The following is a 56,861-nucleotide window of genomic DNA, read 5'->3' on the forward strand; positions in this document are numbered from 1 at the left end:
ATGAGCCAGACCCTCTCTTAGATCAGGCCGCTAACTGCCCCAAAAACTCTGACGACGGACAGCAGATGAAATAGAGCGCCTTGGCCGGGCCTATCTGGATTGGGGTAAGCGCATGGCTGACCAGGCTAAGGCCGCCATGCAGAAGATAGCCTCCCAGGATCCTCAGACGCCCATCAGCGCGCAGGACTGGCAAGAGCTGACCCAAGCATTTTGTGAAACTTCCGCTGAGTATTGGGTCAAAAGCAGCGATGTTCTAAGTAAAAGTTCCCGTAGCATTAACATGGGAAAACACGTCGAAATGGCAATCCGCGAAGATCTCCTTGATCTCTATACCCGAGACAATAGAGCCCCAGAAACGCTCCCACGGGATACGCTAAAAACCATAGAAGAGTTTGCAAAATACATCGAGCCGGGCCTACCACATCGAATGGGAGGGCTACCCGACCCCATCCAAAGTGACGCCTGTGATCCAAGCGATCCGCTCCTATTCCAGGTGGCAAGCGATTTGGCGATGGGATGGGTGTGGGGTGATGTCGGAGCTCTCTACGTTACTATCTCTGAGAGCGACTTACGCAAAAGTCGGTTTGAACATGTCGAGGCATGGCTTGAGGGGCACTAACAAATAGAAGCCGTTTCAGCGTAACAGTGTAGTCCCGCAAGCTGACGTTCAGTTATCCGGTTTGAGCGGCGGCTTCGTCCCGCATCCTGTAAACACAATCTCTCGGACCTAATGGCTGCAATGGTGGCGGGACGAATGGCGCCGCCGCATTCGTTGCGTGGGCCAGCGGGATCTGGACGAGCCAAACGCCCTTGGTCGTCAGGGTGAGGGCGCTGCCCTCTCGTGCGTTCGCCACGTCAGGTTGCCACGCCATCCATCCAGTCGATATGCCGTTACCCGCGAGGCGGTTTCTGTGGCCTTCCAGACCAGGGAAGAAGGTGATGTTTATCGCGAAGCCAAGCGCGAGGAATGGGAACGGTTCTGCAAAGTCTCCCACACGTTTGACAGGGCTATACCTTTCACGTGGAAATTTAGCACAGCAGTAATCCATGTGAATGAAGAGAGGCGGCAAGAGGATGAACCGCCTCAGTCGTGCAGCCGCACATTCCCGGGCGACGCCGTTACTGAAGAGGCCGAGAAGCCGCTGTTCACGAGAATCTGGTTCGCGCCAATGGTGATCACAACCAATGCGGCCAGTGCTGCAAGGAATGCTTTCATCCTATGCCTCCTTGCCCTGCTGGATTTCGGCGTTGCGCACCTCGTCCACCCACAGGCTGTGGTGTTCGCGGGCCCATTGCTCCTCGACCTCACCGCTGCCCATGGCATCAAACGCGCCTTCCATCCCGACCGAGCCGATATAGATATGGGCCAGAATAATGGCCAGCAGCACAAAGCTGACGACCGCGTGCCACAGTTGGGCGTATTGCATTTCTTCCTGTGGGGTCAGCGGATAGGGCAAGGCGTCCTGCCCGAACCACCCCGGCACGCCCCAGTCGTTCAACACAGCAAAGGTGGCGCCGAAAATGTTGAATTCGAACGGAAACAGCAGCGACAGGCCAGACAGCGAAATCGATGCGCCCAGAACGATCGTGGACCAGAAAATCAGTTTCTGCCCGGCGTTGAATTTCTTGGCCGGAGGGTGCCCGCCGCCAAACAGCCCGCCCCCTTGCGCCAGCCATCTGAAATCGGTGCGGTCGGGCAGGTTGTGGATGACCCAGGAGACAAAGACGATCCCCAGCGCAAGAATGAACGCCCATGAGATATTGTTGTGCACCCACTTGGTGCCAATTGCGAGGGTCGAGAATGCCTCGTGCCCGAAGGTGGGGATCAGCACCTTGCGACCGAACAGGGAAATCAGACCGGTCACACCGAGGATCAGGAAAGAGCCGGCCAGCAGCCAATGACCAAACCGTTCGAACCCGCTGAACCGCGTGATCGTGCGGCCGGTCTTTTCGCCATCAATGCGAATACGCCCACGGATCAGGTAAAACAGCGCCAGCAAAACCAGCGTGCCGCCCAAAAGCCCCGCGCCATAGGTCAACAGCGGGCCTTCGCGAAACTTCAGCCACCACATGCCACCATCCTGGATCAAGGTCTTGACCGCTGGTCCACGCGATTGAGTCGAAATATCCGCCGAGTCATAGCGCAGCGCGCGCCACAGATCCGGGTCGGACTGCCCCCCGCGTGTGCCAAGCGGCGCAGTCATGGGCGCGGCGGCCTCCGGGTCGCCGGTGGCAGACCTGCGAAATTCATCATCCACCTTTTGCTGGGCCTGACGGCGCAGGATATCGTCCAGCGTTTGCGCCCCACCGGTTTCAGCGCGCGGATTGTCCACAGCCTGTTGCGCCATGGCGGGCACCATCAGACCAAAGATCAGGGCGAAAACGGCAAAAAGGCGAAACATCCGGATGTTCCTTACGTCAGGTCACAAAAGTTGGGCGACCTCATCCCGGGCCGCCCGATTTTCACAGGGGAAACGGGCGGGATCAGCCACCGCTTCCCAGGCGCGGCCCGTCTTGGCCCTTCTTGTCATAGGCTGTGCCCCAGCCCCAGGCCCCGGCGCCGAACCCGCGGGCGACGATCCGTTCGCGATAGATCTCGGACACGGTGTCGCCATCGCCCGCCAGCAGCGCCTTTGTCGAACACATCTCGGCGCAGATGGGCAGCTTGCCCTCGGCAATCCGGTTGCGGCCGTATTTGGCAAACTCGGCGGTCGAATGGTTTTCTTCCGGCCCACCGGCGCAGAAGGTGCATTTGTCCATCTTGCCACGCGACCCGAAATTGCCCGCTTGCGGATATTGCGGCGCCCCGAACGGGCACGCATAGAAGCAATAGCCGCAGCCGATGCACAGGTCTTTCGAGTGCAGCACGATGCCGTCGGCGGTCTGATAGAAGCAATCCACCGGACAGACCGCCATGCAGGGCGCATCCGAACAATGCATGCACGCGACTGAAATCGAACGCTCGCCGGGCAGTCCATCATTGATCGTGACAACACGGCGGCGGTTGATGCCCCAGGGGACCTCGTGTTCGTTTTTGCAGGCGGTCACGCAGGCGTTGCATTCGATGCAGCGTTCAGCGTCGCACAGGAACTTTGCTCTCGCCATGATCGGTCTCCTTCTTATGCGGTCCAGATTTTGCAGAGAGTTGCTTTGGTCTCTTGCATCTGGGTTACGCTGTCATAGCCATAGGTTTGCGCGGTGTTGCTGGATTCCCCCAGAACGTAGGGGTCGGCCCCCTCGGGGTATTTGTCGCGCAAATCCTTGCCTTCGAAATGGCCGCCGAAATGGAACGGCATGAACGCCACCCCCGGACCCACACGTTCCGTCAACATCGCCATCACCTTGACCTTGGCGCCTTCCGGGCCTTCGACCCAGACCTGTGCGCCGTCACGAACGCCAAGGTTGTTGGCATCGCGCGGGTTGATTTCGACGAACATATCCTGCTGCAATTCCGCAAGCCACGGGTTCGACCGGGTTTCTTCGCCCCCGCCTTCGTATTCGACCAGACGGCCCGAGGTCAGGATGATCGGATAATCCTTCGAGAAGTCGTTGGTCTGGATCGAGCTGTACATCGTCGGCACGCGCCAGAACTTCTTGTCCTCATAGGTCGGATAATCGGCCACAAGATCGCGGCGGTTGGAATAAAGCGGCTCGCGGTGCAGCGGCACGGGGTCGGGGAAGGTCCAGACCACGGCGCGGGCCTTGGCGTTGCCGAAGGGCGCGCAGCCATGCTTGATCGCGACGCGCTGGATGCCGCCTGACAGGTCGGTTTTCCAGTTCACCCCGCCCGTCTTGGAATCGTAATCCGATGGGATTTCGCCCTGCTGCGATGTCTCGCCGACCTCTTCGGTGTTGCCGCCATCATCCGCAGGCTCTGCCGCCAGGGGCGCCCCATCGGGGAAGCCCGCAACGCGGTCGATGCTGGCGCGTTCCTCGTCCGTCAGATCGCCGTCCCAGCCCAGATCACGCAGCATCTGCATGGTGAACTCGGGATAGCCATCCTTGATTTCGGACCCTTTGGAATAGACGCCTTCGGCCAGCAGGTTGTCACCGTCACGTTCCACCCCGAAACGGGCGCGGAAGGTCAGACCACCTTCGGCCACCGGGATCGACATATCGTAAAGCAGCGCGGTGCCGGGGTGGTTCATCTCGGCCGTGCCCCAGCAGGGCCAGGGCATACCGTAGAAATCGCCATCTGCCGGGCCACCATTGGCGCGCAGCGTCGTCTTGTCGAACGTGTGCTGGTTGGCCATGTGCATCTTCAGACGCTCGGGGCTTTGACCGGTATAGCCGATGGTCCACATACCGCGGTTGAACTCGCGGGTGATGTCCTCGACATTCGGCTCGCCACCCTCGTCAATTGCAATGTTGCGGAACAGGCGGTCATGGAAGCCGAATTTCTCGGCAAATTTCGCAATGATCGTGTGGTCGGGCAGCGATTCAAACAGGGGTGCCATGATCTGCTCGCGCCACTGCAGCGACCGGTTCGAGGCCGTGGCCGAGCCGCGGGTTTCGAACTGCGTCGCCGCCGGCAGCAGATAGACGCCATCGGTGCGGTCCTGCAGAACTGCCGAAACCGTCGGATAGGGGTCGACCACCACCAGCATGTCCAACCGCTCCATCGCGGTTTTCATTTCCTTCAGCCGGGTTTGCGAGTTCGGCGCGTGGCCCCACAGAACCATCGCGCGGGTGTTGTCGGGCTGGTCCAGATTGGCCTTGTCCTCAAGCACCCCGTCGATCCAGCGGCTGACCGGAATGCCGGTCAGGTTCATCATCTTTGTCTCGCCCACCGTCGCGTCCGAGAACCGGCCTTTCAACCAATCAAGGTCTTCTTCCCAAACGCGCGCCCAATGCGCCCAGGCCCCTTCCGACAGGCCATAATAGCCCGGCAGGGTGTCGGCCAGAACGCCAAGGTCCGTGGCGCCCTGCACGTTGTCGTGGCCCCGGAAAATGTTGGTGCCCCCACCGGCGCGGCCCATGTTGCCAAGCGCCAGTTGCAGGATGCAATAAGCGCGGGTGTTGTTGTTGCCGTTCGTGTGCTGGGTTCCGCCCATGCACCAAATGACGGTGCCGGGGCGGTTGTTGGCCAGCGTGCGGGCGACACGCTCAAGCTGTTCGCCGGGCGTGCCGGTGACGCGCTCGACCTCTTCGGGGGTCCATTTCTTCACCTCGTCGCGAATTTGGTCCATGCCCCAGACGCGGGTGCGGATGAAGTCCTGATCTTCCCACTTGTTCTCAAAGATATGCCACAGGATGCCCCAGACCAGCGCAACGTCCGAACCAGGCCGGAAGCGCACATATTCGTCGGCATGGGCCGCCGTGCGGGTAAAGCGCGGATCGCAGACGATCATCGGCGCGTTGTTTTCTTCCTTGGCTTTCAGCAGGTGCAGAAGCGACACCGGATGCGCCTCGGCCGGATTCGAGCCGATCAGGAAGATCGCTTTCGAGTTGTGGATGTCGTTATAGCTGTTGGTCATGGCGCCGTAGCCCCATGTATTCGCCACACCCGCCACCGTGGTCGAGTGGCAAATCCGCGCCTGGTGATCGACGTTGTTTGTGCCCCAATAGGCGGCGAATTTGCGGAACAGATAGGCTTGTTCGTTGCTGTGCTTGGCCGAACCAAGCCAATAGACGGAATCCGGCCCGCTTTCGTCGCGGATCTTCATCATGCCGTCACCGATCTCGTTGATCGCCTGTTCCCAGCTCAGGCGAACCCATTCGCCGTTTTCTTTCTTCATCGGGTATTTCAGGCGACGCTCGCCATGGGCGTGTTCACGCACCGAGGCACCCTTGGCGCAGTGCGATCCCAGGTTGAACGGGCTGTCAAAACCGGGTTCCTGCCCGGTCCAGACGCCGTTGTCGACCTCGGCAATCACCGTGCAGCCGACCGAACAATGCGTGCAGACGGATTTCTTGATCTCGATCGCCCGCTCTGCGGCTGTTTGCGCGGTGGCTTGCGTGACCGTGCCGCCGGTGGCGGCAACAGCGGCCAGCCCGCCGATGGCAAGCCCCGAACCGCGCAGGAAGCTGCGGCGGTCAACAGTGGTGGCCGAGCGGGCGGCGCTTGGCGTCGCGCTGCGGCGTGCGCTTCCGTTTGTCTTTTTTCTAAGCATCGTCATTCTCCCTGGCCCTGCGCAGCAGGTGGCTTGGTATCAATGTGAATTACCCGTCCAAGCAATGCATGGGCGGTGGCGCGACCCTAAAAGCGGGTGCTTTTCAGATAGGCGCGCGTGTGTTCGGTGTCCTGCATCACTTGCGATGACAGATCGACCTGGGCCGGTTCGGCCTCAGCGGCCGTGCCAGCGGTTGCAGCGGCAACTGCGGCACCCGGCACCGCCGTCCCGGCGATCTTCAGGAAATTGCGGCGGGTCGTGCCCTGTTTCTTGTCCGTCATTCGAATGCCCCCTTCCTGGGTTGCGTGTCACGGCGGCCCCTTGCCGCCCGGTTTACCGGCAGGCCGTCAGCCTGCCATCATGCGGAATGCTTCCTGTTCGATATCCATGAAGGCCGCCCCGACGGCACCGACCGAAGCATACAGAACCGACCCTTTCGCACCTTGCAGATCGGTAAAGAAATGCGGTGCCCAGGGGCCGATATGTTTGTTGTAAAACGCCCGTTGGCGCGGCAGATCAACAGCGTTGCTGAAACGACCGACAATCATTCCGCCCATCATCTCAAGCAGTGATGCGATGTTATCCTCGGGTTCGAACGTATTGGGCGACCGGGTGATGCCAAGCGCCGCCATGTCCGCCCGCAAATTGGCCAGAGGTTTTTCGTTCAGAAACCCGGTCATGTAATAGCTGGCATAGGGCAAAAGCTCGCCCCGTCCCAACCCGATGAACAAGGCATCATATTCACGCTGTGCGGCCTTGGGCTTGGTCACTTTCGCAACCCGCGCCAGCCCCCCGATCGCCTGGCCAAGCGGTGAGTCGTCGCCAGTCAGCCCGGCGGTTTGGGCCAGCAGCATTTCATCCGGCGGCCCCGCCAGCATCAGGCCGAGATAGTTGTAAAGGTCCGCGCGCAGGCGATCCTCTTCGGTGATCTCGGGATTTGTTTGCGTCAGGGTCATGCGGTGTGTCCGTCGAAGTTGAACACCATCCGGCGCGGCTTTGGGTGGTCAGGCTCTGCCCCCCCTTCCGACGCGGTTTCAGGCGTTGTCGTGTCTGACCAATCGACCTGTGCGATCTGGTCACTTGTACGGGCTTGCGCGTCACCCTCATCAAGCGGTGACGGCTGATCTTGCGGCGCGGGCGCATCGGCGATCCGATCTTCGCCCCCCTCCGCGTTCAGCACATGCGCCAGAAGCCCCTTGCCAACCTGATAGCTGGTCGCGATTGCTCTGTTGCCATAGCTTCCCGTAAGGTAATCATCGTCATAATCATTCAGCCCGTCAACACATGCCAGCACCGGATTGCTGCGCCACAGCTTGCGCAGCGCGCGTTTGCGGATGTGTTCGGGCACCGCTTTCGCCATGAAGGCGGCGAAATCATCACCGCTGACCAGCGTATCGGGGTCAGGCAGACCCAGCTCGGCCAGAATCTCATCGTCGGTCTTGTCCGCCAGCGCCTGCTGGTCCTGCAGATCAAGCGCGGCTTGTGCTTCGGCCTCTGCCTCGGCCTGCACGGCGGCGCGGCGGCGGTCCCAGAATGTCGCGGGTTTGCGCATCACGATGCCTCGCGGCGGTGGCGGGGCGCGCGATAGACATCGCTGTCCTGCGCGATGCGCGGATCACCGATGCCATCCTCGGCGCCGTCGACTTTCATATTCTTGCGCTTGCGCTTCACGAATGTCTCTTCAACATGGTGCTTGCCGACGAAATCCGCGATCCACGCGCGCATCCCGTCGGGCATCGGCAGCTTTTCCACCAGGGCTTCGTCCGAATCGCAGTAATCCTGCGCCTCATAGGGTGAAGCGGTGGCCAGCGAAACGGTCCAAGGCGTTTCGGGTCGGGCCGGATCGGGGTTCAGCACGACATAGATTGACGGCGAACGCGCCTGAAGCTCGTGAACATAGGCTTCGGTATCTGATGGATAGAGTTGCAGCGGAACGGTGGCGGCAAGATAGTCCGTCACCTGCCCCTGTTGGCGCAGAACGGTCCAATCGGTCGAACCCGCGCCCGGCACCATATCGACGACGCGCCACGCCCATTTCGCCCACCGGGTCACGCCGGGCGATTTGCGAATCACAACCCCAAGCGGGATGGATTGCGAATTGGGAAACACGAAGGACACGCTGGCACCTGCTGGCTGCAATAATTTATTTCCGTAAATCAGTGTAATGATACACGCAGGAAATGAAAGAGGGAGCAGCCGGTGCAGGTAGAAATTGATCGCCCAATCTTCACGGATCGCCTTTCATCCCGCGCCGTTCCGTCCTACGTAGTCTGGGTGAGGGGTCGAAATGAAGAAAACGCTGCTAATCTGTGATTGTCTGGGAACGCAGGCCATTGACGCCCAGACGCTGGGCGCCGCAACGGGGCGTGTCTGCACGGCTGTGCATACATCGCTGTGCGACGCACAAATCGACCGCGCGGCCAGGGCGATGGCGGATGGCGAGGTGATGATCGCCTGCCAGCAAGAGGCCACGCGCTTCGCCGATCTTGCCGAAGACCTTGGCGTCCCCATGCCCGATTTCGTCGACATCCGCGACCGCGCAGGGTGGACGGCGGACAGGGCAGACACAAAGCCGAAGATGGCTGCGCTGATCGCGGATGCGTCCCGCCCTGCGCCTGCGCCCAAGACGGTCGATGTGACCTCGGACGGTGTGTGCCTGATCATCGGCGCGCCCGGCCCTGCCTTTGACGCCGCCGAGAAGCTGGCCGATATCCTCGCCGTGACGGTGCTTGTGCCTGACGCAAGCGATCTTCCGGTCACGTCGCGGTTCGACATCTGTGTGGGGCGGTTGGGTCATGTATCCGGCACTCTGGGTCAGTTTTCGATCCGCATTGATGCGTTCCAACGCGTCATTCCCGGCGGGCGTGGGGCACCGTCACTGACCGACCCGCGCGATGGGGCGCAATCATCGTGCGACGTGATCCTTGATCTGTCCGGCGATACCCCTCTGTTTCCCGCCCCCGACAAGCGCGACGGCTATCTGCGCGCGGACCCCAACAGCATTCCTGCGGTGGCCGATGCCGTGCTGGCCGCCAGCCAGATGGTCGGCACCTTCGAAAAGCCGCTTCATATCCGATTGCAAGAACCGCTTTGCGCGCATTCGCGGGCGGAGCAGCCTGCATGTTCGAACTGTCTGAATGTCTGCCCCATCGGGGCCATTCTGCCCGCAGGCGATCATGTCCGCATCGACCCCTTGATCTGTGCCGGGTGCGGGGCGTGTTCCGCCGTCTGCCCGTCCGGCGCGATCAGCTATGACGCGCCACCGGTCGATCATGTATTTCACCGCATCGGCACGCTGGCCTCTGCCTATCGCAAGGCCGGAGGAACGGCTGCCGCGCTGCTGGTCCATGACAGCCACGGGGCCGAGATGATCCGCCTTGCCGCCCGTTTCGGCAAAGGCCTGCCCGCCCACGTGATCCCGCTGGAGATCGACGCCCTGGCCATGTTCGGCCATGCCGAGATGCTGGCCGCGCTCGCTGGCGGTTTTGCCGCGGTCGATATCCTGCTGGCCCCGAAAAGCGACCGCGACGTGTTGCAGGCCCAGGCCGATCTGGCCACCGCGATCGGGGCCGAGGGCCGCGTGAGCCTGCTGGACATCGCCGACCCCGACGCGCTGTCGGATCACCTGTATGATCGCGCCGCGCCTGACGATCTGACGACGACCCCGATCCTGCCGCAGGGCTCGCGCCGCCAGATTGCCCGGCTGGCCGCCAAGACCCTGCATCCTGACGCCGAGACAATCCCCCTGCCCGACCACGCGCCCTATGGTGCGGTGATCGTGGACACCGATGCCTGCACGCTGTGTCTGGCTTGCGCCTCGCTGTGCCCGTCCGGGGCGTTGGCCGACAATCCCGACAAGCCGCAACTGCGCTTTCAGGAAGATGCCTGCCTGCAATGCGGATTGTGCGCCCATGTCTGCCCGGAAGACGCGATCACCTTGCAGCCGCAGCTGAACCTGACCGACGCCGCGCTGTCCCAGACCGTTCTGAACGAGGAAGAGCCGTTTGCCTGCGTGGAATGCGGCAGTCTGTTCGGCGTCAAATCCACCATCGAACGCATCACCGAAAAGCTTGCGGGCAACCACGCGATGTTTGCCAATCCCGATGCGCTGCGGATGATCCAGATGTGCGACAATTGCCGTGTGAAAGCGCAGTTTCATGCCCAGGACAACCCGCTCACGCTGGGCGAACGCCCCCGCGTGCGCACCACCGAAGACTATCTGTCTGAACGCAAAGATCACTGATCTCTAGCCAAGGAGAAGAAAGATGAACGACGAATTCAACATGTCCATGCGCAAGTTCCTCAAGCAGGTTGGCGTGACCTCGCAACAAGCCATCGAAGAGGCGTTTCGCAAGACCGATGGCACCGATGGAAAGGAATACGAGGCGCGCGTGGTGCTGACCGTCGATGGTGTTGACCTTGAACACATCGTGACCGGCAAGATCAAAGGCTGAGCCGACATGACAATTGGTCGTGACGACGTTCTGGCCGCGCTGAACACGCTGGCCGATCCGGTCAGTGGTGCGCCATTGGTCGAGGCTGGCGTGATCAAGGCCCTGACGGTCGAGGATGGCATCGTGCGCTTCGTGATCGAGGCCACCGGCAGCCACACCGACGCCTATGCCAGGGTGAAGGACGAGGCCGAGACTAAGATCGGCGCGCTGCCCGGCGTCACATCGCTGTCGGTTGTGATGACGGCACACAGCGCGCCCCCTGCCCCGCCCGATCTGGGTCTTGGGCGGCGCGCGGAACCGGCGGGACCGGAAAAGGTGCCGGGCGTCGACCGGATCATCGCCATTGCCTCGGGCAAGGGTGGCGTGGGGAAATCCACGATTTCGGCCAACCTTGCTTGTGCTTTGGCCGCCGAGGGGCGGCGGGTGGGGCTGCTCGATGCCGATGTCTATGGGCCATCGCAGCCGCGTATGCTGGGGGTGTCGGGGCGTCCGTCCTCGCCCGATGGCAAGACGATCCTGCCGATGCGCAACTATGGCGTCACGATGATGTCCATCGGGCTGATGACAAATGATGATCAGGCCGTGGTCTGGCGCGGGCCGATGTTGATGGGCGCGCTTCAGCAAATGCTGACACAGGTGCAATGGGGCGCTTTGGATGTGCTGATCGTTGATCTGCCGCCCGGCACCGGTGACGTGCAGATGACGCTGGCCCAGAAGGCGCAGCTTGACGGGGCGATCATCGTGTCCACCCCGCAGGATGTGGCGCTTCTGGATGCGCGCAAGGGGGTTGATATGTTCAATCAACTGGGCACCCCTATCATCGGCATGATCGAAAACATGTCGACGCATATCTGTTCGCAATGCGGGCACGAGGAACACACGTTCGGCCATGGTGGCGTTGCGGGCGAAGCCGCGAAGCTGGGCGTGCCGTTGTTGGCGGAAATTCCCCTGCACCTCGACATTCGGACGGCTGCCGATGGCGGCGCGCCGATTGTGGTGTCCAAGCCCGACAGCCCGCAGGCCGCGGCGTTCCGCGAGGTGGCGCAAAAGCTGGTCGCAGCCGGTCACGCATGACGCAGCCGGTCTTTCCCCCCTTGTTCACCGGGCTTGACGCCGATGGCGCGGACCCGTTCGCGCTGGCCTGTGCGCAGGCGAAAGGGGTGTGTGACGCGGGGCTTGTCACCTATGACCTGGCCCATGACCGCCTGCGCGCAGCCATTGTTTTTGCACCCGAGGTGCCGCTGCGCCAGGCCGCCTCTATGTTGCCCCTGTGCGGGGTGGGGTTTCAAAACGCCCTTGGCGCGCTGGCCCCGCCCGAGGTCGCGGTGCATCTGGGCTGGGACGGCGGGATTTACGTGAATGGCGGGCTGTGCGGCGCGCTGAGTATCGCGGCGTCCGGGCGTGACCCAGAGGCTGTGCCAGATTGGTTGGTCGTCGGGCTGTCGCTGAACCTGTGGCCACCTTCGGACGACACCGGGCACACGCCTGACGCAACCGCGCTTTATGCCGAAGGCTGCGGCGATGTGGACGCGCCACGGTTGCTTGAAGCATGGGTGCGCCACACGCTTGTTGCCTTGAACGACTGGGCCGAGGATGGCACCGCCCGCCTGCACGCCAACTGGCTGGGCGTGGCCCACGGGCGCGACACCGAAGTGACAGTCGCAGGACAGCGCGGCACCTTCGTCGGCCTTGACGAAAACCTTGGACTTTTGCTGAAATCCGGCGATCACTCCCATCTGATCCCCCTGACCGCCTTGCTGACGGAGCCCGCATGAAACTTGCCCGCGCGATCCATTTCGACGAAAGCGACACCCGCGTGTTTCACAACCCGGCCCGCACCGGCGAATGGTGCATTTCCGGCGGGTTCGAGTTCTCGAACTGGGGCGAGGCCGATCTGGTCGGCAAGGCACGGCAAGCCTTCGCAAATGGCTGGCTGGGGTGCGAGACCTTCGGCCGTGTTACCTTCGTTGCCGTGACCCAGATCGAACCCGCTGAGCATGACAGGCTGGCCGACCGTCTGGCGCAGCATTTCGTCGACATCTATGGCGCGCCTTCGGTCGAGGTCGCGCGCGCTGTCGCCTTGGAAGAGCTGTCGCAGATGGCCGATCTGTGCGACGAACACCCGGCCAATACGCTGCTGACCGTCGCGCGCGCGTTGACCGAAGTCGGTGTGCGCGAAACCTATCGCGTGATCGAAGCGCAAGACGCAGGGCTTGAGCAATTCGCCATCCACGCCACGCCGGACGATCCGCAGCACTAAGCTGCCTGCCCCTCATTCTCGCCAGATCCTGATCGCCCACGCCGGCCCGCTGTCGTCACTTTCTGCGGGCAGGTTCGGAATAGGGATGGATTCTTGTGTATTCTTGTGCAAAATTTCCCATACGCGGGAGGAAACACACCCATGGAAAGCTTTTCAGCAATCTTGGCCGAGGCGTTGGGCCTGATCCTGTCCTGGGATGCCGACGTGATCGAGATCATCGTGCTGTCCCTGCGCGTGACGCTGTCTGCCGTGGCAGTGGCCTGTATGATCGGTTTTCCGCTGGGCGCCATGGTCGGCGCATTCCGCTTCCCCCTGCGCACGGGCGTGATCGTGGTGATGAACACAATGATGGGCCTGCCGCCGGTTGTCGTCGGTCTGCTGGTGTATCTGATGCTGTCCGCCGCCGGACCCTTGGGGGTTCTGGGGCTTCTGTATTCCCCCACGGCCATGATCATCGCGCAAACCATTCTGGTCACGCCCATCGTGGCAGCCCTGACGCGGCAGGTGATCGAAGACCTTTACAACGAATATTCCGAGCAGTTCACATCGCTTGGCGTCGGCCCGCTTGACCGGGTGCTGGCGCTGCTTTGGGATGCGCGCTACAGCCTGTTGACGGTGGCGCTGGCCGGGTTCGGACGCGCCGTGGCCGAGGTGGGCGCGGTCATCATCGTTGGCGGCAATATCAACCATGTCACGCGGGTGATGACGACAACGATTGCGCTGGAAACGTCGAAGGGCAATCTGCAACTGGCGCTGGCCCTTGGAATGATCCTTCTGACCATCGCGGTGATCGTGAACGGCCTGTTGATGGCCATTCGCGGCACCGCGGCAAGGGCGGCCTATGTCTGAGGTGGTCGTGAACATAAGCGAACGCAAGCGCGCCCCGCTGGCCCGCGCCAGGACCACGTCCACGGCGCCGCTGATGACGGCGCGTGGCCTGTGTTTCGACGCGGGCGGGCAACGCCTGATCGACGGAATTGACCTGGACATCCATCCGGGCCGCTGCACCGTGATCATGGGCGCAAATGGCAGCGGCAAAAGCCTGCTCCTGCGCCTTCTGCACGGGTTGCTGACCCCAACAAAAGGCGAGGTCAACTGGCAGGGGCACCCTCTGGACCCCGCAGCACGTCAGCAACAGGCCATGGTCTTTCAGCGCCCGGTCATGCTGCGCCGATCCGTTGCCGCCAACCTGCGCTTTGCCCTGTCGGTGCGCGGTGTGCGCGGTGCCGAACGCAAAAGGCGCGAGGGCGAAACCACCGCCCTGGCGCGTCTTGACGCGCTGAAGGACAAACCCGCCCGCGTTCTGTCCGGTGGTGAACAACAGCGCCTTGCCATGGCGCGCGCCCTGATCTGTGCACCGCGCATGTTGTTCCTGGACGAACCGACCGCCAGCCTCGACCCGGCCTCGACCCAGGCGATCGAACATATGATCGAGGACGCGCGCGCAAGCGGCACCACGATCCTTGTCGTCACCCATGACGCGGGCCAGGCGCGCAGGTTGGGTGACGATCTGATCTTTCTGCATGACGGACAGGTTGCCGAAACCGGCCCCGCCGCACAGGTGCTGGACAACCCGCAGTCGCAGGCCGCGCAGGCATGGCTCGGAGGCCGCCTGTTTGTTCCCACAACCCCCTGATATCCCCTGATCATGATAGGAGTATGATGATGTTCAGACGCAGTTTTTTTGGCATGGCTTCTGCCGGCCTTCTGGCGCTTGGCCTGACTGGCCCTGCCAACGCACATGATGATCATATCGTGGTGCAATCCACGACCTCGACCCAGAACTCGGGTCTGTTTGACCATATCCTGCCGATCTTCACCGACAAGACCGGGGTGGAAGTGCGCGTGGTGGCCGTGGGCACGGGCCAGGCCATCAAGAACGCGGCAAATGGCGATGGCGACGTGCTGTTCGTCCACGCCAAAGCGGCGGAAGAGGCGTTTGTGGCCGACGGTCACGGCGTTAGCCGCAGCGACGTGATGTATAATGATTTCGTCATCGTTGGCCCACCCGCAGACCCGGCAGACGTCGCCGGCATGTCAGATGCCACGGCCGCCTTGTCCAGGATCGCCGCGGCCGAAGCACCGTTCGCGTCGCGCGGGGATGACAGCGGCACCCACAAGGCCGAGCTGCGCCTGTGGGCTGAAGCGGGCGTCGACGTGGCGGCGGCCTCGGGCGGCTGGTATCGCGAAACCGGGTCCGGCATGGGGGCCACGCTGAACACCGGCACCGGCATGGGTGCCTATATCATGACCGACCGCGCCACGTGGATCAGCTTTGGCAACAAGGGCGATTACCAGATCGCGGTCGAAGGCGATGAAAAGATGTTCAACCAATATGGCATTATTCTGGTGAACCCCGAGACGCACCCCAACGTGAAGGCCGATCTGGGCCAGCAGTTTGTTGACTGGGTGTTGTCGGACGAGGGGCAAGAGGCGATTGCGTCCTACAAGGTGGACGGTCAACAATTGTTCTTCCCGAACGCCAGGTGACCTGAATCCTGCCGTGAAACAGGGCGCGCCGGGTTTCAAGGCGCGGCCAACCCGGTCAGCCGGTCAATGCGGCAGCCAGCGCACCGCGCCCAGATCGCTCAGGTCATAGCCGCCCATCGCCGCCGCCTTGTCGTGACATGCGGGTGTGCGGGCGAATTTCAGAAGTGTCTGCACCGGGGGCGTGAAATAGGTGTGCTGGTCGATCAACAGGTCAAACCGTTCTTCGGCCAGCGGCAGGAAGCCAAGGCTGAATTGGCGGGCCATCGCCTCGATTCCCGTGGCGGCATCTGCCTGCCCGGCGGCAACCAGGCCCGCGGCCTCGTGCTCGGTATGTGCAAGCTCGCTGACCAGATCCAGATCGCCCGGATCAAGGCCGTCTCGCTTCAGCATCGCGTCGAAAAACGTTGCCCCACCTGCGCCGGGCTGACGCTGCACAACCCGCTTGCCTTTCAGATCGGCCATGCCGGTTATCCTGTCAGCCACATCGGGGGACAACACCAGCCCCCGCGCCCGCGCCGCCCACGCGATCAGCACGCAATTGCGCAGACCCTGTGCGGACACGACATCGACATTCCAATCGGTGCCGCCCGGAATGTGAAGACCCGTCAGCGCCGCCTGCCCGTCGCCAAAGCAATCAAGCCCCGCGCGGCTGCCATTGAACAGCGTGGCAAGACCCGACCCGCTTTCGCGCACCGCCCATTCCAGCAAAGGATCATGCGATCCAGTCAGAACCGCCGGTCGCGCGCGTGTCGCGGGGACGCTGTCGCCATTGATCCAGTCCAGTAGCTCGGCACGCGGAAATATCAGCTTTCCTGTAATGCGCCGATGCGGAATTTCGTCTGCGGCGGCAAGGTCATAGACCTTTCGTTCCTTCACCCGCAACAACTCCGCCACCTCTTTGGTGGTCAGAAAACTCGGATCATCAAGTCTGTGGTCTTGAGACATCAACCGGCCCGTCAGCGAAAGCCCGAACATGGGCGATCAAGCCGAATTTCACAAGGCCAAAGGAAAAATTCGTTGGGTTCGTTCGGGCGGCAGCGGCTCAGCCTCCTGCCGATGCCCGGTTGCCGAGTCAAAGAGAGGGGTGTGACCCGATGCAACCGCAACGCGGCCGTCGCTGACACCCGGATTTCGGCCCGCAACAGCGCAATCAGGCGGTTTCGCGCCATAAGGTCGCGGTGCCACGCGGCGGCCTTGAAACCCGTCGATGAAGTGGCCACATCAGAGCCATGTCGATGTTGAGCCGTCATACGAGGGTCCTGCGCTTTGCAGGAAAACTGCTGAACCGCCGGTAGCCCCGGGCGGGCTGGCCGCTGTGCCTGTCCACGCCTCGGGGCATATAACTAACTTCTACAGATCCACCCAAAAGACGAAGGCGTGTGCGCCACCGGTTTGCCAAGTGCCGAAAACCGCGGGCTGACCGGGGCGCACGACCGCGCACGTCATGATCTCAGCACTCTTGAAAAGGAGAATGACATGCATCCTGCTATGTTGCATCGAAAATACCTGTCGCAACGCAAGCTCGGCGACTTGGCGCATCGTGAACGCGCGAAAGCGAGCGGCGGCGTCCTGCGCGGATGGCTGCGGGCCACGATCCGGCAGTGGCAGCGCCGAAAGATGACGGCCAGACTGCAAGCTCTGGATGACAGGCTGCTGGCGGATATCGGCATGCTTCGCACGGATATCCCGCGCGCGGTTGATGGGATCACCGATCGCGAATTGCACGTGGTCCCGTTGACGCCCGCCGTCGCCCCGGCGGTTGACGATGGCGACGGTTACCTGCGCGCCGCGTAACGATTGTACAAGCGCCCTTCGCGCCACCGGCCACGGTGGCGCGAGATCACCCACGCGCGAAGGAAATCCACATCCCGAGAAGGAGCCGGTCCACGAGCTGTCCTTTGGATTGACGGCACGTCCTGTTCAAAGGCTCAGCACCAGCGTGGCAATCGAAAAATAGACCAGAACGCCGACAGCGTCCGAGATCGTCGTGACAAGCGGCCCGCTTGCGGTTGCCGGGTCTAGCCGCAGTCGGCTGAGAAGGAACGGCAGGGACATGCCCACAAGGCTGCCGATGATGACAACGACGAACATCGTTAAACCGACGATCAGTGCGATGTCCACACCGCCCCGCCATGCACCGACCGGAAAGACCACCGCCGCCATCGTCAGCCCAAGCGCCGCTGCAACGACGAGTTCGCGCAGGATCAGGTCGCGCCAGTCCTTCAGCGCCACGTCCCCGGTCGCGAGCGCCCGCACCAGCAGTGTCGCCGATTGCGACCCCGCATTGCCGCTGCTGTCGATCAGAAGCGGCAGGAAGAATACCAGCGAGACATAGGCCAGGATCAATTCGTGCAGCTGCACCGCCCCAATCAGCCGGCGGTCATGCCGGCGTCAAGCGTTGCGAAATCCGAGGTCATCAAGGCACCCGCACAGCCCTCGGCATGTATCGAAAGCCGATGGATGTCGTCGCGATCCTCCGGTGCGAGATCGCGAACCATGCGATGCTGTTCATCAAGCAGAGCTGATTGAACAGGCGAATGGCGTCTTCGCTGCTGTCGGCCTGACTTGTGCAAGAACACCCGTACCGGCCAGGCCCGGCAACGCGTGCATCCTGCGGTCTGCACGAAAGGCTGTGTTTCGCTGGAAAGTCCGGAGATCGGGTAAAGCACCGGTCCCCGCGCGCCTGATGTCTGCGTTCCCACTTGTCCGATCAGGATATGGTTCAGCCGCGCTTCCGGCGTCAATTGACGGCCAAACCCGTCAGGTCGTTGCCCACAGATATAAGAAGCGGCCCCCAAGCAGGTTGAGGGCCGCTTTCAGGTGTCATTCAGGCGTCTGCCGATCAGTGACCCAACGTCGCGGCATCCACCCGACGCGGGTCGGATGCACCGAACAACAAACCGGCTTCCGCGTCGACCATGATTGACTGGGTGGAGCCCATCACCGATTTTTCCACCACGCTGTGGCCGCGTTGTTCCAGAATGCGGATGGTATCCTTGCTGATGCCATCTTCGATCCGGATTTCGTCGGGCAACCATTGGTGGTGGATGCGCGGCGCGACGGACGCCTCGGCGATGTTCATGCCGTGGTCGATGACGTTCATGATGATCTGCAACGTAGTTGTGATGATGCGCGAGCCGCCGGGGCTGCCGGTCACCAGAAACACATCGCCATCTTTCATCACCAAGGTGGGCGACATCGACGACAAGGGGCGCTTGCCCGGTTCCACCGCGTTTGCATCCCCGCCGATCAGGCCATAGGCATTGGCGACACCGGGCTTGGCGGAAAAGTCATCCATCTCGTTGTTCATCAGAACGCCGGTGCCATCCGCGACCATGCCCGACCCGTATGAGAAGTTGATCGTATAGGTGTTGGACACCGCATTGCCCCATTGATCAACGATCGAGAAATGCGTGGTCTCATTGCTTTCATAGGGGGCAAGATCACCGGGTTTGATCGTGTCCGACGGGGTGGCGACATTCAGGCTGATCTGGCTTCTGATGTCGGCGGCATAGTCTTTCGAGGTGATTTCAGCCAGCGGAACATCGACAAAATCGCTGTCCCCCAAATATTCGGACCGGTCGGCATAGGCGCGTTTCATCGCCTCGGACATCAGGTGGATCGTATCGGCCGAGTTGTGACCCAGAAAGCCAATCGGATAGTCTTCAAGGATGTTCAGGATCTGCACGATATGCGCGCCGCCCGAGCTGGGCGGGGGCATCGAAACGATCTCGTACCCGCGATATTCACCGGTTACGGGTTCGCGCAGAACGGGCTTATAGGCCGCCATGTCCTCGACGGTGATCCGCCCACCGGCCGCCTGCACCGATGCGGCAATCTGTTCCGCGACGCTGCCCTTATAGAACCCGTCAACGCCTTCGTCCGCGATCTTTTGCAGCGTGTTGGCCAGATCGGCCTGCACAAGAAGTTCGCCCGGTTCATAGAAACTGCCATCTTCCTTATAGAAGATGGATTGCGAGGACGGCCATTTCTTCAAACGATCTTCCAGACCTTTCAGGCTGTCCGCCAATCCGGGGGTCACCGCGATCCCGTCACGGGCCAGCGCGACGGCGGGTGCTACGACTTGCTCCCAAGACATCGAACCGTACTCATCCAGCGCCATTTTCATCCCGGCAACGGTGCCGGGCACACCCATGGCCAACCCGGTGAAGCGGGACAATTCGCTGTCGGCGTTGCCGTCGGCATCCAGAAACATATCGCGATCCGCGCCTGACGGGGCCATTTCGCGATAGTCAATGGCGCGGGTTTCGTTGGTTTCGGCATCATGCACCAACATGAAACCGCCACCGCCCAGGTTGCCGGCGCGCGGAAGCGTGACCGCCAGCGCAAAGGCCACGGCGATGCCTGCATCAATCGCGTTGCCGCCAGCCTCAAGAATATCCAGGCCGACCTGTGCAGCCACCGCTTCTTGTGCCGCGACCATACCGTTTTCGGCATAGACCGGATGCACCCGATCCTCGCCGGAATAGATGGCGGCTTGTTGGGCATAAGTTGGTTGAACAGTGGCAAGTGATGCGCACAGCGCACCCACATAAAATCGTTTCACGATCGGTCCCCCCCTTGAATATAAAAGAATGCAAGGGAAGCGTCCGGCACGCGCAGCGTCGGGTCAAGCCGGGTGCCACGCACACGCGGAAATCCGCGCAACCCAAAATGGATTGATGACCCGGCGTAATTCTAAAATGTGGGGAGTGCTGGCTATCCTGCCACGGCCTGTTGGCGGCGCAGCGAAATGACGGTCAATCCAAACGCAATCGCACCACACAGCGCGATGGCCGCCACCATTGGCGTTGCCGTTCCGTCAAAGAAGGGCGATGCTGCGACGATCATCACGCCGCCGGTCAGCATTTGCAGCGTGCCACCAAGCGACGAGGCAAGGCCCGCCAGATCTCCGTGGTCTTCAAGAGCCATGACCATCGTGGTCGGGATCACAAGGCCAAGCCCCGCGTTTCCAAGCAGCAGAAAGCCGATCACAATGGGAAGCGTTGCCCCACCCAGAAGCGAGATGACCAGAAGGACCAGCGTAAAGCCTGCAAACACGCCTGTGCCCAACCGGATGGTTTTCGCCAGCCCGATGCGGCCGGCCAGAGGTCCGGCAAATTGCGACGCGGTGAAGAAACCTGCCGCATTCACGGCAAAGGCCAGCGAAAAGCCGGTGGGCGACAGGCCAAACTGGTTCATATAGACGAACGAGGCTGAGGCGAGAAAGACAAAGAAACTGGCCATGCCAAAGGCGCCGATGAAGGTCAGGCTCATGAAGCCGGGGTCGGTCAGAAGCGTGCGCGCGCCTTTCAGCATGCTGCGCAGATTGGCACGGGTGCGCCGATGGGCAGGCAGCGTTTCCGGCAACAGGGTTGCGGTCATCGTCAGGCTGATCAGGGCGGCCGCCGCGATCACACCAAAGATGACACGCCAGCCTGCAAACGCCAGAATCCCGCTTCCGGCCAGCGGCGCAAGCATTGGCGAAACCGAGATCACAAGCATGATCATGGCCATCAGCCGTGTCGCGTCGGCACCCGTGTGCATGTCGCGGATGATGGCGCGGGGCACGACCATCAATACCGCGCCGCCCAGCCCTTGCAGAAACCGCCACGCGGTCAGCTCGGCCACGGATCCAGCCATCGCGGCCCCGATTGACGCGATCAGAAACACACCGACGCCAACGAAAATCGGCAGTTTGCGCCCCGATTGATCCGCCCATGGGCCATAGATCAGCTGCGCAATCCCGAAGGCAATGAAATACGAGGTTATGGTCGCCTGAACGGCCGTTTCCCCGGCACCCAGATCGGTCGCAATGGCAGGCATCGCAGGCAGATACATGTCGATCGCAAATGGGCCGACCATCGACAACGTTCCCAGCACAACGGCCGAGCGCACCAGACTGACTGACATGACTAATCCTTTTCTTGCGTCAAAAAACGCAATACGCCCTTGTGTCGGGATGGGTAACAGAATGCGCAATGAACAAACTGCGCGCCGACACGATCCACCAAGGGGGCGACATTGCCCTGTCGGACTTCAGAAGGCAAGATGTCACCAGCATGGAGACGCAGCGCAACGCCATGTTGGTGTCCTCTCACCCTCGTCCCTTGAATGGGCCAGACCGTTTTCCCGACCTCTCCGCGCTGGCAGGGTGGTTTCAACATGGCGCCAAAGCGCGTCTGTGCCGGCAATCAGCTTTTGTTGCGAAAGATGAATCCGATGAGGTTCAGCAGGATCTGGGCTGCCAGGATCTGCGTGCTTTCTGACGGATCATAGGCCGGGGCCACTTCCACCAGGTCGATCCCCACGACATCGCCGCGTTTGGTCAGACCCTGCAGGATCTCCAGCACCTCGTAATAGAGGAAACCGCCATGGCTGGGTGTGCCGGTGCCCGGCGCGATCGAGGGGCAGAACCCGTCGATGTCGATGGTGACATAGAACCGGGCACCTTCCGGGATCCGGTCCAGAACCCCCTCGGCCCCCAGCGCCCGAACCTGGCGCACGGACAGAATGTCGGTGCCACGCGCACGGGCGTCCTCGTACCCGTCCCGCGTGGTCGACGACACGTTGCGGATGCCCAACTGGGTCATGCCGCTGACATAGCCCTTTTCGATCGCCCGACGCATCGGGTTGCCATGACCTTCGGTCACGCCGTGACGTTCATCCACGAAATCCAGATGCGCGTCGATCTGCACGATATGGATCGGACCGTTTCGGGCACAATCTTCTTCAAACGCGCGCACGCAGGGGATGCTGACCGAATGATCGCCTCCGATGGTGACGGGAATGGCACCCGCATCAAGGATCTTCTTCACGCCATATTCGATATTCGCGTGGCTTTCCGTGGTCTTGGTATGGACGATATCGGCGTCACCGATATCGACGATCCGCACATCTTCGCCCAGATAGGTTGCGTCATCCTCGTGATCATATGCCCCGCCCAGACCGAAGCTGAACAGGGTCGAGGCCTCGCGCACCGCGCGCGGACCGAAGCGCGCGCCCGAGCGGTACTGGCAGCCGCAATCGAAGGGCGCGCCCAGAATCGCGACATCCGCGTCGATGCTGTCCCAGTCGCTGACATAGGGGTTCTTGCCGAATGTGGCGATGCCGACAAAAGGCAGGTTCAGACGGTGGGTATCATTACCGTGGGCTGACATATGTATCTCCGTTGTGTGGGTTGACGATTGGCCGGTTCCGGCAGGAACAGGGTGATCCGGGGGAAGGCGACCAGACGGCCGGTGGTGACGGGCTTACCCCCATGCTCTTGTAGGTTTCCGGCAAGATCGGCAAGACCTGCACCCGCATTTTGAAGGTCTCGAAACCCTCGTTCAGCAGGCCATGGATGGGTTCCGACGGCAACAGAGAGGGCAACGGGAAGACCCGGCTTTAAGGTAACTCCGATGATTTTGGTCGTGGTGCCAGATTCGGGTGACCGACCGGAAACGTGCTCGTGGACAAAATCACGCCATGCTCATCGACAATGATCCGAAAGGCGCGGCCCTGGTGCCGGAAAGTCAGTCGCCAGCGGTTCGCATCCTCACCCTCGCCTGCCTCGCAAAGTGATGCGATTTGTCGGTCCTGCATCCGGATACGAATCTCTTCGACGGACAGGTCAAACGCTTTGGCAAGCATTTGCGCGTCCACGATGAATTGCTCCTCGTTTCTCTCGATCCTGCTCATGTCTTGTCCCGCCCGTATTCATTTGCCGCGGCGACAGTGGCGAAATGCGACGCGACCACCTGTCTGACAGCAATCAGGGCATCAGGATCTTCGGCACATTCCTTGAATTGGGTCGAGCCCATCAGACAGCCGGTGACGGCCCAGGCACAGAACAGGTTGAACCCGATCAATACGACCCATGGGCTGAGGCTGCCCGCCATTGCAAAGCCCATCAAGGCAAGCAGGATCGACAGCGACAGGCCGACATGCCGTTCGGATATGGTCAGCGCGGACGTCATCCTGGTTCGCCTTTCTTCATCACACCGCCACCTGTTGGGGAAGCGAGATATCGGCAAGCGTCGAGTTGTTCAGCTCTTCGATGAACCGGCGTTCCGCCGTCTGAAGCCGGGCCTTCAGCCGACAACAGCCGGCAATTGTGCACGCCCCGCCATCCGGTCGGAAACACTCGACCAGCGATTGCCCCTGTTCCAGAAGCTGGACAACATCCCCAAGCTGGATTTCGGCCGGGCTGCGCCGCAGAAAGGCCCCACCATTCACCCCGCGCCGGGTCTCGACAATACCGCCTTGTGCGAGCCGCTGCATGATCTTGGCCAGATGGTTGCGCGACAGTTGGAACTCTTCAGCCAGATCAGCCGTCGAGAACGCCCGGTCGGGCGCACTGGCCATCCGCATCAACATACGAAGCCCGTAATCGGTGAAGGAGGTGAGGTTCATGCCGCTCCGTCTTTTCTAATCGGTATTTACAATACCTATTTAACAGAGATACAATGAGAATCAAGTTCAAAACCCCGAGGCCCCCATGTCATCTGGTGATCCACGGATCCTATCCGCCCGCCCAATAGCCTTGTCGAGCGGCGTCGTGCCCATGCTCTGAAAGCGGTGGACCTGATGGACGATACAAACAAAAAGGATAGCTGATGCCGCCGGCAAGGCCACCCGTCCCCGACGCCCCCGGCGAGCGTATACGCGTCAAGCGGATCTATCGCGCGGCGCGCGTGTCGGACGGCAAGCGGATACTGGTCGACAGGCTCTGGCCGCGCGGCGTTGCAAAGGATCGCGCCCGCCTGTTTCAATGGTGCAAAGAAGTCGCACCTAGCGATGGCTTGCGGCACTGGTTCCACACTCACCCCGATCAGTGGCAGGCATTCACCACGCGTTATCACGCAGAGCTTGCCGCACATGACGATTTGATCCGCGAACTTGCCGGATATGCGCGCGAGGGCGTTGTCACGCTGCTTTATGCCTCGAAGAACGAGTCGCAAAACAACGCCATCGTGTTGCGCGATTACCTGCGGCAATGGTTGGAAAGAGTGGGGCAGACATGACGGACCGGCGAAAACCCCCGCTGCGCACCCGGCCTTGCGACCTGCTGGGTTGCGAACAGCCCGCCTTCGGGCTTGCCGGGCCTGTCCTGAACTGCACGTCTCAAAACGGTTTCAAGGTGATGACATGAGCGACCAATTCAAAAGCCACCGCTGCCAAACCGGCTTTTCCTCGCCACCCTGCTACGACGCCGAGGGCGCGACAGAGTCGTGCGATACGTTGGGGGTCGTCCCCAAACAGGCACAGGACGTGGCCCGCTGGCGCAAGGCAGAACGCATTCGCCTGCGCGACGCGCGCCAGGCATTGTCGGTTGCTGCGCGCAAGAAGATCGGCGCGGCGCTGGCCGGGCATCTGCAGCAGGTGCTGAAAGACCGTTTTGCCGGGGCGCGGGGCATGGTGTTATCTGCCTACTGGCCGATCAAGGGCGAACCCGACCTGCGTCCGCTGATGGCCACGCTTCACGACGCCGGCGTGACGGTCGCCCTGCCCGTGGTCGAAACCAGGGCCGCCCCGCTCACCTTCCGCCACTGGACACCCGAAACCCGCATGGTGCGCGGCGACTGGAACATTCCCGTTCCGCCGCCCACCGCACCCGTCGTCACACCCGACATCGCGCTTGCCCCCCTTGTCGGCTGGACGGCGGATGGCTATCGCCTCGGCTATGGCGGCGGCTATTTCGACCGGACATTGGCGACGCTGGACCCGAAGCCCTTTGTCATCGGCATCGGGATCAAAGCGGCGCAGCTTGCGACCATATATCCGCAACCCCATGACATCCCGCTCGATCTGATCCTGACCGAGATCGGCTTGCACAGCGGTTGAGGATCAAATAGCTGGATTGATGAGGGTGCGTTTATGTTGCTGACGCACACATCTTCCGCGCCACTTTAACACCCCTCCGCAAAGCGACAAACTACATGAACAATATCGACGAAAAGCTGCAACCGATCCTGTCCGAAGTGATGCGGCGCAATGCCGGCGAGCCGGAATTTCATCAGGCCGTCCATGAGGTGATGGAAAGCCTGGGGCGCGTCGTCGCGAAACACCCTGATTATCTCGAACAAGCACTCATCGAACGGATCTGCGAACCCGAGCGCCAGATTATCTTTCGCATTCCCTGGGTGGACGATCAGGGCAACGTCCAGATCAATCGCGGCTTTCGCGTCCAGTTCAATTCGGCCCTCGGCCCCTACAAGGGCGGGATGCGTTTCCACCCCTCGGTCAACCTGGGGATCATCAAGTTCCTGGGCTTCGAACAGATCTTCAAGAATGCACTGACCGGCCTGCCGATCGGTGGCGGCAAGGGCGGTACGGATTTCGATCCCAAGGGCAAATCCGATGGCGAGATCATGCGTTTCTGCCAATCGCTGATGACCGAACTGCACCGCCATCTGGGCGAGCAGACGGATGTACCAGCTGGCGATATTGGTGTCGGCGGGCGCGAAATCGGATATATGTTCGGGCAGTACAAGCGCCTGACGAACCGCTATGAGTCCGGCGTGTTCACCGGCAAGGCCATTGCCCACGGCGGATCCCGCGCCCGAACCGAGGCAACGGGTTTCGGGAACACCTATTTCACCAAGGCGATGCTTGAAACCCGCCAGACCGATTTCGACGGCAAGCGCGTGGTCGTGTCCGGCGCGGGGAATGTGGCCATCCACACCATCGAGAAAGTGCAGTCCTTTGGCGGCACGGTCATCGCCTGCTCGGATTCCAGCGGTTATGTAGTAGACGACGCCGGGATTGATCTGTCCTTGCTGCAGGAAGTCAAGTCCGTGCGCCGCAAGCGCATCTCGGAATATGCGCGGCTTCGGGGGGATGGCGCGCATTTTGTTTCAACCGACAAGGGATCAATTTGGGATTTGCCCTGTGATGTGGCGATGCCCTCGGCCACCCAGAACGAGCTGACGGGCAAGGACGCGAAGTCACTGGTCAAGAACGGTGTGCTGGCGGTCGGCGAAGGCGCGAACATGCCCTGCACGCCCGAGGCAATCCGGATCCTGCGCGAGGCCGGTATCCTGTTCGGGCCGGGCAAGGCAGCGAATGCAGGGGGCGTTGCGACCTCGGCATTGGAAATGCAACAAAACGCCAGCCGTGACCGCTGGAGTTTTGAACAGACCGAACAACGCTTGGCACAGATCATGCAGAGCATCCATGATCGTTGTGCTGAAACGGCCGATGAGTATGGCGCGCCCGGCGATTATGTCCTGGGCGCCAACATCGCCGGTTTTGTGCGGGTTGCCGAAGCGATGCGTATGCTGGGCGTGATCTGAGCCACGCCATCGCGTCAGCGAAAAACCGGGGCGATCTCGTCTTTGCCTGGCAGCTTTCACTGGGGTCACTGCATAAAAGTGACGTTATTGTCCGGCTCGTGCGAACGAACAGGGAACTCAAGCGGCATCGCGAAGATCATTTTTTCGAAGTGGCCTGAGGCGATCTGGGCTGAGCGGCGGGTTCATGTTCCACAGGTAGTCACCAGTCAATCCGACATGGGCCCAGCCAAGCGGCGCGATGTGTTTGGTGATTTCATCTGGGATGGCCACGCCGCTCTGTCGGAGATCGGTGATGGAGGCTTCCAGATATTTGGTGTTCCACAGGATGATGGCGGCAACCAGGAAGTTGAGGCCTGACGCCTTGTGGATCTGATGTTCGTAGCTGCGATCGCGCATTTCTCCGAGCTGGTTGAAGAAGACCCCGCGAGCAAGAGCGTTTCGGGCTTCGCCTCTGGCCAGGCTTGCGCTGGTTCTTTTTCGCAATTCCAGGCTGCGCATCCATTCCAGAGCAAAGAGGGTTCGCTCCAACCGCCCCAATTCGCGCAAGGCAATTGCGAGTCCGTTTTGCCTGGGATAGGCGGACAAGCTCTTGAGGATCGCCGATGCGGTGGCGGTCCCGGCCTTGACGGAGGTCGCCAACCTGAGGATTTCGGGCCAGTTGTCGACAATGTGACCTGCTTTGATGGTGCCGCCGATGAAGGGCGTCATGATGGCCGGGGGCTTCATTCCAGGCAGAAGATACAATTTGCGATCCTTGAAGTTTCGCAAGCGTGGCGCGAAGCGGAATCCCAAAAGGTAACACAATGCAAAGACGTGATCCGTCGCGCCGCCAGTGTCCACATGATGCTCTTCGATTGTGACACCCGATTGGTGGCGAAGCAGACCATCCAAAACGAAGGGTGCTTCGCTTTCTGTGGCGGTGATGACCGTCGAGTGGAACGGGCTGAACTGATCGGAGATATGGGTGTAGAACTTGAGACCCGGGGTGCGACCGTATTTTGCGTTGATATCTGCAGAGGCTTCACCGCGGCCACCAGCCCGAAAGAACTGCCCATCTGAAGATGATGTCACGCCATCCCCCAGAGTTTGGCCAGCGGGAGCTCGCGTTGCATGTCGATCAAACAGGCCAAGGCGGCTGAATAGGTCTCTTCTCGCAAATGCCAATCATGCGCCCATGCGATTTGCCGGGCAGACAGATTGTGGGTTGCAGCGGCCATACGGGATACGCTCAGATTGACACCGTCCGCCAAGACCGCAGCGAACAGCGCCTTCTGATCTTCCGCCGGTCTACCCGAGCGATAATGGGTGAAGCATTCCGCAAATCCGGTCCAGGCGTTCACCTCCGTCAGCAGGTCGGGGATCTTGATTTGTGGCAATTGCCCATAGACCAGTCGGCTCATGGCCGTGGCGGCGTCGGGTGTTTCGTCTTTGACCGGGGTAATGCTCAGGGTGCCGCCCTGAATGGCGGCATCCGGCAGCGTTCCCGCTTCAGCCCGGGCCGCGACAATGGTTATGGCCTCCTCAATCTGCTGTTGCCGCTCTGCAAGATAGGTTTCTGCATCTGCCGCGGCGGCGATCGGCAATGATCCCTCGGTACGCAATATCTCGAACGTGGCTTTGGGAATGAGCCGATCATCGAAGTTGCGGCGCTGCCGGCTTCCTTCGACCCAGACATCCCCTGCCCGAAGCCGGTCGCGCAATTCGAAATACACGCAGAGCTCGTATGCGCGCCGGTTGACCTCCCCCGGTGCCGGAAAGACAAACGGGCGCCAGGCCTTCCGGATGAACCCGGTCGGCGGGTTGTCGGGCAGGCTGCGCTTGTTCGCCTCATACATGATGCGCAAAAGATCGACCGCGCGCAGAAGACTGGCGGCGCTGGCCGCTCCTTTGAAGGTGAAGCCCCTTAATATCATGGGCGCAAATTGGCGGGCCGTCTGATATTTTCCGATGAGCTCCGAGTATTTGTCGGGCTTTCCGTCTCCCAGGGCGGTCTCAATTGCGGCCGTCGCACTCTCAATCTCATCCCAATTGGCCGTGTCCAGCATCCCGTTGAGATCACCGGTTTGCAGGCGCGCTGTCAGGGCCTCACGGCAGAAGGTTTTGAGAGACTGCAAGGGGCGGATGATGTCCATCAGGAGCTGGGATGCTTTGTCGTAACTTTGCCGTTCCGCCTTTCGAAAGCTCCGACCCAGCAATTTATCGAACATATCCAATGCAAGGTCGGTGAGCTGTTCTTCCAGCCGCAAACAGGCGGCCGACAATACAGCCCATAGCCGGGGCAAGGCCATACGCCGCAGGTTTTGCACCGTGATCCGCAAGCCTTCGCCGGCCAGACTGTCGAGCGCCGATGTCGAGATGTTCTGACGCAAACTGGTGGGCAAGCTGATCTCCCGAACCACTGTCAGGCGATCCAGAACAGCCTTGATGGATTTGGCCGAGGCTGATTTGGGTGCTGCTTTCAGCCAGCTCAGCATCGACACCTCGCCCGATTCAGGTGGCGCAATCAATGCACGCAAGGCGTCGTGGTGATCCGGATGCAGATCTTGGGTCAACGCGGAAATCCTGACATTTTCCGCACGCCGGATCGCATGCCTGACAATCAGTTCAACGGTACGGCGCGCCGGGACCAGGATACGTCGGCGCCTCAGTTCTTCAATCAGCGAGATCGCCAAAGGCTCGGCCTGCGGGTCTTCTCCGGCAGATGGTGTAAGCCAATGAACAAGTTCCCGTACGAGGGATCTTGTGAAGGCCTGATATCCGAACCGGGCAATGATTTGCGCGATATGTTCGCGTCGCGTCTGCGGGCGTTGATCATATGCCAACATATCGGAGGCGCTGGCATCAACCTGATCGGCAAGAAAGGTCAGCACAACGTCATTGGGCTGTTCTCCAACCTCACGAACCCGCCCGGGATGGCGCATGTAAGCCAAAGACACGGCATAGCCCAGACGCGCCGCTGCGGTCCGTTTTCTGGCGACAGCCTCAATCTCATCCGGGGTGAGCGTACAATGCATCGCAACCTCTCGATCGCCCAAAGGCGGTGCCATCAGCCGAGACCAAAAACTTGCCGTCAATATTTGTCGCCGTGCCATGAAATACCCATCTTCCCATCCATGTCCTGAAAACGCTCGTTTGGCGGAACGTCCCGTTCCGTCCGCCAATATGGCTTGACAACGGGAAGTCGGACAAGTTGATTTAAGGACGGGAAAACGGACAAGACTATCTTCATGGATCTGATTGGATATGCGCGGGTCTCAACCACTGACCAAAAACTGGAACCACAGGTGGATGCGCTCAAAGCCGCGGGCTGCGTAACCGTGTTTGAGGACGTCATCTCCGGCGCCAAAGCAGACCGCCCCGGCTTGAATGATGCGCTGGCCTTTCTGCGCAAAGGCGACACACTCGTCGTCTGGAAACTCGACCGCCTGGGCCGATCCATGAAGCACCTGGTGGAAACCGTGACAAATCTCGGAGACCGTGGAGTTGGCTTCAGATCCCTGACCGAAGGCGTGGACACAACCACCTCCGGCGGCACCTTGGTATTCCACCTGTTCGGCGCGTTGGCCCAGCTTGAGCGCGACCTCATTGTCGAGCGCACACAGGCCGGATTGAAGGCTGCCGCAACACGCGGCAGAAAAGGCGGACGCAAGCCTGTCGTGACGCCCAAAAAGCTGGAGCAGGCCAGAGCCCATATTAGCGATGGATTGACCGTCCGAGAGGCCGCAGCGCGCCTCAAAGTAAGCAAAACAAGCCTCTACAATGCCCTCAGAGACCAGAAATCCAACTGAAGCCAGGGATGTTCCCGTAAAGTTCGCGCGAACAGGACGATAATGCCACTTTTATGCAGTAACCTCAATCAGCTCGGCTCCAGCCTGACTGAAATGCTATACATTATGGATGAACCAAGCACTGGACTGCACCCTCGGGATGTGAGCCAGTTAAACGCACGCCTATAGAAGTTGCGCGACCGCGGAAACACTGTGCTTGTCGTGGAACATGATCCCGATGTGATCGAAATCGCAGATCACGTTATCGATGTCGGCCCAAAGGCGGGCAACGGTGGCGGACAGATCATGTTCGAAGGCAGCTACGCCGAGTTGCTTCGATCTGATTGCCTGACGGGTCAGGGCTTAACGGCGAAGCGAAAGATCAAGGATTCCTTCCGAAAGCCTAACGGATATTTCCCGCTCCGCGATGCGCGCTCGCACAATCTGAAAGGCGTCGATGTCGATATTCCTAAAGGAGTATTTGTTTGTGTGACAGGTGTGGCGGGGTCAGGCAAAAGTTCTCTGATCAATACGGAGTTCTTGAAGCATTACCCCGAGGCTGTCGTCGTGGATCAATCGGGCATTGGCAGGTCAAGCCGTTCAAACGCGGTGACGTATACAGGCGCCTTTGATGACATGCGCAAAGTGTTTGCCTCTGAGAACAAGGTGTCTCCCAAACTGTTCAGCTTCAACTCGTCTGGCGCTTGCCCTCGCTGCAAGGGCCTGGGATATACCGAAACTGAAATGGCCTTCCTCGACCCGGTCAAAACGACCTGCGAGGATTGAGGCGGTAAGCGCTACAGCCCGACAACTCTTGGCTACACCTACAAAGGCCGTTGTCTGAGTTTCATCGAGAATGCGATTGCTCCACCGAGGCCGGAACACCCCACCTCGGCCAGGCTGAGCAACATGTTTCGGCGGAGCGCCCACCTAGAACACATGCATCCAGAAGAGCCGTGAACCGATCTGCGTATCGGCTCATACAAGGCCTTGCTCTGGACCTGTCACGGTTTGATGCCGCTCCTTTGATAGCATTTACTGCACCAATGGAGACAGACTATGGGACTGAAACGGACGGACGAATTTCGCCAAGATGCGGTGCGGATCGCACTGACGAGTGGGCTTACGCGTAAGCAGGTGGCTTCGCCCATTTTCAGGAAACCGACGCTGTGCATTACGTTATCTGACTTATGCTACATTCGATTTAGACAGAAGCCACGTTTTCGCTTGGTCCGATAGGTATGGCGATAGCTCATATGCTACCTTTTTGTGATAAGTCTCCAACCAAACTCTTTCCCCTACGGTCAATGCGTCCATAATCAACATGTCGGTTTGGATCGGAGCGAAGGTCATATTTCTGAATGACATAAACCCGTCATCTTCAAGAACGATATCGAACAGGTTTTCGATGCGAATACCGTAATGGTCGGCTTTGTAGTATCCAGGCTCGATCGATAGGACCATTCCGGGCGCTAAATCAACCGGACTGACTGGTTTGCCGATGCGTTGGGGATGTTCGTGAACCGACAGTCGATGGCCAATGCCATGCCCCGTGCCGTGGTCATAATCCAGACCCAGATCCCACAACGGACGGCGACAAATCGCGTCAATATGGTGGCCCTGCGTGCCTTGCGGAAATCGAAGGGTCGCCAGCGCATAGAATGCTTTGAATACGGCGGTATAGGCACGGTCATACCCCTCAGGACGCTGGCCAAACGAGAAACTGCGCGTCGCGTCGGTCGTGCCCGTGTCATATTGCCCGCCACTGTCCAGAAGATATGGATTTTCAGGTAGAATCAGCGCGTAGCGGTCCGGCGTTGCGGCGTAATGGCACATCGCCGCGTTGCCAGCCGCCGCCGAAATCGAATTGAAACTTTCGCTCAGAAAGCCGGGTCGGGCTTTGCGAAACTCGAGGATTTTGTCCTCGGCCTCGCGTTCGGTCAGGGGGTTGCCTGCGGCGGCGCGGTCGGGCACCTCTTGCGCCAACCATGCGCTGAATTCGGTCCACGCGACGCCATCCTGTATGTGGCAGGCGCGCAGCCCTTCGATCTCGGTCGGGTTTTTGTGGGCTTTGGTCAATGTCAGATTGCTACATTCGCTCAGAACGCTTGCCCCAGCGCCTTCAACCACCTGCCGCACAGCAACGGGTGAGAAATCTGGATCAATCAATACCTTATGTCCTGCGGTGATGCGCTTCCCAAGGGTTGGCAACAGTGCCCTTTGCGCCAGTATTTCAACATTTTCGGGCAGGCTGCTGCGATCAAAATCCCGCAGCTTTTCAGCGTTCACAAACCACGTGATATCGCCGTTTTTGCTGACCAGCAGGAACGAATGCGGCATCGGGTTGAAATCCACATCCCCCCCGCGCACGTTCAAAAACCACGCAATGTTGTCGGGCTGAGTGTCGACGATGAAATCCGCCTCGGCCTGTTTTAAGTGGGCGACAAGATCATTGCATTTCTCAGCACAGCTTTTACCCGCGAATTGCAGCGGAAATTCGGTGATCTGCGCAGCCGGTGGCGCGGGTTGATCCGGCCAGACGGCATCCACGGGGTTGTCACTTTGCGCAATCAAAGCAGCCTCAATCGGATCGCACGCAGCCTTAAACCGATCAAACCACGCGGGGGGCACGTGCATTGGATCATATCCAACGCGCCACCCCTGCCCTGCTGTTTTGCCCAACCAATCTTCGGGCGGATCATCGAACAAATGATGATGCGAAAACAGCGGGCCAGAACATTCATTGCCCAGCTGCACGCTGTAACGCCCATCCACAAACACCGCGACGATGTCTTGCGTCACAATCGCCACACCGGCTGATCCGGTGAACCCCGTGACAAAAGCCAGCCGCCGGTCATGCGGAGCAACATATTCACCCTGATGGGCGTCATATCGCGGCAAAATAAACGCATCCAGCCCGCGTTTTGCCATTTCATCACGCAAGGCAGCGATATGTTGCGCGGGGCCGGTGAAAGCGGTGTCAGGCATCTTAGTTAAGCTCTTCAACATGGTGGCAAGCCACCTCGCCCCGGCCATCACGTGGCAAAAGGGCGGGCACCTCGCGTTTGCATAATTCTGTGGCGTGACGACAGCGCACGTGAAACGGGCAACCCGAAGGCACGTTCAACGGCGATGGCAGCTCTCCCTCAAGCCGGATGGCTTTGCCTTTGTCGTCTGGGTCCAATGACGGCGCAGCGCTGAGCAGAGCTTGAGAATACGGATGTGACGGGCGCGAAAAAAGCGTTTCGCTGTCACCGATTTCAACAATCCGCCCCAGATAGATCACAGCGACCCGATTGGACACATGGCGCACCAGACGCAGATCATGGGCGACAAACAGGATGGTCAGGTTCAGACGCTCTTGCAGTTCGAGCAGAAGGTTCACCACCTGCGCCTGCACCGACACATCAAGCGCCGAGACCAACTCGTCGGCGATCAGAACCTCAGGCTCCACCGCCAAGGACCGCGCAATGGCAATACGCTGCCTTTGCCCGCCGGAAAACTCGTGCGGAAGTTTGTCTGCGGCATCTTGCGGAAGCCTGACCAAATCCAGCAACTCGGCCACCCGCGCGGGTATTTCATTGGCGGGGCGCATATCATGCACACGCAACGCTTCGGACAGGATCTGGCCCGTTGTCATGCGCGGGTTCAGCGATGAATACGGGTCTTGAAACATCATCTGAACGCGCCGGTTATAGCTGCGATCCTTCTTGGCCTCGGCTTCGAAAATGTCCTGCCCGTGGTAATGGATTTGCCCGTGTTGTGGTTCGTAAAGGCGCACGATACAGCGCGCGAGCGTGGATTTCCCGCACCCACTTTCCCCAACAACACCAAGGGTTTCGCCCTTGTTCAGCTGAAGGCTGACCCCGTTCAGTGCGTTCACCACACGTCCGGGGCGTCGTTGCACCACGTCATACAAAGTGCGCCCCAGCGGAAATTCCAGCCCAAGGTTTTCGATTGTCATCACCGGCTCGTTCATGCGGCACCTGCCTTTTCAGCGGCAACAGGGTTGAAACACGCCACACGCCGATCATCCGTAATGGCATCAAGAGTTGGACGCGCGGTCAAACAGCGTTCCGTCCGGTTCTGACAACGTGATGCAAAGGCGCAGCCGACTGGCAAAGCCTCAAGACTGGGCGGAGTGCCGGGCACCGAATACAGCTGCGTGCGTGGGGGCACGTTTTGCGGCACCGACCGCATCAATCCGACCGTGTAAGGATGGCGCGGAGCGCCCAAAACCTGACGCACCGCACCTTGTTCTACCACGCGCCCCGCATACATGACGGCGACGTTTTCACAGGTTTGTGCCACCACCCCCAGATCATGCGTGACAAGGATCACGCCCATCTGCATTTCATCGGCCAATGACAGGATCAGATCCAGAATTTGCGCCTGAATGGTAACATCAAGCGCCGTCGTTGGTTCATCCGCCAGCAACAGTTTCGGGCTGGCCGCAAGGGCAATGGCAATCATCACACGCTGGCGCATGCCACCGGAAAACTGATGCGGAAATTCACCCAGCCGCGACGCGGCCGATGGGATACCAACATGATCCAACATCTCGATCGCACGATCGCGACGGGCGGCGCGGTTTAAGTCGGTATGCGCCTTAAGCGTTTCGGTCAGCTGCATCCCCACCGTCAGCAACGGATTAAGCGAGGTCATGGGTTCCTGAAAAATCATCGCGATTTCACGGCCACGGATATGGCGCAGTTTGCGCTCAGGCATTGACGCGATATCTTGCCCCAGCCAGCGAACTTCGCCGGTCACATCGCCGTAACGACGCGACAATCCAAGGATGGACCGCAGAGTCACACTTTTACCCGACCCGCTTTCGCCCACGAGACCAAGCACTTCGCCCTGCCCGACCGAAAAACTGACGTCGCGCACGGCCGGAAGATCGACCCCACCACGACGAAAGGTGGTGCACAGGTTGCTAACCTCAAGAATTGGTTTCTGATCTATCATATCTGCCCCCTCACCCACGCGGCCGCAACAGATCGGCCAAGCCGTCGCCCATCAGCGAAAACCCAAGACCCGTCAGGACAATGGCGACACCTGGCATCAAACTGAGCCACCATGCGGTTGTGATGAAATTCCGCCCCTCGGCAATCAACACACCCCATTCCGCTTGCGGCGGCTGCGCGCCCAGCCCCAGATAGCCAAGCGATGACCCCAAAAGGATCGCCAGTGCCATATCTGTCATCCAGTAAACAATGACCGGCGTGATTGCGTTGGGCAGAAGGTGCCGAAAGATAATGCGACGGTCGGAATATCCCATGACAACACCAGCGGCGGAATAGTCGTTGCCCATCTGGGCAATCACCTCGGCGCGCATCAGTCGGGCATAGTAGACCCAACCAACCATCGTGATCGCGATATACATGTTGATCAGTCCCGGCCCCAGAACAGCGACGACGGCGATGACCAGCACAAGGAATGGAAACGTAATGATCGCGTCGACAAAGCGGCCAAAGATCATGTCAGCCACCCCGCGATAATAGCCGACCAGAGCCCCCACTGTGACACCAATGATCAGCGCAAAGATGGTGGCGAGCAACGCCATTTGCATGTTGACCGTGTAGGCCGAGATCACACGGCTTAGACTGTCACGCCCCAACATGTCGGTGCCAAACGGATGCGCCCAACTGGGCGGCTGGCGCACCGCGTTATAGTCAATGAAGTTCGGGTCATAAGGGGCAAACAGCCCTGGCGCGATGGCCAGCAAACTGGAAAACCCGATAATGGCCACACCGATCAGGAACCCCGGCTTGCGGAGCGCTATCTGTAAACGGGTTTTTTGCGGCTTTGTGGCCTCGGATTCAGACAGGGATATGTCGCTCATGTCAGACGCATCCTAGGATCAAGTGTGCTTTGGAACAGGTCGGTCAGCAAAAAGACCACCGACACCAGCACGGCAAAGGTTAAGGTAAGCCCCTGAATCAGCGGGTAATCTCGGGCAAAAATCGCCTCGAGCATCAGGCGCCCAACACCGGGCACGGCAAACACGGTTTCGGTGACAAGGGTGCCGCTCATCAAATTGCCGATGGACAGGCCCAACAGGGTCACGGTTGAAATCAAGGCGTTGCGCAGCACATGGCGACCAAGGATCAACCGGTTCGGCAGCCCCTTGGCGCGGGCGAACTGGACATATTCGGCATCCAGCACCTCGATAATCGCGGATCTGAGGTTTCGCATGATGATCGCTGACGTATAAAGCGCAACGGCGACCGAAGGTAAGAACAGATGGTAAAGCCGTGCTCCGAACGTGTCGCCGTATCCGCCAACGGGAAACCAACGCAGCTGAGCGGCGAGGAACGTCAACAATATCAATCCGATATAGAATACTGGCATGGAAAGCCCGACCTGAAAGACGGTGCGGATCAATACATCCGGCCAACGCCCCCGGTTCAACGCGGCAACAAAAGCCAACGGCCCTGCAATCAGCAGCGAAAGCCCCACCGCATACAGGGTCAGAAAGGCCGTGGTGGGCAGACGGTTGAAAATCACCTCGGTCACCGGCGCGCGCATCAGGATCGAGCTGCCCAGATCACCTTGGATCGTATTGGTCACAAACAACCAGAACTGCACCAACATCGGTTCGTTCAGGCCAAGCCGTTCGCGGATCGCCTCCAGGTCCGCATCGGATGCTCGATCCCCTGCAATCGCGATGGCCGGATCACCAGGCAGAAACCGCACCAGCACAAAGATGATGATCATCACCAGAAAGAACGTGGGGATCATCAAGAACAGGCGTTTGAGAATGTATTGAAGGGTCGCCAACCGTCCATCCTTTCCAGACAAAGGCGCACCGCCGGATCATTCCGGCGGTGCTGGGTCAGATTTTAACGGCTGACGGTCGCTTCTTCGAAGATGTTGTTACCAAGCGGGGTCTGGACATAGCCATCAACTGACGCTGAAACCGCTACTGCGAAGGGCGTTTCATACATGAACAACAGGGGCGCTGCTTCGGCATAGATCGCCTGCATATCCGCGTATTGCTGTGCACGTTTCTCAGGGTCGATCTCGGTTTGTGAAGCTTCATAAAGAGCGTTGAATTCGGCGTTATCCCAACCCGTGCCAACCGCATTGGCCGTCGGGGTATAGCCCAACCAGCCGACCACCTGACCTGGATCGTTCACATCGTTCACCCAACCATAGGTGTGAATGTCAAATTCACCCGACCGGTTCTTCGCACCACGTGTTGGCCCATCGACCTGTTCGACTACAAGATTGATGCCCAAGGGTGCCCACATTTGTTGAAGCGCTGCGAAGATCGTGCTGTCATCAGCTGAGCCCGCCAACGTGGTGAATGTGATTTCCGTGCCTTGTTCAAGACCGGCTTCTGCAATCAACGCCTGCGCCTTTTCCATATCATAGCCATAAAGCGGGCCTGGATTCGTAGATAGCGGCGTCGCGGCGGCCATCAGGGGCGACGTCATGGGCTTTCCTGCACCCTGAAGCACCAACCCAATCAACGCGTCCTTATTGGTGGCATAGTTGACCGCCTGTCGCACGCGCACATCTGCCAGCGGGTTGGGCGAGCCATCTGCGCGTGTCTCGCGGGTGTTGATCGGCGAATAGATGATCCGCGTTGAGGGGAACAGGTTCATGTTGATTGCCGGATCGGCGTCCAACTCCGGCACGCGCGAGAACGGGATGAATTCAGCCACATCAACTTCGCCAGACTGCAGCTTTAGGATACGTGTTGCGTCATCCGGGATGATCTGGAAGTTTACGCCCTCAAGATAGGGCAAGGGTTTTCCATCCGCCCCGTCACGCCAGTAATTTTCGTTGGCGCAAAACTTCATCGATGTGCCTTGCTCAAAGCCGCACAGATAAAACGGGCCGGAACCAACACCAGGACCACCTGACGCAAATATTGCAGCGGATTTTTCCTGGTCTGTTGCGCCTTCGGCTGCATCAAAAACTGCTTTCGACACAATACCCGTGGTGAACGTGGCCAGCATCGACAGAATGGTAGGATCGGGATTGTTCAAATTGATGGTGATAGCGTTGCCTTCAGCGGAAACACTTTCGATGGACCCCAACAGTCCCGACCAAGGGCTCTGATCAGGTTCACGCGCGCGATCCAGCGAAAAAACAACGTCTTCGCCGGTTAAAGGGGTTCCGTCCGCAAAGGTCACGCCATCGCGCAGGGTCAGTGAAACCGTCTTGCCGTCATCTGATACCGAATGATCTTCGGCCAAACCGGCAACGACCGAGTTTCCGTCAGCGCTGGGGCGTAGCAACGTATCAAACAGGCTGCCGACCATCCAGATGTCGGGGTTGCGGTCGGCATAGATCGGGTCGATTAAGTTCGATCCGTCATATCGCGCAAAGTTCAAAACGCCGCCGCGTTCCTGGGAAAAGGCTGGTGCAGCGATCGCCGTCGAGATGATTGCAGTCGCAAGCAGTAGGTGTCGTTTCATTGATGAGTTCCTCCCTGAACGATTCTTTGGAATCGAACTCATATTAAACGAATTTTTATAATTACTAAAATAAATTATAGTATGGCTGTTCGACCTCCAACATATGGCTATTCAGGGATGCTTCTTATTGGCGTTGAACTGATCCACATCTCGACGGTTTCTGTATCACTGATGACTTTTGAATAGTGGGGTTTGGATGTGTCGTGATGGATGGTATCACCTGCTGACATAACGTGAACCTCATCACCCAGATGATATTCAATCTGACCTTCCATCAAGTAGCAGAACACTTCGCCCACGTGACACATTTTTTCCGAAACATGTCCTGGCGGGCGATGAATTATGGATGGATGGAACAACGCCCCTGCAAACCCCGGGCCCAGTTTCTCATAAAGCCTTCCATTCAGTCCCAGCGAGTAAGTTTGCCTCTTATCCTTTTGAATATGTTCACTATATTCCTCTGGAACACTCAGCAGCTGTTCAATGCTTGTTTGAAGGGACGCAGCAATCGACAGTAACGATGCCAAGGACGGAGAGCTGATACCGCGCTCGACTTGCGAAATGAAACCCGTCGTCAGCTCAGCGTCTTTGGCAACCTCGACCAGTGTTTTACCCATCGCTTTTCGCCGATGTCGGATTGCAGCTCCCAACAGGGCTGGTTGATCCTTTTGCTTCTCGGCAGCTTGGACAGTCGCATTGCTCATTTCGTCCTCATTCTTGCAAAAGCTTATTCGATCCAGTCGTTTTAGTTGACGGAAAAACACTTATGTTTGCAAGGTAACATATACGGCAAGATTTTTATTTACACTAAAATTAATTATAGCCCCTGTACATCAGGATACGTGGGCTGGTTCTGTGCGAAGCCTAAAAGTGAACCTGCGTGTTTCAGTTCAAAAAGAAACGGACACGAATTGCCCGTGCCCGCCCACCTTAAGTCCTTCTCTGTCACACCAGATCATCGGGCAATAGTCCTGCCGGAATGCTTTGATAGCACACCGGGCGCAAGAACCGTCGAATTGACAATGTCCCCACTGAGGTCGCACCAAAGTTGGTCGAGGCAGGATACGGCCCGCCGTGAACCATTGAATCACAGACCTCTACCCCGGTCGGAAAGCCGTTTGCCAACACACGCCCGGCCTTGCGTTCAAGAATAGGGATCAACGACGCAGCGGCGGCGTGATCCTCGTCGTCGACGTGAAGGGTGCAGGTCAACTGCCCTTGAAGGTTTCGTGCAATGCGCTGCATGTCTTCCAACGTGTCGGCCATCACGATCACTCCAAGTGGGCCAAACACCTCTTCCGACAGGCTTTCATTTGCGAGCCAGTTCTTTGCGTCGGTGATGAACAAGTTCGGTGAAGCTGACCGTTGATCGCAGCTTGTTACCAATAGTTTACGCACACCGTCAGTATCCGCGATCCGACGCTGACCCGCCTGATAGGCCGCGGCAATTCCATCGGTCAGCATCGTTTGCTCTCCGACATCTGACAGAGCAGTTTTCGCGCTTTCAGCAAACTGATCCGCCCCAGCACCTGATAGAACGATCGCTATTCCGGGATTGGTGCAGAATTGTCCTGCGCCCATCGTCAAAGACGCAGCCCAGCCCTTTGCTATCTCCTCGGACCGGTTGTCCAAGGCGGCATTCAGAACAAACATCGGATTGACTGAGCCAAGCTCTCCAAAGAACGGAATGGGCTCTGAGCGGGCCGCACAAAGATCAAACAACGCCCGGCCGCCGGCCAAAGACCCGGTGAATCCCACAGCTTTTATCAATGGATGCTGCACCAGCGCAGCCCCAACCTGGCGGTTTCCGCCTTGGATCAAACTGAACACACCGGCATGTAGATCACATTTCTGAATAGCGGCGTGGATCGCTTCGGCGATGATCTCACCTGTGCCGGGATGGGCGCTGTGTCCTTTGACGACAACCGGACACCCTGCGGCCAGGGCTGCGGCGGTGTCACCACCAGCCGTCGAAAAGGCCAGCGGGAAGTTCGAGGCGCCAAACACGGCAACCGGTCCAATGGGGCGTTGAATCATGTGCATCTCGGGCCGCGGCAAGGGTGCACGATCCGGCAAGGCAGCGTCATTGCGCCGGTCCAAATAGTCGCCCTTCAAAATATGGTCAGCAAACAAACGAAGCTGGCCGGTTGTGCGACCACGCTCACCCGCCAGCCGCTCAGCGGGAAGCCCAGTTTCCTGCGTGCCAATTTCCGTGATTTCTGTCGCTCGCGCCTCAATCTCGTCGGCGATGCTGTTCAGAAAGGCCGCGCGGGTTTCGCGACTTGAATACCCATAGCTCCAAAACGCGTCTTCTGCGGCCTGAACAGCGGCATCAACATCGCTCACCCGTCCTATTGCAAAGCTATGTGCTGCGCCGGTAGCGGGGGATGATGAAAAGGTTGCATCGCCGGCAGTCCAAGCGCCAGCAATCAGATGTTTACCATGGGGATTGAAGGTCATCGTATCCTCGATTTCTGGATGGCACGATATGTGCATGTTCAGATTTCGGATAATGTATCCAATATCCCGCAAATCACAACCCCCTACGCGACACCGTCATTCACCTTCCGTTGCGCGCCTTGCTGCAACCATTTCCAACAACTGGGTTTTGGTCCGAAGGATATGTTGGGTCAGCATCTCGCAGGCCACGTCAATTTTACGCTCCTGCGCAAGTTTCAACATATTCCGATGTTCGTCCTTGGCGGGCTCTCGCTGCTCCATAACACTCAGGTTCATGCGAACATATCGATCTGATTGTAGATTAATTCGCTGAAGAAGCTCGTTTGTCAGCCCACGGTTCGCGGCGGCGTAAAGCGCGGAATGGTAATCGTAGTTCAACGCTCCCCATTTGCTGACATCATCGGCGTCATATGATTGTTCCATTCTGTCCAATATATCTTCACAACGCGCGAAATCAGTTGACGTCATTGCAGGGATCGCACGTCGAAACAGGTCAACTTCAATGAGGATTCGCAGGTCAAAAATCTCGCCGATCTCGGCCAGCGAATGTTTCGTGACCGTGGATCCACGGTTCGTGGTCAGGTTGACAAGCCCCTCTGCATCCAGCCGCTTTAGCGCTTCGCGGATTGGCATACGTGAGACTTCATATTCTTCCGCCAAGCTTTCCTGACGAATGGTTTCGCCCTCTGCAAGTTCTCCGCTTAGAATTCGCTCTCGCAAATCGTTGGCGATGACATCTGGAAGACTTTGCCTTGGTATTGCACGCCTGCTTGTCATGATGCCTCCCACTCAACATCTGAATTTTGGATACATTTAGCGATATTGCCTTTCTTTTCAAACAAAATTTGGCTTTGGGTATACTTGTCTCGGGTTGATATCACGGCCGAAAATGTTGTATCCAATATCCAGCTTGAAACATTTGAGGGTGAGATTAGGAATGAACACCGTTGTCCCCTTGGAAATTGAACGCCTATCCAGGCTCAGCACGGATATCTTAACGAAACATGGCTTTAGCGATCAGCACGCGACTGCCATCGCGAAAATCATCACGACGTGTCAGATAGATGACTGCCATTCGCATGGGCTTTTCCGATTGTTGATGTGCTGTGAAACGATGAAGGCGGGAAAGATCGACGGGCAGGCTCTTCCGGTCTTGCACGCGACCGAGGGCGCCGTCACACGGATCGACGCCCGGCAAGGGATGTCACTTCTCGCGTTTGAAGCTGGCTTACCCCGGCTGATCGATAACACCCGCAAACACGGCATTGCGGCGCTGGCAATCAATCGGTGCTTTCATTTCTCTGCCCTTTGGCCTGAGGTCGAGCAGTTGTCATCAATAGGACTGGCGGCAATGGCGATGGTGCCAAGCCATTCGTGGGTGGCACCGGCAGGTGGGAAGCGCGGGACGCTTGGGACGAACCCACTGGCCTTCAGTTGGCCGCGATCGGGCCGGAACCCTTTCACGTTCGACTTCGCCACCAGTGGATTTGCAAGGGGCGAGATTGAGCTTTATCTGCGTGCAGGTAAACCGCTTCCGGAAGGCGTGGCTGTTGACAAAGACGGTTATCCAACAACCGACCCCCAGGCCGCTTTGGATGGTGCGATGCTGACATTTGGCGGATATAAAGGCAGTGCTCTATCCATCATGATCGAGCTTTTGGCCGGTCCGCTTATTGACGATCTAACAAGCATGGAAAGCATGAAATTCGCCGAGGGCATGGGCGGCGCCCCCTATCATGGAGAGTTGATCCTGGCCTTCGACCCCGATCACTTCAGCGGCGGCCAGACGGCCCGGAACGACGCCCGTGCCGAACGGCTGTTTGCAGATATCGTCGATCAGGGAGCGCGCTTACCATCGCAACGCCGTTTTGACGCGCGCGCGCGAAATATCGCCCGAGGATATGTCGAAGTCCCGGCAGCTCTTTTTGAGGATCTCAAGACCCTTCAGAATGGGGGCTAAGCGCCCCATGTATCGCTAAGACGATATCCATCTGGCCACGGGTCATCGGGATCCAGCATGTGCTGATGGATCCCGGTAATCCATGCCCTGCCACTGATTTCGGGAAGGATGGCGCGCCGGCTGCCCACGTCTGACCAGTCGAGTATACGTCCGGTGAATCGTGACCCAATGATCGAAACGGCATCGAAGGTCTGTCCGACCTGCATCTGCCCTTTCGCCGCCATAAGCGCCATGCGTGCAGACACCGCTGTGCCGGTGGGTGAGCGATCCACCTTACCAGGTTGAATGGCCACCGCGGACTTACCGGTTAAACCTGTTTCGGTCTTGCTGAGCGGACCACAGAACGCACAGAACGAGATATGATCCCATTCCGCATTCGTAAGATGCGAAAATCCCAGTTGATCATTTGCCGCATCGGTAATGGCCACGCCAAGGCGCGCGATATCCTTTGCTTCTCCCTCGGCAATTTCAAACCCCAGTTCATTGGCGTCCACGACAACAAAACTGTCGCCGCCATACGCCGTGTCCACCGTGATTGTGCCGAGCCACGGCACCTCAAGCGGCACGCCTAACTTGTCGGCAAAGCTGGCTACGTTTTGCACGAAGATACGCTCGGCCTTGCCGTTGCGACATTCCGCCCGTACGCGCACCAACCCGCCGGGTGCCTCCAGAACCAGATGCGTTTCCGGCTCCTGCATCGGTATGATCCCGCCGTCCAACAGAACGGTCGAGACACAGATCGAATTTGATCCCGACATAGGCGGGGTGTCTTCGGGCTCCATGATGATGAACGCCGCATCCGCTTCGGGGTGCTTAGGTGGCACCAGAAGGTTCACGTGCCGAAAGACGCCGCCGCGTGGTTCGTTCAACACAAAATTCCGCAGAGTTTCATCACGTGCGATGAATGAGCGCTGCTCCCAAAGCGTGTCTCCGGGTGGCGGTTGCACGCCCCCGACGATGACATCCCCGACTTCGCCCTCGGCGTGGGCTGATATGACATGAATAGTTTTGGTGCTGCGCATATCATCGCTTCCTTAGTTCGATTGGGGCAAACAGTCCCAGTAAGGTAACTGCAAATGGGTTGGTCGACACAAGCCGCCATTCGTTGGGGCTTGTGTCGAACGGACAATCAGTGCTCGTTTTGCACACGACCCTTTGGCACGTCACAACCCGACAAGGATCGTCGGCAACCATGTGGCAATGGCCGGGAACAATATGATGACCAGCAAAACAAGCATCTGGGCTGCCACGAAAGGCAAAACGCCGCGATACATTTGCCCATAGGTCATACTGCTTGGGGCAATCGATCGAAGATAGAAGATGGACGGCGCCATGGGAGGGGTCAGATAAGACGTCTGGATCACAACCAACACCATCATCGCAAACCAGATCGGGTCAATCCCTGCGCTTTTCACAATCGGGGCGAAGATCGGGATGAAGATCAAGACAATCGACACCCAGTCAAGGACAAAGCCAGCGAAAAAAACCACCACGAGGAAGAAAGCGATAATCCCCGCATTGCCGTATCCGATCGTGGCGACCGTATCGCGCACCAGATTGCCACCACCGGTAACAGCGAAAATACTGGTGAACATGGTCCCACCCGCAACGATCAGCATGATCATCGACGTGATGCGCAGCGTCACGCCCAGAGCGTCCATCAACATCTTCCAATTCAGTTCGCGGAACATCATGGTCAGCACAAGCGTGCCCGCAGCCCCAACGGCGGCGGCTTCTGTCGCGGACGCAGCCCCGGCCAGAAGCGAGCCCAACACCATCCCGATCAAGGCAAGCGGAGGCAGCAATGCGGTCATGGTGACCCAGAGCTTTTGGGACATCGGGATTTCACGTTCTTCGCGTGGCAATGGAGGCGCATCAGCAGGTTTGCGGATACTGCGTATCAAGACGTATGCGATAAAGAACGTAACCATCAGCAACCCCGGCAGGATGGATGCCGCGAACAGTTGACCAATGGATAGCTGTGCGATGGACGCGTAAACGACGACGATGACAGACGGTGGAATGATGGTGCCCAACGATCCACCCGCGCAGATTGTGCCCGCGATGAGGTCGTTTTTGTAACGGGCCTTCATCATCGCCGGAATGGCCATTAAGCCCACCACGATTTCGACGGCTCCCACGACACCCGAAGCCGCTGCGAAAATCGCGCACATCGCAATCGTAGATAACGCCAGCCCACCGGGAAACCCGCCCAGCCACAGCTGCAATGCATAGAAAAGACGCTTGGCGATGCCAGATCGTTCCAGCACGGCCCCCATGAAAATGAACAGGGGAATGGCGGCCAACACAAAATTCGACGCGGTGTGAAGAAGCGCGCCGTAAAGCTGAAGGAAAATAAGGTCGCCGAACACCGTCAAACCAAACCCAACTGCGACAATCATCAGTGAAAACGCTACGGGAAGGCCCGCAAAAACAAGGATGAAAAGCGCCGCAAACATCAGAAGTGGGGTCATTGGTCAATCTCCAACGCTTGCAGTTCGGCATCGGTTTCACCCGGGCTTTTTTCGCCAAGCAGGAATTTCAGAGCTTCGACGACGAATTGTAGCGCGAACGCAAGAAGACCGACCGCAATGACCAGATAGAAGGGCCAAACAAGCGGCGCCCAAGGGCTGACGCTTTCCACTTCGCCTGTCACAAACGCCTTAAAGGCTTTGGTCCCCGCAACCCAAGCAAACGCAAAGGACACCGGTGCCATGATCAACAGATAAAACGATCCGTTTACAATCTGTTGCACACGCATTGGAAATTTCTGGGACAGGAAGTCGATACGGACATGGGCATCTTCGCGCAAAGAATAGGCGGCCCCCAGAAGAAAGATCGAACCGTTCAACATGTAAGAGATGTCAAACGCCCAAAGTGTCGGCGCCCCAAACACGTAGCGGGCTGTCACTTCGTAAAGCATCGCCCCAATCAGGGTGATGATGGCCAACCGTCCGAGGATGCCCAGAACATCTGAGAACCACTCGACGCTGTTTCGAAATAGCATCATGGAAACCTCCTGAACGAGACGGCCGACCACAGGATCGGCCATCTCTGAGAGTTTGAGTTATTCGGCGGTATCACGAACCAGGTAGCCCGAGTTTTGGGCCCAGCCGGATTGATAAGCCAAATAGCTATCCAAGACGTCCTGCATTCTGGTGTTTCCGCTGTCCGATTGCGCGGCAGCTTGGGCGCGTGCCCAGTTGCGGCCCGCCTCGCGGATCTTTTCGGATTCAGCACGATCCATTTGAATCATTTCGACTTTCGATTTGCGGAATTCGTCCATCGCTTTGATGTCGCTGTCACCGAAACGCGTGTAACTTTCATAAGTGCTCAGCTTCGCCGCAGCGGTGATCAGATTTTGGAGATCCTCTGGCAACGCATCCCAAGTCTCTTGCTTCACGAACACTTCCCACAAGAACGATGGCTGCTGCACGCCTGGCATGATCAAATATGGCGCAACCTCGTGGAAACCTTCGGTGATGTTGGCACCAGGGGTGGACCATTCAATCGCGTCAACGCCTTTTCGCTGCAGCAGCGTATAGATTTCGTTGCCCGGCACCACGGTCGGCACACCCTCAAAACTGTCCTTCAGAACCTCTGCAAACGCTCCGGAGGTCCGGTACTTTACGCCTTTGAGATCAGCGACGGTTTCGATCTTGACGTTTGAATGCGCCATAATCTCTGAGGTGCCAATGCCGACGACCAGGCTGTGCAAGCCCATATCATCGCGCCGGAAGTCTTGCAGCAGCTTCTCTCCACCGCCTTCATACACCCAATGAAGTGTTGCTTCCGCGGACATGCCGCCGGGGAAGCTGGCGAACACGGCGTTGGTTGGATCTTGGTTAACAAGGTATGATGGGGTGGAATGACCCGCTTCAACGATCCCATCCTGCACCGCCTCGTACGCCTTGAATGCGGGTGCCAAAACGCCTGCGCCAAAAGGCTGAATATGCACACGATCCTGTGTGATCATCCCGACATTTTTCACAAAGCGTTCCATGAAGTTCTGGTAAAGAAATGACCCTTCGCCAATGGCAGCCGTCATTTTCCAATTGATCTCGGCCGCGTATGCATGGCCGGTGGATGCAACCGCCAAGGCGCCAGCTGTGAGCATGGATACTAGTTTCATTGTTTTCCTCCGTTAAGTCGTTGAAACACCGACCGTTTCGCTGAACGATTGTCGGCAAAGCTAAGATCGGTTAGGCCGATTTCTTCTGTTGTTGTGGATGTGATCCGACGCGGAGCGGCCCCTGCGTTGCAGACCGCCTCGCGCCGCCCCCGCGGCTATGTGCTACAGGCATTCCGCGATGATCCCGCCCTGCGTGGACCAATCGGCAAACCAGTTACGGAACTGCATGTATTGCTGTTCGCAGTAGTTGCGCTGCGCATCGCTCAGTTCATCTGTCGCGTTGAAATGCAGCCTGTATTCTTCTTCCCCGTTCAGAACGAGGAGGTGTTTGTAGAAGAGCACCAGATCGGTTCCTTCATCAAATGAAGCCAGAACGGTGAATGCTTCTTCCAACTCTCGTGCGCGCAAACGAGCTTCTGCATGACCTTCCGCAGCTTTCTGGGACAGCGCTGCCAACAACAAAGCTTCTTTTGGAAGTGCCGTGCCGATGCCAGTGATCGAACCGGTTGCACCTGCCCGGACGAATCCGTGATAGACCTCGGTGTCAACGCCGACCATCAGCGTGACCCGTTCGTCTTTGCTGGTGATGTGCTCGGCGGCGTAGGTCAGATCATCTTTGCCACCAAACTCTTTGAAACCAATCAGGTTTTCATGTTCCGAGCGCAGCGCGAAGAACAGATCTGCACGCGTCGCAAAGCCGTAGACCGGGCTGTTATAGATAATCGCAGGAATGTCCGGAGCGGCGCTCAGAATAGCTTTGAAGTGGTTTTTCTGGGCCACCAGCGAAGATCCACGAGACAACACACGCGGGATCACCATAAGCCCGACGGCACCAACTTCTTGCGCGTGGGCAGCATGCGCCACTGCGGATTTAGTGTTTACAGCGCCGGTGCCAACAACGACCGGAACACCGGCGGTGACCAGACGCTCGACGCCCTCCATCCGCTCTGCATCCGTCAGAAGCGGCCAATCTCCCATCGAGCCGCAATAGACGACGGCAGACATACCAGCCTCGATCATCTCTTTGCCCTTTCTGACGAGGGCTTCAAAATCTGGGGCTCGGTCCGATGTGCAAGGCGTCATCAATGCCGGCATCGTGCCAGAGAAAACGTTTTCGTTCATGGCCGGTTCCTTTTTCAGTTCGACTGCCCTTCCCCGCACAATGCGCAACGGGTCGGGTAAACAGTCAAAGTGCTTCTCCAAAGTTGATTCTGGATTCTTAATAACGGATATTGGATACATTATCCATACGAGAAATGCAGTTGCCGTGTAGCGAACTAGGCTGCATTTGGTTTCCCCAAAAAATTAAGTCTCAGACATCAGCGTAGAATCCCAATTCAGATTAACATCGGGGCTGACAGCAGCCACCAACCTTGGACAATCTTGGAGAAAGCGAGCAACTGGTCGCTTAGATCTGCGGATGCCTTAATGGCCTCGGCGAACTGCGTCTTGGTGCGGAACTCCATCCGCCGGATACTAGCGTTAGCTCATAAGGCCGCCCCACGAGCTCGGCCTGGATGTCACTGTACCCTAATTAATCAGATTCTGCGGATTCGGCGTACTATTGTCGGGTTTTGTACCCTTAATTCCAATATATCCACAGAGTACACCGCGAGCGATCAGTCGGCGCTCCGCGCTGTGTAGTGGGGTTATGTAAGCTGACATGCAACCGAAGAAGTGGAGGTTGTCCACAGATCCGACAGTCTGGCGATTAAGGGGACAATATTGGAATTAAGGGTACAGTATGAAGAATAAGGGTACAAAGCCCTATTGATATCGTTGGAATATTTCAGGCGAGATTCCGATTAATTAGGGTACAGTCACAGCGGCCTCCGCGCCTTTGGCGCGCAGCTTCGGCGCGACCACTTTGAGTTGCGCTGCACGCCGCGCGAGGTCAGTTGAAAGACGCACGGCATCACCCGACGATGAGACGAACGCACGATGACAAGCCGAGTGTAGGTCTTCGCCTCGCTTGCGCATGTCGGCGCGTTTCAGGCCTGTGGTCAGAAGCTGCACAAGATGATCCCAACCAAGCGCCTGAGCGAGGGTCGCGTCAGCAAGGACGAGTGCGGGTACCTCGGCACGGGGGGCATCGCTTAGTACCGCCTCCAGCACCATTGCCGCGCGACTAACCGGTGCACCCTGCCCGGCATCGAGCCAACTCGTGATCTTGTCACCCTGAAGTGCAGGCAGCGCCCGGACCAGAGCTTTCACGGTCACCGGCCTTTCCGTGGCGCGACGCCACGCCAGACAGGTTTCGCCTGCCGGACCGGGCAGGTCGCCGGGGCGCAGCAGATGAACCACATCGCGAAGCTCCCCTGCCCGCTCTGGACGACCCGAAAACGCGACACAAGCCTCCGTCGCACGCAGCGCAAGCCTCTCCCGCAACAAGGCCTGGGGTACAGGATCGCACCCTAGCACGAGATGTAAGTGGTTGAGTGCCGCACCCTACAAAAACGCCAAATCTCCAAGGGTTTCGGCGCGTGCCAATGTGACCCAGGGCGGCATCTGGGGTAAGCTAAGAGGGTCTCTGTCGAAGGTTGGGCGACCATATATCATGTCACGACACTATCTCGCGCCGGCGCTTTTGACTACCAAATACTGTAAAAACCGCCCCTCTTCGCCGAACAGGGTTATGTCCAATAAGCTTGCCTTATCGGACATAACGTGAAAAAGCTGACTCCCATGAGCAAACCGCCCGAAAACATCCCCGCAGACGCGGACCCGGAATCGCAGTCCGCCCCCCTGCCCCCGCAGGTCGCGCCCTCGGCGGCGCTGGAGCGTCTGGCGGATTCCGCGCGCCGCTATGCGCAGGCGTCCACGTCCGACAACACGCGCAAAGCCTATCGCGCCGACTGGGCGGACTTCACCCGGTGGTGCCGGTTGCGCGGCGCCGATCCCCTGCCCCCCGCGCCGCAGCTTGTGGGGCTGTATCTGACCCATCTGGCGACCGGTGACGACATGGCCCCGGCCCTGTCGCCGGCCACCATCGACCGGCGCCTGTCGGGCCTGTGCTGGATGTATGCGCAGCGCGGGATGACCCTGGACCGCCGCGACCGCCACATTGCCGCGATCCTGTCAGGCATCAAGCGCAAACACGCCCGCCCCCCGGTGCAGAAAGAGGCCATCCTGGCCGACGACATTCTGGCCATGGTTGCCACTCTGGGGTTCGACCTGCGCGGCCTGCGTGACAGATCCATCTTGCTTTTGGGTTACGCAGGCGGACTGCGGCGTTCGGAAATCGTAAGCCTTGATGTCCACAAGGACGACACGCCCGACAGCGGCGGCTGGGTCGAGATCCTCGAAGATGGTGCGCTGCTGACCCTGAACGCTAAGACCGGCTGGCGCGAGGTTGAAGTCGGCCGCGGATCGTCCGACCGGAACTGCCCGGTCCACGCGCTGGAACAGTGGCTGCACTTCGCCAAAATCGACTTCGGCCCCCTGTTCACCCGCACTTCGCGCGACGGCAAACGCGCGCTGGAGGCACGACTGAACGATCGCCACGTGGCCCGGCTGATCAAGCGCACGGTGCTGGCCGCCGGCATTCGGGCGGACCTGCCGGAAAAAGAGCGGCTGGCCCTGTTTTCGGGTCACAGTCTGCGGGCGGGATTGGCCAGCAGCGCCGAGGTGGACGAACGTTTCGTGCAGAAACATCTGGGGCACAGTTCCGCTGAAATGACCCGCCGTTACCAACGCAGGCGTGATCGCTTCCGCGTCAACCTGACCAAGGCGGCGGGGTTGTGACCCCGGCCCGGTTTCGCTGCGAAACCCCTGCCCCCGATGCTAAGGTTTCTCAAGCCAGCGTTCGACCTCGCGAATGATCGCGTCAACCATTTCGGCATCGACCTTGCGGCCTTCGAACCGGATCGAGTAGCCGCGGCTGTCCACCTCGCGGCGCAGGATGAACCCGGTCGAGGTCGCGACCTCAGGGCCACGTTCGCGCCGGGCCGATGGCAGCTTGGGGCGCCCGCCCCGGCTTTTGTCACGCCCGGACCCTTCATGCTGTTCGATGACGCTTTCCAGCACCGCCCATTCGTCCTCGGCATCCGCGATCTGAGCTTCGGCCAGCAGATTGCGGATCTCGGTCTCGGCACCTGCGCGCAAGGCGCTGGCAAGGCGCAGGCCCTGCCGTTCGCTCAGCGACTCGGGAAATGTCAGCATGTCGCCCAGAGCTTCGAACACCAGCGCAAAGGACCGCACCTTGGAGCGCTTGGCCTTGGACGCGGCGGAAAACAACTGGTTCACAGCGTCTTCCAACGTGTCGAAAATGCCGCTTTGGGCTGAAATCGCCGCGATACGCCCGCGCTCAAAATGGCTCAGATCGGCGCGGACCTCGTTTTCCTCGACCATCGCCACGAAAGCGGCAGGCAGCGTGTCAGGCAGCTTGATCAGCGCCTTGATCGAGGCATATTTCTGATCCCCCGTCGCCGCCAGCAGCCCGCGCATCGCCAGGACGCGACGATAGCCCGAGATGATGCCGTATTTGCGCCCTTCATTCGGCTCGATCAGCTCATAGAGCTCGACGGGAAGCCGCAACCCGTTCTGCCGGATCGAGGCGCGCAGCTCGTCCATATCGGCCTCGTCCATGGTGATCCGGTCGCGCACCATGTCGTCGCTGTCGATCTGGTCCAGCGGCACCTCGACCATCACCAGACCCTTGTCATGGGCGGTGCGATGGGCTTCGGCGTCGGCCTTGTCACGGGCGGTCAGACTACGGGTTTCAGCGTCCAGCACCTGGCTTTCGCGGGCGGCCTCGGCGGCAACCTGCGCGATGGGGGCCATCGGGGATCGGCGGGTGGTTTCGCTGCTAAACTCCTCTTCGATGCGGCTCAGGTCTTCGGCGCTGGGGGCTTCCAGTTTGCGTCGTTTTGCCATCACTTATCTCCTGCCTGTGTCATTTGAAGGTCGCGCCACCAGCAGCCCAGCATGATCTCTTTCACCTCGGCCCATGTCCGGTCAAAGGTTTCGCGTCCGCGCACGTACGTGTCACGGTTGAACTCGCGGTAATCGGCCTCATAAATCCCGTTCACCTGCTCGCCGGCCTGCCCGACCATCGCGGTCAGTTCCTGTCGATATGTGGTCATGAAGTCGCCGAAATAGGCCTGGATCACGTTGGCCAGATCCGTCTGCTGACCCGCATCGAACCGAGTGATCAGGGCGCGCACGGCGTCCCATTCAAAGCGGATTTCCGGCAGGCCATGCGCGCGCCGCATCGAGTTTTCGCCATCTTCGATCGACGCGAAGGTGGAATAGAGCATGTCGAAGAACCGGCCTGTCGAATCAAATTCCAGGAACGACGCGCCCAGCGGGATCAGCAGGATGTCAGCCGCCGACAGCGCATTGATGGTCAGATAGCCAAGGGCAGGGGGGGTGTCGAGGATGACGAGGTCGTATTCCTGAAGCAGCCCCTCGCTTTCCAGAAAGCCCGACAGCGCATCCCAGAGCGGCCAGGAGCGCATTTGCATCCGCCAGACCGGCACCTGAAACTCGGCCCAATAGAGGTTTAGTTGCGCGCCGATCAGGTCAATGTTCGGCCAGTGCGTTTTCTGGATCACCTGTTTCGCAGCGAAACCCATCGCTTCAGTCAGGGTTTCATCAAGGGGCAGGGGGTCTTGCCCGGCAGCCGCGCGGACCTTGTTTTCGGCCTCGACATGCTGGGCATAGTGCTTGGCCATCAGGGGGAAGGCGGTCTGCCATTCATCCTCGACCTGCCCGCCCATGATCGAGGTCATGGAGCCCTGGCTGTCCAGATCGACCACCAGCACGCGGTAGCCATCAAGCGCCGCCGACATCGCCACATGCGCGGCGGTCGAGGTCTTGCCAACCCCGCCCTTGAAATTCGCCACCGCGATCACCTTGGCGTCCAGACCTTCGGGGCGCCAGGGCCGGTATTCCCGGGTCGAGACACCTTCGGCGGCGAAGAAATCGCGCAGCTTCAGGACGTCTTCCAGCGTGAACCACTTGGCCCCGCCATCACCTTCGCCCTGGGGCAGGTCGGGGTTTTGCTTCAGCACGCGGCGGAAATGGGCCGGGGCGACGGGGATCAGGTATTTGCAGATCTCCCACGTTGAAAAGCGGCGCAGGCGCTTGCGCCCGTCAGGGGCATAGCCGCGCTTGGCCAGATCATCGCGCCCCTTGGAGGCGAAGGCGGCGGCTTTGGCGAATCGGGCAGTGCTGATAGGGTCGGATAACTTCGCGCTGGCCGCTTCGGGGTCGATGTTGAAATAGGGTGGGGGAGGGGTCTTGGGGTTCTGTGCCATCTGCTCTCTGCTATATACGCGGTTTTTTACGTTGTTGCGGCAAACATCGCACATCACGATCAGGATGGGAACGCCTTACAGGTTTCGCTGCGAAACTTCTTTGAAAAAGGCCCCAACATACTTGTAGATTCTTTTAGGGTTTTAGAATCTTTGGTCCTAATTATTCCTTACTTATCAGAACGCTAAGTTGGTTTGGGGACCAGCCCACAGGGCGAATGGCACCCGCATACGGGATCAGAGGCCCCGATTCGCAGGGGCAGGGACTCCTGTAAACGGGAAGAGCGGTTCCAGGACTCGGTTTTGCGGTTAACCCGGTGTTTTCAGCCCGTTCCGGCACATCACGCGCCTTTCACCATCCCGTAGACAGGTTCCTTTCACCGATAAGGCACCCGGATACGGGACCGGGTGTTTTGGTCAAAGGCACCCATGTTCGGATTGAGCGAAGGTGCCATTTGTGGCATAAGGGGCAAAACCCATAAAGGGACGAGCAGATGGAACAGCAGGACAGAACGCGCCTGACCGGAGCGTTGAAGCGCGAAAGCGTGAAGAAGAACGTCGCAGCCATTCACGTGTCAGGGAAACTGTCTCTGTTACAGCGGAAATTGTCCAATGTTCTGCTTTTGAATGCCTATGACACGCTGACCAGCCAAAGCAGCCACCGGATCGACGCGCAGACCCTGTGCCTGATGATCGGCTATAACTCCAACGATATCGACACGCTGAAAGCGGCGCTGCGGGGGCTGGCGGAAACCGTGGCGGAATGGGACATGCTGGACGAGGCGGGGCGGCAGGAATGGGGCGTTTCGGCGCTTTTGTCCTATGCCAAGTTGAAGGGGGGCGTGTGTGAATATGCTTATTCGCCGGCGCTGGCGGAAAAGCTGCATGATCCGAAAGTGTTTGCCCTTATCAACCTGAACATCCAGCGGCAGTTCACCGGCGGGCATGCGCTGGCGCTGTATGAAAACTGCTTTCGCTTCGTGAAAACCGGGTCGACCGGCTGGTGGTCGCTGGACATCTTCCGCCGCCTGATGGGCGTGGACGGGTCGGAGTATTACCAAAGTTTCAAACATCTGAACGCCAAGGTGATCAAACCGGCGGTGGCCGAGGTGAACAAGGTGTCCGATATCATTGTCACGCCCGAGACCCGCAAGATGGGGCGCGCGGTGTCGGATATACGGTTCCTGATCCGGCGCAACCCGCAGCTTGCCATCCTGAACATCGACGATGGGGAAGGGACGCGCACCAGCCGCACCTATGCGCGGTTGATGGAACTGGGGGTTAGCGACCGGCTGGCGCGACAGTGGATTTCGGAACATGGCGAGGATTACGTGGCGGGGAAGATCGACTATGTCGCGGGCCAGCCCGAGGTGCGCAGCCCGGCGAAATACCTGAGCCGCGCGATCAGCGAAGATTACCTGCCCGCGGACAAATCCGCATCGCAAAGGTCAAACGATCCGGCGATCAAGGATCGTGTGGCGAAGCTGAAACGGGTGCAAAGCCTGGTGCAGTCGCGCAGCCCGACCCAGCGGGACGCGGACAAGCGGCTGTTCATGAGCCAGCTGACCGACCCCGCTCGTCGGTTGGATTTTGAGAAACACGGCTGGATGTCAGCCTTGAATGCTGACGCGATTTTTTCGTTTTGGGCTGAATTGGTGCCTGATGACGAAGCATTGGGGGCCGGGGTTTGAGACCTCGTTCCCCGTAGAATAAGACCCTGATCCGGCCATTAGAGACTAATTCGCGGCCGTATCCTTGCAGTGCCGATCGACCATCCGCTGCACCATCGGGGCGAAATGCCAGAAGTCCGGCGTTTCCATGTCGGCGCGTTTGCCTGCATCATCCAGATATCGCACGGCGATGATCTGTTTCAGGTTGGGGTTCTGCTCGAACGCCGCGACCTCGCCCGCGCTCATCGTGCCGCCTTGCAGCATAAGCGAATGCACGGAGGCCTCGCTGAGCCGTTTGAAATACTCAGGTTTCGTTGCGCACAGATACCGTTTCGCCGCCACGTGAAACCGGACGCAATCGGTGATCACGCTGGGAAAGAAGCGTTCCAGCACCTCGGCGCCTGCGTCTTCGTGATGGCGGTCTTCGGTATCATCCGGGTGATAGGTGCCAAATTCAGAGGTGAAATGGCCAATGTCGTGCAAGAGCGCGCCGACGATGATGTCTTCTGGCTGACCGTTTTGCTGCGCGATGGTGGCGCCTTGCAGCATGTGTTCGGCCATGGTGACGGGTTCGCCCAGATATTCTTCTCCGCCGCGACGATCGAAGATTCCACCGATGAAATCGACGATTGTGTCGGGGGTCAGGGTGTCGATGTCGGGTTTCATTCCGCAGCCTCCTGCGTGCTGGCGCGGCACATCGCGGCATAGGTCGATCGCAACCCGTCCTTGTCGGAATAGCATCCCTGAAGCCAGCGCGTGCCGGTGCCGGAATAGGCCTTGCGGGCGTGCAATACGCGGGTGTTGTCGACCACGAAAGCCTCGCCGGGTTCCAGACGGAAGGTGACTTCCATGGCGGGATCGTCAATGATCTCGCCCAGGCGGCGATAAGCGGCGTACCAGGTTTGCATTTCGTCAAACGGCACGTCGGTCACGGCGGCCAGCGAGCGGTTGTTGAACCGCACCGCGATCAGTTCGCCATCCGGGGCCAGTTCGATCATCGGACGACGGGATCGCAGGCAGACGCCATCTTCGCCCGCATATTCGAAACGGGCGCAGCAGGACGATAATGCGGTGAAATAGTCAGAGTTTTCGTCCCGCAGGCGCAACGCGGCGGCGAACCCGTCAACCACCATGTTTTCACCACCCGCCGCGGAGCTTTCGAGGCAATAGAGCACTTGCACCGAGGGCACCGGGTCACGATAGGGGTTGTCGGTATGGGCTTGCAGACCCATCCCGGTGAAGGCAAGGTTGGTGGGGTTCACCTCGGTCCGGACCTCGAATTTGCGACCGTAGTTGGTTTCGCGCACATAGCCGAACAGATCGACCACCTTGAACAGGGCGCCGTCCTCGACGGGTCCGTTTTCCAGCTTGCCGAAACCGTAGCGGTTGACCAGCGCCAGCCAGTCGCGCAGGGCGCGCTGGTCGCGTGTCATGGCGGCGAAGTCACCGGTGGGGACCGAGCCCATCAGGCGGGCGTCCCAAGGCTCTGTTCCAGCGGAAAGCCAGCCTTTCTGCACCGGGGCGGGGCGGTCATAGGCGTTCTGTGCCAGCCAGTGCGCGTCATAGGTGACGGTTTTGCCTTCGGGT

At 59.2% G+C, this 56,861-nt stretch carries 53 protein-coding genes and 2 pseudogenes (1 of these 55 running past the window's edge); 18 read left to right on the forward strand and 37 right to left on the reverse strand.

Going from position 1 to position 56,861, the window contains the following annotated elements:
* Positions 1–112 precede the first annotated feature (112 nt).
* Positions 113–619 (forward strand): DUF1963 domain-containing protein, encoded by a 507-nt coding sequence (locus IE188_RS14470; protein WP_191287235.1) that lies wholly within the window; start codon positions 113–115, stop codon positions 617–619.
* A gap of 465 nt (positions 620–1,084) precedes the next feature.
* On the opposite strand, the gene IE188_RS16840 is transcribed toward IE188_RS14470, so the two are convergent.
* From IE188_RS16840 to IE188_RS14505, 8 genes are all read right to left on the reverse strand, one after another.
* Complete coding sequence (locus IE188_RS16840) at positions 1,085–1,216, reverse strand: hypothetical protein (protein ID WP_268246026.1); 132 nt, start codon at positions 1,214–1,216, stop codon at positions 1,085–1,087.
* Position 1,217: 1 nt separating this feature from the next.
* Positions 1,218–2,402, reverse strand: a complete 1,185-nt coding sequence (locus IE188_RS14475) for a formate dehydrogenase subunit gamma (protein WP_191287236.1) — start codon at positions 2,400–2,402, stop codon at positions 1,218–1,220.
* Between the two features lie 82 nt (positions 2,403–2,484).
* A complete protein-coding gene (fdh3B, locus tag IE188_RS14480; RefSeq protein ID WP_191287237.1) occupies positions 2,485–3,105 on the reverse strand; it encodes a formate dehydrogenase FDH3 subunit beta in 621 nt (206 codons plus the stop codon).
* Between the two features lie 14 nt (positions 3,106–3,119).
* Complete coding sequence (locus IE188_RS14485; protein WP_191287238.1) at positions 3,120–6,113, reverse strand: formate dehydrogenase subunit alpha; 2,994 nt, start codon at positions 6,111–6,113, stop codon at positions 3,120–3,122.
* An 86-nt stretch (positions 6,114–6,199) separates the two neighbouring features.
* Positions 6,200–6,394 (reverse strand): twin-arginine translocation pathway signal protein, encoded by a 195-nt coding sequence (locus IE188_RS14490; protein ID WP_191287239.1) that lies wholly within the window; start codon positions 6,392–6,394, stop codon positions 6,200–6,202.
* A gap of 66 nt (positions 6,395–6,460) precedes the next feature.
* The gene (locus tag IE188_RS14495) at positions 6,461–7,069 is read right to left on the reverse strand and encodes a TorD/DmsD family molecular chaperone (protein WP_191287240.1); all 609 of its coding nucleotides are present in this window, start codon (positions 7,067–7,069) and stop codon (positions 6,461–6,463) included.
* The gene (locus IE188_RS14500; protein ID WP_191287336.1) at positions 7,066–7,665 is read right to left on the reverse strand and encodes a DUF3306 domain-containing protein; all 600 of its coding nucleotides are present in this window, start codon (positions 7,663–7,665) and stop codon (positions 7,066–7,068) included. Before IE188_RS14500 ends, IE188_RS14495 begins: the two co-directional genes overlap by 4 nt.
* Positions 7,665–8,231, reverse strand: coding sequence for a DUF3305 domain-containing protein (locus IE188_RS14505; protein WP_229836871.1), 567 nt, complete (start codon positions 8,229–8,231; stop codon positions 7,665–7,667). The genes IE188_RS14500 and IE188_RS14505 overlap by 1 nt, the downstream gene beginning before the upstream one ends.
* Positions 8,232–8,400: 169 nt before the next feature.
* Here IE188_RS14505 and IE188_RS14510 point away from each other — a divergent pair, with 169 nt between their 5' ends.
* From IE188_RS14510 to IE188_RS14545, 8 genes are all read left to right on the forward strand, one after another.
* The gene (locus IE188_RS14510; protein ID WP_191287241.1) at positions 8,401–10,356 is read left to right on the forward strand and encodes a 4Fe-4S binding protein; all 1,956 of its coding nucleotides are present in this window, start codon (positions 8,401–8,403) and stop codon (positions 10,354–10,356) included.
* Between the two features lie 22 nt (positions 10,357–10,378).
* Positions 10,379–10,567, forward strand: coding sequence for a DUF6494 family protein (locus IE188_RS14515; protein ID WP_191287242.1), 189 nt, complete (start codon positions 10,379–10,381; stop codon positions 10,565–10,567).
* A 6-nt stretch (positions 10,568–10,573) separates the two neighbouring features.
* Complete coding sequence (locus IE188_RS14520; protein ID WP_191287243.1) at positions 10,574–11,641, forward strand: Mrp/NBP35 family ATP-binding protein; 1,068 nt, start codon at positions 10,574–10,576, stop codon at positions 11,639–11,641.
* Positions 11,638–12,342, forward strand: a complete 705-nt coding sequence (locus IE188_RS14525) for a biotin/lipoate--protein ligase family protein (RefSeq protein ID WP_191287244.1) — start codon at positions 11,638–11,640, stop codon at positions 12,340–12,342. Before IE188_RS14520 ends, IE188_RS14525 begins: the two co-directional genes overlap by 4 nt.
* Positions 12,339–12,827 carry a DUF6505 family protein gene (locus tag IE188_RS14530; protein WP_191287245.1) on the forward strand — a complete coding sequence of 163 codons (489 nt, stop codon included), beginning with the start codon at positions 12,339–12,341 and terminating at the stop codon, positions 12,825–12,827. The genes IE188_RS14525 and IE188_RS14530 overlap by 4 nt, the downstream gene beginning before the upstream one ends.
* Positions 12,828–12,968: 141 nt before the next feature.
* The gene (locus IE188_RS14535; RefSeq protein ID WP_191287246.1) at positions 12,969–13,676 is read left to right on the forward strand and encodes an ABC transporter permease; all 708 of its coding nucleotides are present in this window, start codon (positions 12,969–12,971) and stop codon (positions 13,674–13,676) included.
* Positions 13,669–14,463 carry an ABC transporter ATP-binding protein gene (locus tag IE188_RS14540; RefSeq protein WP_191287247.1) on the forward strand — a complete coding sequence of 265 codons (795 nt, stop codon included), beginning with the start codon at positions 13,669–13,671 and terminating at the stop codon, positions 14,461–14,463. Before IE188_RS14535 ends, IE188_RS14540 begins: the two co-directional genes overlap by 8 nt.
* A gap of 29 nt (positions 14,464–14,492) precedes the next feature.
* Entirely contained in the window at positions 14,493–15,317 is an 825-nt protein-coding gene (locus tag IE188_RS14545; protein ID WP_191287248.1) for a substrate-binding domain-containing protein, read from the forward strand.
* 63 nt (positions 15,318–15,380) lie between these two features.
* On the opposite strand, the gene IE188_RS14550 is transcribed toward IE188_RS14545, so the two are convergent.
* Entirely contained in the window at positions 15,381–16,262 is an 882-nt protein-coding gene (locus IE188_RS14550) for a helix-turn-helix transcriptional regulator (RefSeq protein WP_191287249.1), read from the reverse strand.
* A 531-nt stretch (positions 16,263–16,793) separates the two neighbouring features.
* On the opposite strand from IE188_RS14550, the gene IE188_RS14555 reads away from it, so the two are divergent.
* Positions 16,794–17,111 (forward strand): DUF1127 domain-containing protein, encoded by a 318-nt coding sequence (locus tag IE188_RS14555; protein ID WP_229836874.1) that lies wholly within the window; start codon positions 16,794–16,796, stop codon positions 17,109–17,111.
* Positions 17,112–17,237: 126 nt separating this feature from the next.
* Here the strand turns inward: IE188_RS14555 and IE188_RS14560 are convergent, their stop codons facing one another.
* The 8 genes from IE188_RS14560 to IE188_RS14590 all read right to left on the reverse strand — a co-directional run bounded on the left by IE188_RS14560 (position 17,238) and on the right by IE188_RS14590 (position 23,714).
* Complete coding sequence (locus IE188_RS14560) at positions 17,238–17,678, reverse strand: magnesium transporter (RefSeq protein WP_229836877.1); 441 nt, start codon at positions 17,676–17,678, stop codon at positions 17,238–17,240.
* 8 nt (positions 17,679–17,686) lie between these two features.
* A complete protein-coding gene (locus tag IE188_RS16845; protein ID WP_268246027.1) occupies positions 17,687–17,815 on the reverse strand; it encodes a hypothetical protein in 129 nt (42 codons plus the stop codon).
* 344 nt (positions 17,816–18,159) lie between these two features.
* Complete coding sequence (gene ggt / locus IE188_RS14565) at positions 18,160–19,884, reverse strand: gamma-glutamyltransferase (RefSeq protein WP_229836880.1); 1,725 nt, start codon at positions 19,882–19,884, stop codon at positions 18,160–18,162.
* 152 nt (positions 19,885–20,036) lie between these two features.
* Positions 20,037–21,230 carry a multidrug effflux MFS transporter gene (locus IE188_RS14570; RefSeq protein WP_191287250.1) on the reverse strand — a complete coding sequence of 398 codons (1,194 nt, stop codon included), beginning with the start codon at positions 21,228–21,230 and terminating at the stop codon, positions 20,037–20,039.
* Between the two features lie 281 nt (positions 21,231–21,511).
* Positions 21,512–22,477, reverse strand: coding sequence for an agmatinase (gene speB / locus IE188_RS14575; RefSeq protein ID WP_191287251.1), 966 nt, complete (start codon positions 22,475–22,477; stop codon positions 21,512–21,514).
* 229 nt (positions 22,478–22,706) lie between these two features.
* Positions 22,707–23,000, reverse strand: a complete 294-nt coding sequence (locus IE188_RS14580; protein WP_191287252.1) for a DUF6522 family protein — start codon at positions 22,998–23,000, stop codon at positions 22,707–22,709.
* On the reverse strand, positions 22,997–23,278 hold the full coding sequence (locus IE188_RS14585; RefSeq protein ID WP_229836882.1) for a hexameric tyrosine-coordinated heme protein: 282 nt from the start codon (positions 23,276–23,278) through the stop codon (positions 22,997–22,999). Before IE188_RS14585 ends, IE188_RS14580 begins: the two co-directional genes overlap by 4 nt.
* A 19-nt stretch (positions 23,279–23,297) precedes the next feature.
* The gene (locus IE188_RS14590; protein WP_191287253.1) at positions 23,298–23,714 is read right to left on the reverse strand and encodes an RrF2 family transcriptional regulator; all 417 of its coding nucleotides are present in this window, start codon (positions 23,712–23,714) and stop codon (positions 23,298–23,300) included.
* Positions 23,715–23,917: 203 nt separating this feature from the next.
* On the opposite strand from IE188_RS14590, the gene IE188_RS14595 reads away from it, so the two are divergent.
* The 3 genes from IE188_RS14595 to gdhA all read left to right on the forward strand — a co-directional run bounded on the left by IE188_RS14595 (position 23,918) and on the right by gdhA (position 26,596).
* Positions 23,918–24,325, forward strand: coding sequence for a DUF488 domain-containing protein (locus IE188_RS14595; protein ID WP_191287254.1), 408 nt, complete (start codon positions 23,918–23,920; stop codon positions 24,323–24,325).
* Positions 24,326–24,449: 124 nt separating this feature from the next.
* Positions 24,450–25,145 carry a 5-formyltetrahydrofolate cyclo-ligase gene (locus tag IE188_RS14600; RefSeq protein WP_191287255.1) on the forward strand — a complete coding sequence of 232 codons (696 nt, stop codon included), beginning with the start codon at positions 24,450–24,452 and terminating at the stop codon, positions 25,143–25,145.
* Between the two features lie 95 nt (positions 25,146–25,240).
* Complete coding sequence (gene gdhA / locus IE188_RS14605) at positions 25,241–26,596, forward strand: NADP-specific glutamate dehydrogenase (RefSeq protein ID WP_191287256.1); 1,356 nt, start codon at positions 25,241–25,243, stop codon at positions 26,594–26,596.
* A 117-nt stretch (positions 26,597–26,713) separates the two neighbouring features.
* Here the strand turns inward: gdhA and IE188_RS14610 are convergent.
* Positions 26,714–29,688, reverse strand: a pseudogene (locus IE188_RS14610) (Tn3 family transposase).
* A gap of 135 nt (positions 29,689–29,823) precedes the next feature.
* Between IE188_RS14610 and IE188_RS14615 the strand changes: the two are divergent.
* Together IE188_RS14615 and IE188_RS14620 are read left to right on the forward strand one after the other, a co-directional pair.
* Positions 29,824–30,384 carry a recombinase family protein gene (locus IE188_RS14615; RefSeq protein ID WP_191287257.1) on the forward strand — a complete coding sequence of 187 codons (561 nt, stop codon included), beginning with the start codon at positions 29,824–29,826 and terminating at the stop codon, positions 30,382–30,384.
* Between the two features lie 192 nt (positions 30,385–30,576).
* The gene (locus tag IE188_RS14620) at positions 30,577–31,149 is read left to right on the forward strand and encodes an excinuclease ABC subunit UvrA (RefSeq protein WP_191287258.1); all 573 of its coding nucleotides are present in this window, start codon (positions 30,577–30,579) and stop codon (positions 31,147–31,149) included.
* 402 nt (positions 31,150–31,551) lie between these two features.
* Here IE188_RS14620 and IE188_RS14625 read toward each other — a convergent pair whose 3' ends face one another.
* From IE188_RS14625 to IE188_RS14665, 9 genes are all read right to left on the reverse strand, one after another.
* Entirely contained in the window at positions 31,552–33,351 is a 1,800-nt protein-coding gene (locus tag IE188_RS14625; RefSeq protein WP_191287259.1) for an aminopeptidase P family protein, read from the reverse strand.
* 1 nt (position 33,352) lies between these two features.
* Positions 33,353–34,327, reverse strand: a complete 975-nt coding sequence (locus IE188_RS14630) for an ABC transporter ATP-binding protein (RefSeq protein WP_229836886.1) — start codon at positions 34,325–34,327, stop codon at positions 33,353–33,355.
* An 11-nt stretch (positions 34,328–34,338) separates the two neighbouring features.
* A complete protein-coding gene (locus tag IE188_RS14635) occupies positions 34,339–35,331 on the reverse strand; it encodes an ABC transporter ATP-binding protein (protein WP_191287261.1) in 993 nt (330 codons plus the stop codon).
* A 10-nt stretch (positions 35,332–35,341) separates the two neighbouring features.
* On the reverse strand, positions 35,342–36,208 hold the full coding sequence (locus IE188_RS14640; RefSeq protein ID WP_191287262.1) for an ABC transporter permease: 867 nt from the start codon (positions 36,206–36,208) through the stop codon (positions 35,342–35,344).
* Complete coding sequence (locus IE188_RS14645) at positions 36,205–37,146, reverse strand: ABC transporter permease (protein ID WP_191287263.1); 942 nt, start codon at positions 37,144–37,146, stop codon at positions 36,205–36,207. The genes IE188_RS14640 and IE188_RS14645 overlap by 4 nt, the downstream gene beginning before the upstream one ends.
* 62 nt (positions 37,147–37,208) lie before the next feature.
* Positions 37,209–38,795, reverse strand: coding sequence for an ABC transporter substrate-binding protein (locus tag IE188_RS14650; protein ID WP_191287264.1), 1,587 nt, complete (start codon positions 38,793–38,795; stop codon positions 37,209–37,211).
* Positions 38,796–38,902: 107 nt separating this feature from the next.
* The gene (locus IE188_RS14655) at positions 38,903–39,499 is read right to left on the reverse strand and encodes a helix-turn-helix domain-containing protein (RefSeq protein WP_191287265.1); all 597 of its coding nucleotides are present in this window, start codon (positions 39,497–39,499) and stop codon (positions 38,903–38,905) included.
* 241 nt (positions 39,500–39,740) lie between these two features.
* Complete coding sequence (locus IE188_RS14660; protein WP_191287266.1) at positions 39,741–41,255, reverse strand: aldehyde dehydrogenase (NADP(+)); 1,515 nt, start codon at positions 41,253–41,255, stop codon at positions 39,741–39,743.
* 96 nt (positions 41,256–41,351) lie between these two features.
* Complete coding sequence (locus IE188_RS14665; RefSeq protein ID WP_191287267.1) at positions 41,352–42,032, reverse strand: GntR family transcriptional regulator; 681 nt, start codon at positions 42,030–42,032, stop codon at positions 41,352–41,354.
* Between the two features lie 160 nt (positions 42,033–42,192).
* On the opposite strand from IE188_RS14665, the gene IE188_RS14670 reads away from it, so the two are divergent.
* On the forward strand, positions 42,193–43,215 hold the full coding sequence (locus tag IE188_RS14670; protein WP_191287268.1) for an Ldh family oxidoreductase: 1,023 nt from the start codon (positions 42,193–42,195) through the stop codon (positions 43,213–43,215).
* Here the strand turns inward: IE188_RS14670 and IE188_RS14675 are convergent.
* The 6 genes and pseudogenes from IE188_RS14675 to IE188_RS14700 all read right to left on the reverse strand — a co-directional run.
* Positions 43,212–44,237 carry a trans-3-hydroxy-L-proline dehydratase gene (locus IE188_RS14675; RefSeq protein WP_191287269.1) on the reverse strand — a complete coding sequence of 342 codons (1,026 nt, stop codon included), beginning with the start codon at positions 44,235–44,237 and terminating at the stop codon, positions 43,212–43,214. The two genes, IE188_RS14670 and IE188_RS14675, sit on opposite strands and share 4 nt — an antisense overlap.
* 141 nt (positions 44,238–44,378) lie before the next feature.
* Complete coding sequence (locus tag IE188_RS14680; protein WP_191287270.1) at positions 44,379–45,689, reverse strand: TRAP transporter large permease; 1,311 nt, start codon at positions 45,687–45,689, stop codon at positions 44,379–44,381.
* On the reverse strand, positions 45,686–46,225 hold the full coding sequence (locus tag IE188_RS14685; RefSeq protein ID WP_191287271.1) for a TRAP transporter small permease subunit: 540 nt from the start codon (positions 46,223–46,225) through the stop codon (positions 45,686–45,688). The genes IE188_RS14680 and IE188_RS14685 overlap by 4 nt, the downstream gene beginning before the upstream one ends.
* A gap of 57 nt (positions 46,226–46,282) precedes the next feature.
* Positions 46,283–47,347: a TRAP transporter substrate-binding protein DctP gene (gene dctP / locus IE188_RS14690; protein ID WP_191287272.1), complete on the reverse strand. Its 1,065-nt coding sequence runs from the start codon at positions 47,345–47,347 to the stop codon at positions 46,283–46,285.
* Positions 47,348–47,509: 162 nt separating this feature from the next.
* Positions 47,510–48,469, reverse strand: coding sequence for a dihydrodipicolinate synthase family protein (locus tag IE188_RS14695; RefSeq protein WP_191287273.1), 960 nt, complete (start codon positions 48,467–48,469; stop codon positions 47,510–47,512).
* 699 nt (positions 48,470–49,168) lie between these two features.
* A pseudogene (locus IE188_RS14700) lies at positions 49,169–49,906 on the reverse strand (DUF1403 family protein); the annotation flags it as partial.
* 126 nt (positions 49,907–50,032) lie between these two features.
* Between IE188_RS14700 and IE188_RS14705 the strand changes: the two are divergent.
* Complete coding sequence (locus IE188_RS14705) at positions 50,033–51,091, forward strand: tyrosine-type recombinase/integrase (protein ID WP_191287274.1); 1,059 nt, start codon at positions 50,033–50,035, stop codon at positions 51,089–51,091.
* Between the two features lie 39 nt (positions 51,092–51,130).
* Here IE188_RS14705 and IE188_RS14710 read toward each other — a convergent pair whose 3' ends face one another.
* Both IE188_RS14710 and IE188_RS14715 read right to left on the reverse strand, forming a co-directional pair.
* The gene (locus IE188_RS14710; protein WP_191287275.1) at positions 51,131–52,222 is read right to left on the reverse strand and encodes a ParB/RepB/Spo0J family partition protein; all 1,092 of its coding nucleotides are present in this window, start codon (positions 52,220–52,222) and stop codon (positions 51,131–51,133) included.
* Positions 52,222–53,607, reverse strand: coding sequence for an AAA family ATPase (locus tag IE188_RS14715; RefSeq protein WP_191287276.1), 1,386 nt, complete (start codon positions 53,605–53,607; stop codon positions 52,222–52,224). Before IE188_RS14715 ends, IE188_RS14710 begins: the two co-directional genes overlap by 1 nt.
* Positions 53,608–54,098: 491 nt before the next feature.
* On the opposite strand from IE188_RS14715, the gene IE188_RS14720 reads away from it, so the two are divergent.
* Positions 54,099–55,295 carry a replication initiation protein gene (locus tag IE188_RS14720; protein WP_191287277.1) on the forward strand — a complete coding sequence of 399 codons (1,197 nt, stop codon included), beginning with the start codon at positions 54,099–54,101 and terminating at the stop codon, positions 55,293–55,295.
* 45 nt (positions 55,296–55,340) lie between these two features.
* Here IE188_RS14720 and tmpB read toward each other — a convergent pair whose 3' ends face one another.
* Both tmpB and tmpA read right to left on the reverse strand, forming a co-directional pair.
* Positions 55,341–55,940, reverse strand: a complete 600-nt coding sequence (gene tmpB / locus IE188_RS14725) for a (R)-1-hydroxy-2-trimethylaminoethylphosphonate oxygenase (protein WP_191287278.1) — start codon at positions 55,938–55,940, stop codon at positions 55,341–55,343.
* Positions 55,937–56,861, reverse strand: partial view of a 2-trimethylaminoethylphosphonate dioxygenase gene (gene tmpA, locus IE188_RS14730; RefSeq protein ID WP_191287279.1) — the 3' portion only. 221 nt of this gene lie beyond the right edge of the window; the window shows 925 of its 1,146 coding nt (coding positions 222–1,146); its start codon lies beyond the right edge, outside the window; the stop codon is at positions 55,937–55,939. Before tmpA ends, tmpB begins: the two co-directional genes overlap by 4 nt.

The organism is Aliiroseovarius zhejiangensis (assembly GCF_014656375.1).
Taxonomy (GTDB): Bacteria; Pseudomonadota; Alphaproteobacteria; order Rhodobacterales; family Rhodobacteraceae; genus Aliiroseovarius; species Aliiroseovarius zhejiangensis.

Bases quoted from the DNA above. Each gene is read 5' to 3' on its own strand.
- IE188_RS14470 (WP_191287235.1), top strand. From the start codon at position 113: ATGGCTGACCAGGCTAAGGCCGCCATGCAGAAGATAGCCTCCCAGGAT.
- IE188_RS16840 (WP_268246026.1), bottom strand. From the start codon at position 1,216: ATGAAAGCATTCCTTGCAGCACTGGCCGCATTGGTTGTGATCACCATT.
- IE188_RS14475 (WP_191287236.1), bottom strand. From the start codon at position 2,402: ATGTTTCGCCTTTTTGCCGTTTTCGCCCTGATCTTTGGTCTGATGGTG.
- fdh3B (WP_191287237.1), bottom strand. From the start codon at position 3,105: ATGGCGAGAGCAAAGTTCCTGTGCGACGCTGAACGCTGCATCGAATGC.
- IE188_RS14485 (WP_191287238.1), bottom strand. From the start codon at position 6,113: ATGCTTAGAAAAAAGACAAACGGAAGCGCACGCCGCAGCGCGACGCCA.
- IE188_RS14490 (WP_191287239.1), bottom strand. From the start codon at position 6,394: ATGACGGACAAGAAACAGGGCACGACCCGCCGCAATTTCCTGAAGATC.
- IE188_RS14495 (WP_191287240.1), bottom strand. From the start codon at position 7,069: ATGACCCTGACGCAAACAAATCCCGAGATCACCGAAGAGGATCGCCTG.
- IE188_RS14500 (WP_191287336.1), bottom strand. From the start codon at position 7,665: ATGCGCAAACCCGCGACATTCTGGGACCGCCGCCGCGCCGCCGTGCAG.
- IE188_RS14510 (WP_191287241.1), top strand. From the start codon at position 8,401: ATGAAGAAAACGCTGCTAATCTGTGATTGTCTGGGAACGCAGGCCATT.
- IE188_RS14515 (WP_191287242.1), top strand. From the start codon at position 10,379: ATGAACGACGAATTCAACATGTCCATGCGCAAGTTCCTCAAGCAGGTT.
- IE188_RS14520 (WP_191287243.1), top strand. From the start codon at position 10,574: ATGACAATTGGTCGTGACGACGTTCTGGCCGCGCTGAACACGCTGGCC.
- IE188_RS14525 (WP_191287244.1), top strand. From the start codon at position 11,638: ATGACGCAGCCGGTCTTTCCCCCCTTGTTCACCGGGCTTGACGCCGAT.
- IE188_RS14530 (WP_191287245.1), top strand. From the start codon at position 12,339: ATGAAACTTGCCCGCGCGATCCATTTCGACGAAAGCGACACCCGCGTG.
- IE188_RS14535 (WP_191287246.1), top strand. From the start codon at position 12,969: ATGGAAAGCTTTTCAGCAATCTTGGCCGAGGCGTTGGGCCTGATCCTG.
- IE188_RS14540 (WP_191287247.1), top strand. From the start codon at position 13,669: ATGTCTGAGGTGGTCGTGAACATAAGCGAACGCAAGCGCGCCCCGCTG.
- IE188_RS14545 (WP_191287248.1), top strand. From the start codon at position 14,493: ATGTTCAGACGCAGTTTTTTTGGCATGGCTTCTGCCGGCCTTCTGGCG.
- IE188_RS14550 (WP_191287249.1), bottom strand. From the start codon at position 16,262: ATGTCTCAAGACCACAGACTTGATGATCCGAGTTTTCTGACCACCAAA.
- IE188_RS14555 (WP_229836874.1), top strand. From the start codon at position 16,794: ATGCATCCTGCTATGTTGCATCGAAAATACCTGTCGCAACGCAAGCTC.
- IE188_RS16845 (WP_268246027.1), bottom strand. From the start codon at position 17,815: ATGGTTCGCGATCTCGCACCGGAGGATCGCGACGACATCCATCGGCTT.
- IE188_RS14570 (WP_191287250.1), bottom strand. From the start codon at position 21,230: ATGTCAGTCAGTCTGGTGCGCTCGGCCGTTGTGCTGGGAACGTTGTCG.
- speB (WP_191287251.1), bottom strand. From the start codon at position 22,477: ATGTCAGCCCACGGTAATGATACCCACCGTCTGAACCTGCCTTTTGTC.
- IE188_RS14580 (WP_191287252.1), bottom strand. From the start codon at position 23,000: ATGAGCAGGATCGAGAGAAACGAGGAGCAATTCATCGTGGACGCGCAA.
- IE188_RS14585 (WP_229836882.1), bottom strand. From the start codon at position 23,278: ATGACGTCCGCGCTGACCATATCCGAACGGCATGTCGGCCTGTCGCTG.
- IE188_RS14590 (WP_191287253.1), bottom strand. From the start codon at position 23,714: ATGAACCTCACCTCCTTCACCGATTACGGGCTTCGTATGTTGATGCGG.
- IE188_RS14595 (WP_191287254.1), top strand. From the start codon at position 23,918: ATGCCGCCGGCAAGGCCACCCGTCCCCGACGCCCCCGGCGAGCGTATA.
- IE188_RS14600 (WP_191287255.1), top strand. From the start codon at position 24,450: ATGAGCGACCAATTCAAAAGCCACCGCTGCCAAACCGGCTTTTCCTCG.
- gdhA (WP_191287256.1), top strand. From the start codon at position 25,241: ATGAACAATATCGACGAAAAGCTGCAACCGATCCTGTCCGAAGTGATG.
- IE188_RS14615 (WP_191287257.1), top strand. From the start codon at position 29,824: ATGGATCTGATTGGATATGCGCGGGTCTCAACCACTGACCAAAAACTG.
- IE188_RS14625 (WP_191287259.1), bottom strand. From the start codon at position 33,351: ATGCCTGACACCGCTTTCACCGGCCCCGCGCAACATATCGCTGCCTTG.
- IE188_RS14630 (WP_229836886.1), bottom strand. From the start codon at position 34,327: ATGACAATCGAAAACCTTGGGCTGGAATTTCCGCTGGGGCGCACTTTG.
- IE188_RS14635 (WP_191287261.1), bottom strand. From the start codon at position 35,331: ATGATAGATCAGAAACCAATTCTTGAGGTTAGCAACCTGTGCACCACC.
- IE188_RS14640 (WP_191287262.1), bottom strand. From the start codon at position 36,208: ATGAGCGACATATCCCTGTCTGAATCCGAGGCCACAAAGCCGCAAAAA.
- IE188_RS14650 (WP_191287264.1), bottom strand. From the start codon at position 38,795: ATGAAACGACACCTACTGCTTGCGACTGCAATCATCTCGACGGCGATC.
- IE188_RS14655 (WP_191287265.1), bottom strand. From the start codon at position 39,499: ATGAGCAATGCGACTGTCCAAGCTGCCGAGAAGCAAAAGGATCAACCA.
- IE188_RS14660 (WP_191287266.1), bottom strand. From the start codon at position 41,255: ATGACCTTCAATCCCCATGGTAAACATCTGATTGCTGGCGCTTGGACT.
- IE188_RS14665 (WP_191287267.1), bottom strand. From the start codon at position 42,032: ATGACAAGCAGGCGTGCAATACCAAGGCAAAGTCTTCCAGATGTCATC.
- IE188_RS14670 (WP_191287268.1), top strand. From the start codon at position 42,193: ATGAACACCGTTGTCCCCTTGGAAATTGAACGCCTATCCAGGCTCAGC.
- IE188_RS14675 (WP_191287269.1), bottom strand. From the start codon at position 44,237: ATGCGCAGCACCAAAACTATTCATGTCATATCAGCCCACGCCGAGGGC.
- IE188_RS14680 (WP_191287270.1), bottom strand. From the start codon at position 45,689: ATGACCCCACTTCTGATGTTTGCGGCGCTTTTCATCCTTGTTTTTGCG.
- IE188_RS14685 (WP_191287271.1), bottom strand. From the start codon at position 46,225: ATGATGCTATTTCGAAACAGCGTCGAGTGGTTCTCAGATGTTCTGGGC.
- dctP (WP_191287272.1), bottom strand. From the start codon at position 47,347: ATGAAACTAGTATCCATGCTCACAGCTGGCGCCTTGGCGGTTGCATCC.
- IE188_RS14695 (WP_191287273.1), bottom strand. From the start codon at position 48,469: ATGAACGAAAACGTTTTCTCTGGCACGATGCCGGCATTGATGACGCCT.
- IE188_RS14705 (WP_191287274.1), top strand. From the start codon at position 50,033: ATGAGCAAACCGCCCGAAAACATCCCCGCAGACGCGGACCCGGAATCG.
- IE188_RS14710 (WP_191287275.1), bottom strand. From the start codon at position 52,222: ATGGCAAAACGACGCAAACTGGAAGCCCCCAGCGCCGAAGACCTGAGC.
- IE188_RS14715 (WP_191287276.1), bottom strand. From the start codon at position 53,607: ATGGCACAGAACCCCAAGACCCCTCCCCCACCCTATTTCAACATCGAC.
- IE188_RS14720 (WP_191287277.1), top strand. From the start codon at position 54,099: ATGGAACAGCAGGACAGAACGCGCCTGACCGGAGCGTTGAAGCGCGAA.
- tmpB (WP_191287278.1), bottom strand. From the start codon at position 55,940: ATGAAACCCGACATCGACACCCTGACCCCCGACACAATCGTCGATTTC.